Genomic DNA, 57671 nt, shown 5'->3' with positions numbered 1-57671 from the left:
ATGGTCTGGTTCGTGAACAAGCACTGGTTCCTGACGATGGACGGTGCGATCGAGCAGCTCGTCGGGCGCGCGGCGGCGAGCCCCGTCACGCAGCAGACGACGAACGGCGTGCTCGACCTGTCGGTGAATTACCAGTTCTGAACGGTGGCGATCGGCCATGGCAGCGGCGTCGATCGCATACTCCGTTGCCGACGACGAAAGCGCGATCGACGTGCAGACGCTGGAACGCCTCGCGCTGGATTCGCGTTACCCGTGACGCAAGCAAGCGCACGACGGGATGCGCGTCATGCAGCGTGCGATCAATCGATTCCGCCGTCACATTTGCTATGATTCGGACCTGTACAAACGTACAGTGACCGACTCCCGTGACACCCGCATCGCCGCCGCCTCCGGCGTTCTACTACCTGACCAATTTCGAGCGTGCGCTGACCTGGCTCGGCGAGCGCTACGACGACGTGCTCGACGCCAGCGAGCGGGCCTTCCTGCAGGCCTTCGCGGCGCTGCCGCAGGCGTCGCGCGCGCTGCTCGTGCGGATGCTGATGCGCAATGGGCCGGACTTCCGCGCGAGCAAGCTCCGGTATGACGAGATCGGCTGCGCGCTCGACGCAGCCGCGCCGCTTGTCGCGCTCGGCTGGGTCGATCCGGCGCCGCCGTTGACGCTCGACGAAATCTTCGCGTTGTCCACCAAGGCCGAACTGCTGCGGATGTTCCCGGTGCTGGGCGCGCATGCGGGCGCGCGCAAGACCGAATGGCTCGACCTGCTGCGGCCTGCGCATGACGTTGCGCAACCGTTCGACGCGTGGTTTGCGGGGGGCATCCAACTGGCAGCTGTCGATTTGGAAGGCGACCAATCTGCGGCCGTCGATTCGGAGCGAGCGCAACCCGCGGCCGCCAATCCATCGGACGTCGACCGCGTGCTGCGCGTGACGGTCGGCCCGCTGTGCGACCGGCTGCGGCTGATGTTCTTCGGCAATCTCTACCAGGACTGGAGCGAATTCGTGCTCGCCGATCTCGGCGTGTTCCAGTATGAAAGCGTGCCGTTCGCGCCGTCGTCGCGCGCTTTCCAGCAGCGCAGCGATGTCGATACGTATCTCGCGCTGCATGCGTGCCGCACCGCGCTCGACGCATGGCCCGACGATGCACCGTTCGACCCGCTCCTCGACCTGATCGACACGGTCGATTGCGTGCAGCCGTGGCTCGCGACGCGCCGCGCGAAGCTGCTGTTCACGCTCGGCCAGACGTGCGAGCGCCGCCAGGCTTGGCCGCTCGCGCTCGATGCCTACGCGCGCAGCGCCTGGCCCGGCAGCCGCCACCGGCGGATCCGGGTGCTCGAACGCTGCGGCCGCGACGACGATGCGCTCGCGCTGGCGCTCGATGCGCGCGACGCGTTCGAAAGCGACGAAGAGCGGCAGCGCGTCGAACGGATGCTGCCGCGGCTGCAGCGCCGTCTCGGCCGCGCGGTCGAGCGGGCGGCCGCAGCGCGCGACGTGCCGCGCGAAACGCTCGTGCTCGTGCGCCCGGACGCATTCGAGAGCGTCGAATTTGCGGTGCGCGACCATCTCGCGCACCCCGGCGCGCCGGTCCATTACGTCGAAAACACGCTGATCAATTCGCTGTTCGGCCTGCTGTGCTGGGAGCCCGTGTTCGCGGCGGTGCCGGGCGCGTTCTTCCATCCGTTCCAGCGCGGGCCGGCCGACCTGCATGCGCCCGATTTCGCCGCGCGTCGTGCGGGCGCGTTCGACGCGTGCTTCGCGCAGCTCGATTCCGGCGCGTATCGCGACACGATCCAGCGTCATTACGCGACGAAGATGGGCGTGCAATCGCCGTTCGTGTTCTGGGGCGTGCTGAGCCCGGCGCTGCTCGACGAAGCGCTTGCCTGCCTGCCGCCCGAACATCTGCGCCTCTGGTTCGCGCGCCTGCTCGCGGACATTCGCAGCAATCGCTCGGGGCTCCCCGATCTCGTGCGGTTCTGGCCCGGCGAACGGCGCTACGAGCTGATCGAGGTGAAAGGGCCCGGCGACCGGCTGCAGGACAACCAGACGCGCTGGCTCGGCTACTGCATCGCGCACGGGATGCCCGTGCGCGTCGTCGACGTCGAATGGGCGGGCGGCGCAGTCACGCACGCCGATGCGGCGGGGTTGTCCGCATGAGCTATGTCGTCGCGGTGCGGGCGATGTGCGAGTTCACCGCGCGGCGCGGCGACCTCGACCTGCGCTTCACGCCCGCGCCGACCGCGCTCGAGGGCATTGCCGGGCACGGCACGGTGACGTCGAGGCGCGGCGCGCGCTACGAGGCCGAGATTCCGCTGACGGGCACGTGGGGCACGCTCACCGTGCGCGGTCGCGCCGACGGCTACGATCCGGTGTCGAACCGTCTCGAGGAAATCAAGACCTATCGCGGCGACCTCGACGCGATGCCCGCCAATCATCGCGCGCTGCATTGGGCACAGGCGAAGGTGTATGCGCATCTGCTGTGCGACACGCGCGGGCTCGCGGAAATCACGGTCGCGCTGATCTATTTCGACATCGTGTCCGAGCGCGAGACCGTGCTCACGGAAACGCTGCCGGCGAGCGCGCTCGCCGCATTCTTCGCCGAGCAATGCACGTGCTTCGTCGGCTGGGCCGAACGCGAGACCGCGCATCGCGACGCGCGCGACGCAGCGCTGCGCGCGCTGCAGTTTCCGCACGGGCAATTCCGCAGCGGCCAGCGCGAACTGGCGGTCGCCGTGTATCGGGCCGCGCGCGACGAGCGCTGCCTGCTCGCGCAGGCGCCGACCGGCATCGGCAAGACGCTCGGCACCGTGTTTCCGCTGCTGAAGGCTTGCGGCGAAGGCGAACTCGACCGCATCTTCTTCCTGACCGCGAAGACGCCCGGCCGCGCACTCGCGCTCGATGCAGCGACGACGCTCGGCGCGGGCACGCCGGCGCTGCCGCTGCGCGTGCTCGAACTCGTTGCGCGCGACAAGGCGTGCGAGCACCCGGACAACGCGTGCCACGGCGAATCGTGTCCGCTTGCGCGCGGCTTTTACGACCGGCTCCCGGCCGCACGCGACACGGCGATCGGGAAGGGGCGGCTCGACCGTGACACGGTGCGCGCGGCGGCGCTCGAGCACGACATCTGTCCGTACTACCTCGCGCAGGAGCTTGCGCGCTGGTCCGACATGGTGATCGGCGACTACAACTACTACTACGACGGCAGCGCGATGCTGCATGTGCTCGCGCAGCAGAACCAGTGGCGGATCGGCGTGCTCGTCGACGAGGCGCACAACCTGCTCGACCGCGCACGCAAGATGTACAGCGCGTCGCTCGACCCGTTCGATTTCGCGGCCGCGCGCGACGCGGCGCCGGCCGGGCTGCGCAAGGCGTTCGAACGGCTCGGCCGCGCGTGGGGGGCGCTGAACCGCGCACAGGAGACCCGCTACGCCGCGTATCCCGACATCCCCGGTTCGCTCGTGTCGGCCGTGCAGAACCTCGTTGCCGCGATCGGCGAGCACCTGGCCGACGCGCCGCGCACCAATGGCGACGCATTGCTGCGGTTCCATTTCGAAGCGATCCAGTTCGGCGCGCTCGCGGACGCGTTCGACGACGCATCGATCTTCGACGTGACGCTGCACGGCGAGCCGATGCCGCGGCAGCCGGCGCTCGACGGCGTCGCGCCGGCCGGCCGCCGGCGCCGCGCGCAATCGACGCTGTGCGTGCGCAACGTGATCCCGGCCGGATTCCTCGCGCCGCGTTTTTCCGCCGCGCGGGCGACCGTGCTGTTCTCCGGGACGCTGAGCCCGTTCCATTTCTATCGCGATACGCTCGGGTTGCCCGAAGACACGGGCTGGCTCGACGTCGACGGGCCGTTCCGCGCGGAGCAGCTCAGCGTGCGGGTGGCGAGCCACGTGTCGACGCGCTGGCGCGATCGCGACCGGTCGCTCGCGCCGATCGCCGACCTGATCGCCGCGCAGTACGCGGCGCGGCCCGGCAATTACCTGAGCTTCCTGAGCAGTTTCGACTACCTGCAGCGCGTCGTTGCGCTGATGCGGGAGCGCCACCCGGACGTGCCGGTGTGGGCGCAGGCGCCCGGCATGGCCGAGGCGGAGCGCGACGCGTTCCTCGCGCGTTTCGACGCGGGCGGGCGCGGCGTCGGGTTCGCGGTGCTCGGCGGCGCGTTTTCGGAAGGCGTGGATCTTGCGGGCGAACGGCTGATCGGCGCGTTCATCGCGACGCTCGGGCTGCCGCAGGTCAACGACGTGAACGAGCAGATGCGGCGCGCGATGGACGCGCGTTTCGGTAACGGCTACGACTACATGTACCTGTATCCGGGGTTGCAGAAGGTCGTGCAGGCGGCCGGGCGCGTGATCCGCACCGAGCACGACGAGGGCGTCGTGCACCTGATCGACGACCGGTATCGCCGTCGCGAGGTGCGCGCGCTGTTGCCGCGCTGGTGGCGGATCGGCTGACTGCGATGAACGGGCGGGCGCGTATCGTGCGCCGGCATGTATGGACACGCAGCGGGACGCACGGAGACGCATCGACATGCGCGGAGACGCATGGACACGCGCGGACTGGCGACATGGAAGGCGCGCCAAGCTTGCGCGCCACGTCGTATTCAGAGCACGTTCAGCATCGCGAGCGCCGTTTCCTGCAGATGCGGCAGCACGCGCCGCACGGCGGCGTCGGTCGTTTCCGCGCCGATCGGCATGTTGGTGCTGAGCGCGGCGACGACTTCGCCGTGACGGTTCTTCAGCGGCACCGCGATGCCGCGCACGCCGACCTGCAATTGCTGTTCGATCGCCGCGAAACCGTCGTCGCGGGCCCGGTCGATCTGTTCGAGCAGGCGGGCCTTGTTGGTGATCGTATGCGGGGTGAACGGCGGCAGCTCCGCGCCATCGAGCCACGTGCGGACCGCGTCGCGGTCCGGCAGGTGCGCGAGCAGCACGACGCCCGGCGACGTCAGCGGTGCCGGCACGCGTGCACCGAGCACGAAGCCCGTCGTCATCACGCGCGACACGCCGTTGCGCGCGATGAACACCAGTTCCCATTCGTCGAGCACGCTGACGTACGCCGATTCGTTCAACGTCGCGCTCAGTTGCTGCAGGTACGGCTGCACGGTGCGCGGCAGGCGCGCGGAATCGAAGTACGACCAGCCGACCCGCAGCACGCGCGGCGTGAGGCCGTACAGCTTGCCGTCCGTGTACACGTAGCCGAGCGATTCGAGCGTCAGCAGGTAGCGGCGCGCGGCGGTGCGGGTGAGGCCCGTGCGCGCGGCGGCCTGCGTCGGCGTCATGCGCGCGTGCTGGCTGTCGAACGCCTCGAGGATCATCAGGCCTTTTTCGAGGCCGGCAATCCAGTCGCGCTTGTCGAGTTCGGCCTTTTTCATTGGAGCAAAACCATCAGGGGTGGGGCGGCGATCGCGCGTATGGGGGCGATTATCGCGCAAATCGGTGGGCGGTTGATCGATGCTCGGAGCGACCCGTACCCGTCGGATCCACTCGACACCGACCTGGGTCAGCGGCCGAGCAATCCCGCGCGCGGCACGACCGCCGTGATGCTCTACGGCATCGACCACATGGGTGCGGGCGATGTCGATTGCGGCGAAGGGGATTGAAGCAGGGGGCAGCGGCCGGCATCGCATGACCAGCGGAAGATCTTGCAGCCGTTCAGGCAGGGACTGACCGGCAGCCTGTCGAAGCTGCCGGTCGAAAGCGGAATGCGCGGACAGCCGGACCGCGGCGCGAACGTCAGATGCGCCGCGTCAGGACCAGCCTCATTCGCCGCTCGTCCACTCGACGTTCGCGCCGACCGAACGCAGGTTCTCGACGAAATGCGGATGCGCGCGGCGGATTGGCAGCGCGTTCATGATTTCCGAACGCCCTTCGATGCTCGCGGCAACCATCAGCAGCGCGATCGCGACGCGGATGATGTACGGGCTCTCGACGCGCGCCGGCGTAAGCTTCAGCCCGCCGAACGTAATCAGCCGGTGCGGATCGGACAGCAGCACGTGCGCGCCGAACTTCGACAGTTCGCCCGACCAGCCGAGCGCGCCGTCGTACACCTTGTTCCAGAACATCGCGCTGCCTTCCGCGCGCACGCCGAGCGCGATGAAGATCGGCAGCAGGTCGACCGGCAGGTACGGCCACGGCGCGGCTTCGACCTTGGTCAGGATGTTCTGCGTGAACGGCCGGCGCACGCGCAGCGGGCCGTCGCGTTCCGCGCGGGACCAGCCGTCGCGGTGCGTGACCTGCACGCCGAACTTCGCGAACGTGCGGTCGATCAGCGGGAAATGCTCGGGCGACGAGTTGCGCACGACGATGTCGCCGCCCGTGATCGCACCGAGTGCGAGGAACGTCGCGATCTCGTGGAAATCCTCGGCGAAGCGGAATTCGCCGCCGCCGAGCCTGGCACCGCCGGTCACGCACAGCCGCGACGTGCCGATGCCGTCGATCCCGACGCCGAGCATCGCGAGGAACTGCGAAAACTCCTGCACGTGCGGTTCGGACGCGGCGTTCATCAGCGTCGACGTGCCGGCTGCGGCGGTTGCGCACAGCGCGAAATTCTCGGTGGTCGTCACGGACGCATAGTCGAGCCAGTGGTCGTTGGCCTTCAGCGGACCGTCCGAACGCACGATCAGCGAATCGGGCGTGCGCTCGATGTGTGCGCCGAAGCGCTCGAACACCTCGACGTGCGGGTCGATTTCGCGCACGCCGAGCGTGCAACCCTTCACGTCGTTCTCGAGACGGGCGACGCCGAAGCGCGCGAGCAGCGGCGGGATCAGCATGATCGACGAGCGCATTGCCTCGGGCAGCCGGTGAACGGCCGGATCGAAGCGGGTGTCGCGGTGATGGAGCTCGAGGATGCCGGTGTCGAAATCGATCGACACGTCGCTGCCGAGCGTGCGGAAGATGTCGAGGATCTTGCGCACGTCGGTGATGTCCGGCACGCCGACCAGCCGCAGCGGCTGGTCGGTCAGCAGGGTGGCGCACAGGATCGGCAGGACGGCGTTCTTGTTGGCGGACGGCGTGATGTCGCCGCGCAGCGGGTTGCCGCCGTGGACGATGAGATTCGACATGATATGGGGGCGTATCGGTGACTGACGTAGGCCCATATGATGCCATCGCTCGGCAACGACGGTGAAAAGTGCAGGCAGGATGTGGGGAGATAAGGGCAGGGTTTGACAGTCTTTGACGTCGTCTGCTGCGTTGGCACTGCGTTGGATAATGCACGCCGTGCGCGACGGGATCCGGCGCGGAGGACCGGCGGCGGGACGGGCGGACATCCCCGCTGGCTGCGCGGCTGCCCGTGCTCGTTCGTGCGTGAGCGGTGTACCGGCTTACCGGCTTACCGGCGTACTGGCCGCCGAGCAGTTGGCCGATCGGTCGAAGTGCGCGATTATCATTCAAATTCAAGGGCCTATGGAGCGCTGCTCGGGTTTGCGCCAGACGGGGAGGTCGGCCACGGATGTTGCTGACGATGACTGTCCGTTCGGCCGAGGTGTTCCCATGTGAACGGTTTGGTTAAAATCTGCCCCATTGAAAACGTCGCGCGTCCCGGGCAGCATGTCCGCAGGCCGCGCATGCCGGGCCGCGAAGCGGCACCGGCGCACTGTCATCGACCCGCTTGCCCCCGGAGACTGGAATGCTTGGCAATCATCCCCCCCTGTCCAGCGACACGCCGCCCGTCGTCGATCCGGCCGCCAATCCGCTCGGGATGGCCGGCCTCGAATTCGTCGAGTTCGCGGCACCGGTGCCGGACGCGCTTGCGCAACGCTTCGAGCAGCTCGGCTTCAAGGCGATCGCGCGGCACGTCAGCAAGGCCGTCACGCTGTACCGGCAAGGCCAGATGAACTTCCTGATCAACGCGGAGCCGGATTCGTTCGCCGCGCGCTATGCGGAAGAGTATGGAATGGGCGTCTGCGCGATCGGGCTGCGGGTCGCCAATGCGCGGCGCGCGTTCGAGCGTGCGATCGAGCTCGGCGCATGGGCGTTCGAGGGCGAGCGAATGGGCGTCGGCGAGCTGAAGATTCCGGCGATCCAGGGCATCGGCGATTCACACCTGTATTTCGTCGACCGCTGGCGCGGGAAGGGCGGCCAGCGCGGCGGCGTCGGCGACATCTCGATCTTCGACATCGACTTCCGGCCGATCGACGTCGCCACCGCGCATACCGATCTCGATTTCGCGGGCACCGGGCTGCAGCAGGTCGACCATTTCACGCAGACTGTCGGCGCCGGACGGATGCAGGAATGGCTGGATTTCTACCACGACCTGCTGTATTTCCGCGAAATCCATCAAATCGACGCGCACTGGCACGTTTCGGAAGAGTCGCGCGTGATGGTATCGCCGTGCGGCGCGGTGCGGATCCCCGTGTACGAAGAAGGCACGCGGCGCACCGAACTGATGCACGCGTACCTGCCCGACCATCCGGGCGAGGGCGTCCAGCACGTCGCGCTCGCAACCGACGACATCCTCGCGTGCGTCGATGCGCTGCGCGCGAACGGCGTCGAGTTCATCGAGCCGCCGGCGCGTTACTACGACGACGTCGACGCGCGGCTGCCGGGGCACGGCCTCGATCTCGACGCGCTGCGCCGCCGCGCGGTGCTGGTCGACGGCGAGACGGACGGCGACGGCCCGCCGCGGCTGTTCTTCCAGACCTTCGTCAAGCGGCGGCCGGGCGAGATCTTCTTCGAGATCGTCCAGCGGCACGGGCATCACGGGTTCGGCGAAGGCAACCTCGCCGCGCTCGCGCGGGCGCGCGACGCGGGCTGACAGCATTCGCCCCCGGCGCGATCGACCGCGCGTCGGCTGTCGCCAGGCCGGCTAGAGGCCGCCGGTGTCGCCGTGCCGGTCGGTCGTTCAGGAGCTCAGGAGCTCAGGTGCTCGGGTGCTCAGGTGCTCAGCCGCTCAGTCGCTCAGTGCTCAGTGCTCAGTGCTCAGTGCTCAGTGCTCAGTGCTCAGTGCTCAGTGCTCAGTGCTCAGTGCTCAGTGCTCAGTGCTCAGTGCTCAGTGCTCAGGCGATCAGCCGCCCGCGGCCGGCATCCGGTTCGGCGCCGGATCGTTCGGCGGATGCAGCGCGCACGACGTGCCGCCCGGCGTATACATCGACACGACGCAGCGGTTGCACGACGTGCAGCCCGACTGCTCGCTGCGGCCGTCGCGCAGCCGGTTCACGAAATCCGGCTCGAACATGAGCGCGCGCGCCATCGCCACCGCATCGAAGCCGTCTTGCAGCGCGCGGGCGACGTTGTCGCGCGAGCGCACGCCGCCGAGATACGCGAGCGGCATCCGCACCGCCGCGCGGACCTTGCGCGAGTGCTCGAGGAAGTACATTTCGCGAAACGCGCCCATCTTCGGCTCGGTGAGCTTTTGCAGCGCCATCGCGGCGCGCACGATCGCGTTGTCGGCGTTCGCACGCGCGTCGCCGGGCAGCGGGCTGCCGAACAGCTGCCACACCGATTCGACGTTCATCCCGCCGCTCAGCACCAGCAGGTGCGCGCCTTCGGCCTCGAGCCGTCGCGCGGCCTCGCACGCGTCGTCGGCCGTGCCGCCGCCGCGCACGCCTTCGGTCACGCCGATCTTGCAGACCACCGCGAGATCGCGGCCCACCGCATCGAGCACACGCCGCAGCACCTCGACCGGAAACGCCGCGCGCCGCGCCGCGTCGCCGCCGTAGGCATCGCGTCGGCGGTTATAGAGCGGCGACAGGAACTGGCTCAGCAGGTAGCCGTGGCCCATGTGGATCTCGACCGCGTCGAAGCCTGCATCGCGCGCGCGGCGCGCGGCCTGCGCGAACGCGTCGGCGACGGACGTCATCTGGTCGCGTGTCATCGCCTGCTTCAGGAACCGGCCGCTCATCAGGCCGACCTTGTTGATGCCGCCCGACGCGCTGAGCGGCCGCGGCGTCGACAGCGATGGCAGGAACGTGAAGCAGCCGCCGTGCGTAATCTGCGCAGACGCCGCCGCGCCATGGCGATGGACCGCATCGGTCAGCGCGCGGAAGTGCCGGACGGTCGGTGCGTCGAGCTGCGCCTGGTCGACGAACGTGCGGCCGTCCGGGCTGACCGCGCAATACGCGACGGTCGTGAGCGCCGCGCCGCCTGCCGCGATGCGCTCGTGAAACTCCACGAGCGCGCGCGACGGCACGCCGTTCGGCGCCATGCCTTCGTTCGTCGCGGATTTGATCACACGATTGCGCAGCGTCAGCGGGCCGACGCGCAGCGGGCTGAAGGCAAGGGAAAGGTCGTCGGAGGGCATGTCGGGCGATGGAAAGTATCTGACACGCGATGCATTGTGCGGCGCTGGCGGCTGCACGCATCGTCCGGTTGGACGAGGGTGCGTGCTGCGTGCCGGGATGGCGGCTCACCCGGCGCGCCGCCGACGCAGCGTCGGGCGGCAAGCGCGACGGCCGATCGACGATCTATTGCATCCGGGCCAGCCGGCGGCTCTGCTGCCGCATCCCCTCGAAGATGGCGTCGGCGACATCCGCCGGATAATCCGCCGGGAGCGTCGCCGACACGTCGCCGATCACCGCATCGGTCCGGCCGACCACGGCCGAGATCGCTGCCCGCACATCGTCTTCCGGCATGCCTGTCCGCAGACCTTGCGCAATCCAGTGGCGTTGCTGAACCTCGTGAATCGCGTAGTGCCGGTTTTTGCCGCGCACGGCCATCGCGAGCCTGGCTCTCTGCGGCGCAAGCCGATTCCTGCCGGTTCCGATGATCGGATGCGCCGACAGCACGTCGTAGAGCGGGGTCGCCTTGTAGGCGTTGCCGGGCAGGTGCGCAATGCTGAAGTTCTTCGCATGGCCGTCGATCGCCGCAAGCACCCAGAACACGATCTGAGCGACGAAGAAATTCATGCGGTCGGCTGCCGGGTTCGCCGATTTCGACAGGATTGCCATGATCGTCTCGATTCCGGGGCCGCCATCCGACTCGTATTTCATGCCCGGTGGCGTCCCGGTCGCCTGGCACATGTCCTCCTGCGGCAGCCGCAGGATCCATCTCCGGTCCGACGACAAGCGCCGATCGAAACGCTCGACGACGAGCGCTTTCTGATCGTCGAACCGGCCGATTTCGCAACGGGCGACCGGGAGTCCATAAGCCGCGACGATGCGCGAACACAGCCATTCGTTTTCGACGGATGTCCGCATATCCGCCCGCATGTTGCCGACCAGCCCCATCGGAAGCTTGAAGATATGCGTCGTCGGCGTGCTTCCACCGGGCAAGAGCCAGCGGTCATCCTGCCGCAGCAGGGCGGTTTTCTCTTGGGCACCGGCGATCGACAGACGCAGGTCGGCGGTCATTTCCGGCTGACCGGCCAGCGGTGCAGCAGTCGCATCGCGCAGGACGGCCGCGATTTGCGCTTCGTCGAGCGATTCGCCGGCGATCGTTTCCAGATCGGCCGGCTCGTCGCCCGGAGGAAGCAGTTGAATGGCGCCGACGCAATCCCGCCCGATCGAGGTCAGCAGCGTGAACGGATCGGCGGACGCGAGACGATACCGTGACGCGATACGACGGCGGATCGCGTGACTGTCCGGCAGCAGGTTGTCGAAGTAGTCGGTCACGACAGCCCCTTGATGGGGCTGATTGCCGGGCGTGAAGGGCAGGGACAGCGACAACGGACGGCCCTGCGGATCGTCGATCCAGTCCTGCCGATAGACGAGGCGTTCGGCGCCCTGCCTGACCTCCCAATAGCCGACCGGGATGCCGTTCATCCACACGTCGAGATGGCGAACGCGTGCGCGCGCCGGCATCGTCACCAGTCCTCCCGTTTCGTGATGCGCTTCCGCGGCGATTTCGCTGCTTTCGTGCCGGTCGGCGCAGCTTCGCGGGCCTCGACCGTGGTTTCCGGGCGACCGTGGGCCGTCTTGTACGGACGCAATCCGGCCACTTGCTTCCGGCTGCTGTCATTCGAGGTCGCGGCGGCGGCGGTCGCCGTATCGTCGCGGGTTCGCTCGGTGGAGCGGGAAGTGATGGCACCGGGGGGCTGCTGGCCGAGGATCAGGTCGACCTCGAGCATCTGCAGAACCTTGAACAGACGCTCCACGCTGACGGCCGTCGGATCGGCTTCCAGCTTCGCGTAGCTCTGTTGCGTGATCCCGAGGCGGGCGGCCAGTCGGGCTTGCGTGAGCCCCGCCGACTTTCGGAAACCGACAAGTATCGGACGCAACTGGCTCAAGGTCTGAATCGGAAATTGCACGGCGGCTCTCCACGGCACGACAGCCGATCGGCTGTATTCAACGATAACAGCCTATTGCATGTATTTCAAAAAAACAAGCAATAGGCTGTATTCGTGAAATACAACCAAAAGGCTGTTGCACCTGTCCGTCGAGCGCATTCAGTTCGACGCGTGCGAATGACCTGCACGCGACCGCGACCGGTTCGGGCGACGCGTTACGCCGCCCGCCGCCCGATCCCCTGCGCGAGTCGCGCCATCTCCGGATCGTCGTCCCCGAGCGGGATGAACGCCATGATCTCCAGATCGTGCCCCGATAGCGCCGGCAGCCGGAACGGGCTCGACAGCACGTTCAGCCGCCGCACCCCGAGATCGCGCAGGATTTGCGAGCCGATGCCGGTCGCCCGGCCGTCGCGGCGCATGCCGCCCGCCGGCGCACGCGCATGGTCGCTGTGCAGGTCGCAGTCGAGCAGCACCGCGACCCCGCAGCCGGCCGCGTCGATTCGCTGCAGCGCCGCGTGCAGCGGCCACGAATGCGCGGACGGCTCGGCGTCGAGCAGGTCGAGCAGCGAGTGGCATTCGTGCACGCGCGTCAGCACGGGCGTCGCCGGATCGGGCTCGCCGCACACGAGCGCGAGATGCGGCGCGCCGTGCACGGTGTCGCGATACTCGATCGCGCGAAACCGTCCCCACGGCGTGTGCAGCGGCCGCTCGCCGACGCGCTCGACGAGCGATTCGTGTTCGCGCCGGTAGTGGATCAGGTCGGCGATCGTGCCGATCTTCAGCCCGTGATGCGCGGCGAACGCCTGCAGGTCGGGCAACCGCGCCATCGTGCCGTCGTCGTTCATCACCTCGCAGATCACCGCGGCCGGCGTGAGGCCCGCCAGTGCGGCGAGGTCGCAGCCGGCCTCGGTATGTCCCGCGCGGACGAGCACGCCGCCGGGCCGCGCGGCGATCGGGAACACGTGGCCGGGCTGCACGAGATCATCGGGCCGGGCACCGGCGCGCACGGCGGTACGGATCGTATGCGTGCGGTCGGCGGCCGAGATGCCGGTCGTCACGCCGTCGGCTGCCTCGATGCTCACCGTGAACGCGGTGCCGAACGGCGTGCCGTTGTGATCGGCCATCGGCGGCAGCCTGAGCTGCGCGCATCGTTCGGCGGTCAGCGTCAGGCAGATCAGGCCGCGCCCGAAACGCGCCATGAAATTGATCGCGTCCGGGCTCACGTGGTCCGCCGCGATCACGAGGTCGCCTTCGTTCTCGCGATCCTCTTCGTCGACGAGCAAGACCATGCGGCCCGCGCGCAACTCGTCGACGATCTCCCGGGTGCTGGCGAGCGTCATCGCGCCTCCGCTGCCGCGAACGCGCGGCGCAGTGCGTCGGCGGCGAACGTCAGCGCGCGGTCGGCGGCGTCGACCGCGCCGAGCATGCTCGCGAAGCCGTGCAACTGGCCCGGCCAGCGCACGAGCGTGACCGGCGTGCCGGCCTGCGCGAGGCGTGCCGCATACGCTTCGGCCTCGTCGCGCAGCGGGTCGAATTCGGCGCTGACGATCGTCGCGGGCGGCACGCCGGCGAGATCGGGCGCCGCCAGCGGGCTCGCGAGTGGCGACGCGCGGTCAGCATCGTCGCCGAAATAGTGGCGCTTGAACCAGCGCATCATGTCCGCGGTCAGGAAAAAGCCGTTGGCGAACGATTCGTACGACGAATGTTCGGTCGCGCAATCGACGACCGGATACAGCAGCACCTGGTGCGCGATCCGGACGCCCGTGCCGCGCAGTTGCTGCGCGGCAACGGCCGCGAGATTGCCGCCCGCACTGTCGCCTGCCACCGCGAGCGCACCGTCGCGCGCGCCGAGGTCGCGCGCGCTCGCCGCGGCCCAGCGCACCGCGTCGCACGCATCGTGCGCGGCCGCCGGAAAGCGCGCCTCGGGCGCGAGCCGGTAGTCGACCGACAGCACGAGCGTGCCGGCGCGCTGCGCGAGGCTGCGGCACAGGTTCGCGTGCGAATCGATCCCGCACGACACGAAGCCGCCGCCGTGGAAGAACACGGTCAGCGGCAGCGGGCCGTCGGCATGCGGACGGTAAAGGCGAGCGGGCAGCACGTGGCCCGATGCGGGAATGCGCCAGTCTTCCTCGGCGGCGATCGCGTCGCCGGGCCCGAATGCGCCGCCCGCCGCGAGACTCGCGCGGTAGGCGGGAACGGTCAGTTGATTGAAATCGATTGCGGGCGCCTGCGCGAACGCGGTCAGCAACGCCTGCGCCTGAGGGTCGAGCGGCATCGGAACTCCTGTCTGAATCGGGTGCGGATCGAATCAGGTATACCCGCGTCGCGGTTTACCCGAGATCGCGCCGGATGCTTGCCGGCGCGGCCTGACGGGCATTCCAGCGCAGCGGCCCGGGCCTTACATCGTCCGATCGGACGATGGTGGCTTTGGCCGGATAGCGAAAGCTTCGTCTTCAGTAGATATCCCGATGACGCCGAAATTTGGACGCGTCTTAATGTCGGCGGCGCGGTTGAATCGAACTGAGCCGAGTCGCATGGAGGATGGAGCGTGCTGATGGAGACACGATGGGCTCCGCAAGAGAGCCAATCAACGATGGAGGCGGCCGGCCTCGGCGTCGCGGAGTTCAGCGAACTGATGGCGCGGATTTATCAGGGACCGCTCGAGACGCCGCCGTGGGCGGGCGCGCTCGAACTGGTGCGCCGCTGGCTCGACGCGAACTATGTGACGTTGATCCTGCGCGCGGCCGCGAGCGACCGCCGCGCGCCGCTGTCGGTGCACGCGTCGGAATTCGGGCCTGTCGTGCCCGGCGACGGCGAGACGTCGTATAACACGTACTACTATTCGCTCGATCCGTTCATCGGCCTGCCGGCCGATCGCGTCGTGACGGCCGACGAAGTGTTCGGCGAAACGGGCTGGCTGTCGAGCGAGTTCTACAAGCAGTTCCTGCTGCCATCGGACGTGCGCCACATCCTCGGCGCCGACCTGCGCACGCTGTCCGGCGTCGAGTGCCGGTTCCGCGTGTGCCGCAAGCATGCGTCGGCGCCGTTCTCGGCGCGCGACAAGGCGATCTGCGGACTCCTGCTGCCGCACCTGAAGCGCGCGGTCGAACTGCATTCGCGGCTCGACACGGCCGAAGTCGAACGGTCGATCTACGCGAACGCCGTCAACCGGATGCAGGTCGGGATGATCACGCTCGACGAAAAGGGCGCGATCATCGACATCAACGGCGTCGCTGACGAGATCCTCAAGCAGGGCAACGGCCTGTGCGTCGCGCGCGGCACGATCGAGGCGACCGATGCGCAGGAGAACAGAACGCTGCAGCGGCTGATCCGCCATGCGGTGATGGGGCACCACGGCACCGCGTCCGCGATCGTCGAGGCGATGCCGATTACGCGCAGCTTCGACAAGCCGCGCCTCGGGCTGCTGGTGCGCACGATCCTGCTGTCGGATTGGTCGGAGGACAACAAGCGGAGGCCGGCCGTCGCGCTGCTGCTGCGCGATCCGGACCGCAAACCGCAGGGCGCGCAGGAGATCATCCGCAAGCTGTTCGACCTGACACCCGCCGAGACGTCGCTCGCGCTGCTGCTGACGAACGGGATGACACTCGAGGAAGCAGCAGAGGAATCGGGCATCAGCAAGAACACGGCGCGCACGCATCTGCGCGCGATCTTCTCGAAGACGGGCGTCACGCGCCAGGCGACGCTCGTGCGGATCCTGCTCGGCAGTGTGGTGCCGCTGGGTTGAGGGAGCGGGGAGCGGGGCAGATGACGCGCGCCACCGCGATGTTCCGCCCCCGGCGGCCGCCGGGTATCGCGCGTCCCGCCGCCGCTTGCGACTACGTGTTCCGTTGCGGCTGCAGCGAACCCGGAGCGAATTCTCTCCGGCAATGCCGCTGATGCGATAGCTGCCGCGCAACGACAGAACACAGTGGCCCGCCGTGCGGCCCGATGCACGGGCCGCACGACCTCAAGCCGAATCCCGCGCGCCCCCGGCGTTCACGCCGCCCGTTTCTGCGAAATCACCAGCAGCGCGCCGTTGCGATCCTCGAGCACCGCACGATACTCGTGCGGCCCCGCCTGCACGGGCACGCGTACCGATGCGCCGGCCTTCACGACGCGCGCCATCGCCGCATACAGATCGTCATCCTCATCAACCCGCAGCGTCAGCGCCGCGCGCTCGACGATCTGCTCGTCGCCCGCGACCAGCGCGATCGTCAGCGGCCCGCCGTCGAGCGCGCAATAGCGGTCGCCGTCCCGGAACTTCACGTTCAGCCCCAGGCCGTCGACGAACAGCGGCAACGCCGTGTCGATGTCGTCGACCGGATACAGCAGCATCGAAACCTTCATCCGTCGTCTCCCTTGTCGTGAATTGTGGTGACGCGGCGGGTACGCCGCCGCCCGACGATCGTAGCGCGGCCCCGTCCGGTCGCACGCAGTCCGTTCGGATGACGGTGAAACCCCTCTGTCCGCGAACCTGCCCCGTTACTCCAAACAGACGATGCCCGCGCCCGCGCGCGCGCCGACACTCCCATCCGTGGACCGTCGCTATCCGTCTGCGTGCCGCAGGCGGCGTGCGCGACCCCGACCCGTCCAACATACATGGAGACGCACGCAATGAAGTTTTCCCTCATCTACGAAGCCCAGACCACCGACGCGTCGCGCGAAGGCGACCACCGCGTGTTCCAGGAGACGGTCGAACAGGCGCTGCTCGCCGAGCAGGTCGGCTTCGACACGATCTGGTGCGTCGAGCACACGTCGCTGACCAACTATGCGCACATGAGCGCGCCGGAGACGTTCCTCGCGTACCTCGCCGGCCGCACGACGCGCATCGGTCTCGGGCACGGCGTCGTCTGCCTGCCGCCGGCGATGAACCATCCGATCAAGGTGGCGGAGCGCGTCGCGCTGCTTGACATCCTGTCGGGCGGCCGCGTGCATTTCGGCGTCGGCAAGGGCGGCAGCCAGCAGGAGGCAGGCGCGTTCGGCTACGAGCTCGACAAACTGCAGCCGATGATCGACGAATCGATGTACCTCGTGCCGAAGATGTTCGTGCAGGACGAGATCGAGCACGACGGCACCTACATCAAGATCCCGAAGCGCCCGATCCATCCGAAGCCGTTCCAGGATCCGCATCCGCCGATGTATCTCGCCTGCACGAACACCGACGCGCTGCTGCGCGCGGGCCAGCGCGGCATGGGCGCGCTCGTGCTCGGCTTCGGCGGCCCGGACGAAGTCGCGAAGAAGAACCAGGTCTACCGCGACGCTTGGGCGACCCGCAAGCCGGAAGACCAGGTCGGCTTCCGTCCGACCCAGCATCTCGCGGCGCTGTGCCCGACGGTCGTGCTCGCGGACGGCCAGAAGGCCCGCAAGATCGGCATCCGCGGCCAGCGCTACTTCATGGAATCGCTCGCGTACTGGTACACGGGCGGCGAGCGCCCGGACCCGTCGAAGTGGGGCGACGACCTCGTGCAGGCCGACAGCGGCGAATTGGTGATCCGCTCGCGCTTCGCGTCGGAGGAAGTGGTCGTCAATTTCGCGGACCCGGCGCTCGCGATGATGAACCCGAACCACGCATACGGCACGGTGGACGACTGCATCGGCTACGTCGGCCGCCTGCAGGAAGCGGGGGTCGACGAAGTGCTGTTCCTGTGCCAGATGGGCACGGTGCCGCACGACGCGCAGATGGAGACGATCCGCAACATCGGCGAGCACGTGATCCCGTTCTTCAACGGCGACGCGCAACGCAAGTACGCATGACGCGCGGGCCGCGCCCGTCGTCCTTTCGGACGATGCGGCGCGCGCGTCCGGCGAAGAACATCGATCGCAACAACAACCGGGCGCGGCGGGGCCGCGCCGAACAACCCCGTATGGGACCCGGGCCGGCGCCCAGCGCCGACACGGGTCGACAGGAGACATTCGTGCATCGCGACAACGATTCGAACGCATTGGCCGCCACGCTGATCGCGCGGGCGGAAGCGCTGGCCCCGGTGCTTGCCGGGCGGGCGGCGCAGGCTGACGCGCAGGGCCGCATTCCGGCTGAGACGGTCGCCGACATGCAGGCCGCCGGCTTCTTCAAGGTGCTGCAGCCGAAACGCTACGGCGGCTATGAGCTCGATCCGCAGACGTTCTTCGACATCCAGATGGCGCTCGCGCGCGGCTGCATGTCGACGGCCTGGGTGTACGGCGTCGTCGGCGTGCACAACTGGCAGCTCGCGCTGTTCGACGAACGCGCGCAGCAGGACGTGTGGGGCCACGATGCGTCGACGCTGATCGCGTCGACCTATATGCCGGTCGGCCGCGTGACGCCGGTCGACGGCGGCTTCCGGCTGTCCGGCCACTGGAAGTTCTCGAGCGGCAGCGAACTGTGCGACTGGGTGTTCCTCGGGGCGCTGGTGCCGCCGGCGAAGGCGGGCGAGCCGCCCGAATACCGGACGTTCCTGCTGCCGAAGGCGGACTACCGGATCGAGCTGGACTGGGACGTGCTCGGGCTGCGCGCGACGGGCAGCCACGACATCGTCGTCGACGACGTGTTCGTGCCCGCGTACCGCACGCACAAGGCGGTCGACGGGATGATGGGCACGAGCCCGGGCCTGGCCGTCAACGACGCGCCGCTGTTCCGGCTGCCGTTCGCGCAGATCTTCGTGCGCGCGGTGTGCACGTCGTGCATCGGCGCGCTGCAGGGCGCGCTCGACGATTTCACGTCGTACGCGGCGACGCGCGTGTCCGCGAACAGCGGCACGAAGACCACCGACGATCCGGGCGCGCAGGGCGCATGTGCGAACGCCGCGGTCGCGATCGACGAGATGCGCGTGCTGCTCAAGCGCAATTTCGCCGAGCTGATGACGGCTGCGAACGGCGGCCCGGCCGTGTCGATCGAGCGGCGCGTGCATTTCCGCTACCAGTCGGCCCAGGTGGCCGAGCGCTGCGCGCAGGCGGCCAATGCGCTGTTGCGCTACGCGGGCGGCAACGGCATCTATCACCGCAATCCGCTGGTGCGCCGCTTCCTCGACCTGCATGCGGCGCGCGCGCATTACGCGAACAACGTCGACCGTTTCGGCCAGAACCTCGGCGCCGTGATGCTCGGCCGCGAGAACACGGACTACTTCATCTGACGAGGCAGCGATGAGCGACGCGCAAGCGCAGCAATACGCATTCGACGTGATCGTCGTCGGCTCAGGCGCGGGCGGCCTGCTCGCGGCCTGCCGCGCGGCGGACCGCGGCCTGTCCGTCGTCGTGATCGAGAAGACCGGCCTGTACGGCGGCACGTCCGCCGTGTCGGGCGGCGGGATCTGGATACCGTGCAATCACCACATCGCCGAGCTCGGCGCGACCGACACGCGCGACGCGGCGCGCCGCTATCTCGACGCATGCACGGCAGGCGCTACGCCCGCCGACAAGCTCGACGCGTACCTCGACCACGCGCCGGAGATGCTGCGCTACCTGGAGACGAAGACGCCGGTGCGCTACCAGGCGCTGCCGAAATACGCGGACTACTTCCAGAAGCTGCCGGGGGCGATGCCCGGCTATCGCGCGCTCGACCCGATGCCGTTCGACGGCGCGCAACTCGGCGACGAATTCGCTCGGCTGCGCCCGCCGTCGCCCGGCACGCTGATCGGCGGCCGCGTCGCGGTGACGTCGAAGGAAGCACACACGCTGTTTTCGCGCGGCCCCGGTTTCATGAAGCTTGCGCTTGCGCAGTTCGGCCGCTACTGGCTCGACTTGCCGGCGCGCCGGCGCACGCGCCGCGACCGGCGCCTGACGCTCGGCAACGCGATCATCGGCGGGCTGCGCCGCGCGCTGCTGGAGCGCAACGTGCCGGTCTGGCTCGACACGCCGATGCGGGACCTGCTCGACATCGACGGTCGCGTGACGGGCGTGCGTGCGCAGCGCGCGGGCCAGCCGGTGACGATCGTCGCGCGGCGCGGCGTGATCCTCGCGGCGGGTGGCTTCGAGCGCAACCAGCCGATGCGCGAGCGCTACCTGCCGCAGCCGACCCGCGCGCAGTGGAGCGCGACGCCGCCTGCGAATACGGGCGACGCGATTGCCGAAGGCCACCGGCTCGGCGGCGCGCTCGCGCTGATGGAGCACGTGTGGGGCGCGCCGACGGTCGGCGTCGCGGGCGAGGAAAAGCAGCGCGCGCTGTTCGTCGAGCGCAACCTGCCGGGCTGCGTGATCGTCAACGGCCTCGGCAAGCGGTTCGTCAACGAGGCCGCGCCATATTCGGAATTCGTGCCGGCGATGTACCGCGACCACGCCCGCACCGGCTCGAACGTGCCGGCCTGGATGGTGTTCGACGCGCGCTTCCGCCGCAAGTATCCGTGCGGGCCGATCATGCCGGCGTCGATGATGCCCGATGCACGCATTCCCGACGCATTCCGCGACGTGCTCGTGAAGGCGGACACGGTCGACGCGCTCGCCGCGCGGATCGGCATCGACGCGGCCGGCCTGCACGGCACGCTGCGCGACATGGCGCGCTACGCGGCGACCGGCATCGACGACGAATTCGGCAAGGGCGACAACCTGTTCGATACCTACTACGGCGATCCGCAGGTCAAGCCGAACCCGTGCCTCGGGCCGATCGACGAGGCGCCGTTCTACGCGGTGCGGATCGACGCGGGCGACATCGGCACGAAGGGCGGGCTCGTCACCGACGCGCTGGCCCGCGTGCTGCGCGACGACGGCACCGCGATCGACGGCCTGTACGCGATCGGCAACACGAGCGCGTCGGTGATGGGCACGAGCTATCCGGGCGCGGGCTCGACGCTCGGGCCGGCAATGACGTTCGGCTTCATCGCCGCCGACCACCTGGCCGCGCAGGCGGCCGGCCCGGAACACCCAGCCGGCCGGCTCGTCCGGCCATTCACGAAAGAACTAGACGGAGCAAGATCATGACCGACCTCACCACCCATCCGTTGCGCACGGACATGCTGCTCGCGATGCGCCGCCTCGCGCGCTCGGTCACCGTCATCAGCAGCACGCACGGGGGGCGCCGCTACTCGATGTCCGCGACCGCGGTCGATTCGCTGTCGACCGAACCGCCGTCGCTGCTGATCTGCATCAACCAGAGTGCGTCGCTGTTTCCGCCGCTCGATGCGGGCGCGGCGTTCTGCGTGAACGTGCTGTCCGCGCGCCACGAAGGGATCGCGATCGACTGCAGCGGCCGCCTGAAGGGCGAAGCGCGCTTCACGACCGGCGACTGGCAGACGTCCGCGCTCGGCGTGCCGTACCTGCGAGACGCGCAGGCGAGCCTCGTCTGCGAGCAGGACGGCCGCTTCGAATACGGCACGCACACGGTGTTCATCGGACGCATCCGGGAAGTGCTGATGAGCGGCGACGTCGATCCGCTCGTCTATCTCGACGGCGCCTACACGACGCCCGGCGCGCCCGCCAGCCGCGCGGCCGCATGAGACTTGAGCCGCGCGCTCCATTGATACGGAAGACACGAAACATGGCAGACAGATTGAACGGCAGGATCGCGATCGTCACGGGCGCGGCGAGCGGCGTCGGCAAGGCGACCGCCACGCGCCGCGCGTGGGAACAGGGCATCGACCCGCAGGGCCGGCTCGCGCTGCCGGAAGACATCGCAAACCTGGCGCTGTTCCTTGCGTCCGACGAGTCGCGCTTCATCAACGGCGGCGAATACCGGATCGACAACGGCCAACTCATCATGGGCCTCGCCTGAGGAGCCTCGCCATGGACGATTCGCGCTTCCACCGGCTGACCGTCGCCGCCGTGATCGCCGAAAGCGACGATGCATGCTCGTTCGTGTTCGACGTGCCCGCCGCGCTGCGCGACGCGTTCGCGTACCGGCCCGGCCAGTTCCTGACGCTGAACGTGCCGTGCGGCGACACCGTGGCCGCGCGCTGCTATTCGCTGTCGAGCGCGCCGGGCATCGATGCCGCGCCGAAGATCACGGTCAAGCGCGTGCGCGACGGCCGCGCGTCGAACTGGCTGTGCGACCGCGTGCGCGCGGGCGACGCGCTCGACGTGCTGCCGCCCGCCGGCGTGTTCACGCCGCGCACGCTCGACGCCGACCTGCTGCTGTTCGCGGGCGGCAGCGGCATCACGCCGGTGCTGTCGATCCTGAAGTCCGCGCTCGTGCACGGGCGCGGGATGCTGACGCTGATCTATGCGAACCGCGACGAGCGTTCGGTGATCTTTCGCGACGAGCTGCAGCAGCTCGCGCAGCGCCACCCGGGCCGTCTGCGCGTGACCCACTGGCTCGACAGCGTGCAGGGCGTGCCGCAGCAGCGGCACCTGGAAGAGCTCGCGCGGCCGTTCAGCCAGCAGGAGACGTTCATCTGCGGGCCCGCGCTGTTCATGGAGAACGCGCTCGCCGCGATGCTCGGGCTCGGGCTGCCGCGCTCGCGCGTGCACGTCGAACGTTTCGCGTCGCTGCCGGACGCGGCGAGCGTGAAGCCGGACGAGGCAGTGGCCGGCGGCTCGGGCGCCGCGGACGGCAACGGCTCATGCGCCGCCGCGATCGAGACCGTGCTCGACGGCACGTCGTTCGCGTTCGACAGCCAGCCGGGCGAAACGCTGCTCGACGCGATGCTGCGCGCGGGGGTGTCCGCACCGAACTCGTGCCGGATGGGGCAGTGCGGCGCGTGCATGTGCCGGATCGAACGCGGCGAGGTTGCGCTCGACGGCAATCACGTGCTCGACGACGACGAACTCGCGGCCGGCTGGACGCTCGCGTGCTGTGCGAAACCCGCGAGCGATGCGCTGCGGGTCGTATTTCCCGATTGAGCCATTGCGCCATCCTGCGCGGCACGCGCGGGCGGCATTCCTTGCGACTCCGTGCAAATTCTTGCAAAAACGACGATGACGGACAACGAAGCCTTGACCACCCCCGCGCTGATCGCGCGGGCCGCCGCGCGCCACGGCGCGCATCCGGCGATCGAGTCGGAAGCGGGCCGGCTGACCTATGCGGAACTCGACGCGGCCCGGCTCGAAGCGGCGCGCGCGCTGCTCGCGGCCGGCATCGAGCCCGGCGACCGGGTCGCGATCTGGGCGCCGAACCTGCCGCTGTGGATCGTCGCGGCGCTGGCGATCCACACGGCCGGCGCGGTGCTCGTGCCGGTCAATACGCGGATGAAGGGGATGGAGGTCGGCGGCATCCTGCACGACAGCGGCGCGCGCCTGCTGTTTTGCTGCGGCACGTTCCTCGGCGAATCGTATCCGGCGATGCTCGAGCCGTATCGGCCGGCGACGCTCGAACACGTCGTCGTGTTCGACCGTGAGCCGCCCGGGCGCCCGCATCCGCATGAAGAGACGTGGGACGCGTTCATTGCGCGCGCCGCGCGGGTTCCGCTCGATGCGGTCCGTGCGCGCGAGGCGGGCGTGACGCCCGACACCGTGATGGACCTGATGTTCACGTCCGGCACCACGGGCCGCCCGAAAGGCGTGATGACCGCGCACGGCCAGAACCTGCGCGCCGCGCAGGACTGGGCGCGCATCGCCGGCGTGCGGCAGGACGATCGCTACCTGATCGTCAACCCGTTCTTCCACACGTTCGGCTACAAGGCCGGCTGGCTCGCCGCGCTGTCGAGCGGCGCGACGGTGCTGCCGCATCTCGTGTTCCAGCCCGACGACGTGCTGCGCCGCATCGCCGACGAGCGCGTGTCGGTGCTGCCGGGGCCGCCGACGCTGTACTACGCGCTGCTCGATGCGCCGGCGCGCGGCACGCGGGACCTGTCGTCGCTGCGGATCGCGGTGACGGGCGCGGCGGCGATCGCGCCGAGCCTGGTCGAACGGATGCGCGCGGAGCTCGGCTTCGAGACCGTGCTGACCGGCTACGGGCTCACCGAGTCGTGCGGCTTCGCGACGCTGTGCCGGCACGGCGACGATGCCGCGACGGTCGCGTCGACGTCGGGCCGGCCGATGCACGACGTCGAGGTCCGCATCGCCGGGCCCGGCGGCGTCGCGCTCGGGCCGGACGAGACGGGCGAGATCTGGGTGCGCGGCTACAACGTGATGCGCGGCTACTTCAACCAGCCCGACGCGACGCGCGAAGCGATCGACGCCGACGGCTGGCTGCATACCGGCGATCTCGGCTGCGTCGACGCGAACGGCAACCTGAAGATCACCGACCGGATCAAGGACATGTTCATCGTCGGCGGTTTCAACTGCTATCCGGCCGAGATCGAGCGACTGCTCGCCGCGCATCCGGCGATCGCGCAGGCCGCGCTGATCGGCGTGCCCGACCCGCGGCTCGGCGAGGTCGGGCATGCGTACGTCGTGCTGCGGCCCGGCATGCGGCTCGACGCGGACGAACTGAACGACTGGGCGCGGCGCAACATGGCCAACTACAAGGTGCCGCGCCATGTCACGTTCGTCGATCGGTTGCCGACGAGCGCGGCGGGGAAGGTGCTCAAGTATCGGTTGCGGGCGGGGTCCGACGCGGCGGTGTGACGCGGCGCGGACCGGCGGCGCCGGGTTCGCGGTGTCCGCGATGCGTGCAGATGCGCGTTGACGGGCAGCCACCCGATACCACGCAGCAGCGACCAAGGAGAAACGGATGAACAAAACGCGGTTTCCGGAGGGCGCAGCCCTCGTCTTCGGCGGCAGCGGCGGCATCGGGCAGGGCGTCGCGATCGAATTCGGGCGGGCCGGCGTGCCTGTCGCGGTTGGTTATCGCAGCAAGGCTGACGTGGCGGAGCGCGTCGCGCGCGAGATCCGCGACACGGGCGTGAAGGCCAGCACGCACGCCGTGGACGTCACCGATCCGGCGCAGGTCGAAGCCGCGCTCGCAGCGGCGATCGCCGCGCATGGCCGCGTTCACACGCTCGTCTGGGCGGCGGGGCCGCTCGTGAACCAGCGCCATATCGGCGACATGACGCACGACGACTGGCGGCGCGCGATCGACGTCGAGACGATGGCCTTCTGCGTGGCTTTGGTATCAACACCCCCTCGGGCCACGTAGAGCCGCTTGGATAGGCTGCGAATCTCGTGGAAGCTCGGCGCATCGTCACCCGTGACGCCGGCCAGTTCCCGCGCCTCTGCGAAGTACACGGACAGGCCCGTGATGCTCACCGGATCGCCGTGCTTCGTCCATGCCTGCTGCAGGACATGATGGATCAGGTACTTGCTGACGACGCCGGTCGCTTTGCAGCGGCTGTACGACGACGGGTACGAAGTGACGGCGGTAGCGCTTGCGAAGCTGTGACGGATGATCGTCAATCGACCACGACGCTGGGCGCGCGCTCGCGCAAGCGGCCGGCCCAGCCGTAGAACCGCGCGCGGAACGGCACCTCAACGGCCACGTGCACGAGCTGCGTGATGAAGAAGGTAAACACAAGGAAGGCCGCAATCCCGACCGCCTGCATGGTGAATGAGTGCTGCGCGTTGACCACACTGCCGAATGCCTGCAGAAATACGGCATGGGTCAGGTACAGCGAATAGGAGACGCGGCCGAGGTATTGAAACGGCCGCATGCTGAACAGCGCGGCGACCGCCCCGCGATCCTCCGTCAACGACGCGATCAGCGCGACAAACACGACCGGCGCGGCGAGCGCGAGTCCGGGCGCGCGATCCGCATACACAACAAACCCGACCGATGCGGCGAAGATCGCGATCTGCGCGAAGCGCCCGCGCAGCGCGCGGAAGAGCGCCGCGCCGCGATATTCCGCGATCAACGCCCCCCCGAAGAATCCCACCAGGCAACGCGCCCACCCGAAGCTGTACGTCATGTCGAAGCAGGATCCTGTTCGCAGGCAGTGCGACGGGCCGACAGACACCCAGATCGCGAGCGCGTATCCCGCCGCCGCAGTGGCCGCGAATGCGGCAATGCGCGCCTTCCCATGCAGCGCCAGACACATCGCGCCGAACAGCAGGTAGATGTAAAACTCGTCGCCGGCCGACCATGCAGAGCCGTTGCCGATGTAGCGATCAAACAGGTTCAGCCCTTGCGACATCGTGACGAGCGCCACTGTTTCGCCCGACGACGGGATGTCGAGCGGATAGTAGTGGCCAGCGCGCGTCATTGAGGCAAGCAGGCTGTCCGTGACCAGGTACTGCATCGCCGTCGCGACGACGAAGACCGGCCAGATCCGGCCGAACCGTCGGACGATGAACGCGCGCGCTTCCCCCGCGTCGTCAAGCTTGGCGCTGTACGCCGTGCTGATCACGAACCCGCTCAAAACGAAAAACAGGTCGACGGCGAGGTAGCCGTTTTGGGTGGCGTCGAGCCACGAAACCCAGAAGTGCGCATGAAAGAAGACGACGAGAAGCGCAGCGGCGCCACGCAACCCCTCGAGGCTGAGATTGGTCGTTCTCATTGTTGGTCCCCGTTCTCTTTGGTATTTCTGCTGATGATCTGTTTATATTGGATAGGCGGGGCGTCCTCAATCTCCCATAGGGAAAGCCATTACCGCGCCGAGCGCTACAGCATGCCGGCCCGCGTCATCTCCTCCCTGAGAAGGTGGTACAGCCTGAGCAGACGGCCGTTCGCGCCTCCGAGTCCCCCTTTGTCCTGGGTACAGCGTTCGGTGACGTCGTACCAGTCCCGGATCTTCTGGAGCAACTTCCGCAGCGTCACGATCTCCAGAATCAGGCGCTCCACATCAGGCTCGCCGCGGTACTTTCGCCGGATCGCGTGCAGCTCGTCATCGGTCGGCACGTCGAAGTCCGGCATCTTCGGCACGCGCTCGACGGGCGGCGATCGAAGCGGCACCAAGTTGCGGTCGACCTTCGTTTCCTCGAGCGCACGCGGGTTCGAGATCAACGACCTCACGGTCGTGCCCTGGAATGTCGGCGATTTCGCGAAAACCGGCGTCAAGCTGCTGAACGCGTTCGACTAGCCGCAGTACTTCACCGCGTGCAGTACCCTGCCGGCCGACGCCGTGTCGCACGGATGAATCATGCCGCTCGCCTGAATCGCAGGCGTCATGCCGCGTGCCGTTCCCTCGTTGTTCCCGCCCAAACGGCCGCTCATCGGTCATCGCGGTGCCGCCCATCCGCTTCGTCGGCGGTTCATTTCCGAAACGAGCCGCACGGCATTCCGCTTCATTTCTGAAACATTCCGTCCGTCCGGCCCTGATCGATTCCCGACGATCGGCAGCAGACGCCCACCCCGCCTGGGATTCCGCCCGCTGGCGCACTCCTTGCAGATCCTGTGGTACCGCCGGCGCAAACGCCGATGAAGCGATGTCGATGCGCACGACGGGAGTCGGGGAAATAACGCAAACGGGGATCGGATCGAGCGGCGCCGTGCCGTGCGATCCGCATCGGATCCGGTGTCGGCCGTAGCGGCATCGGTGTTCGACGACGGTCGCGATTCGATATTGAGAAGAAGAGAGAAGAGATGTTGTGCCGGTGAAACGCCGCGTGCGTTGTGATGACCGGTACGCGTCCGGGGGGACGCTCGTGAAAAAGACAGTGAACAAATGGGCAGCGTTGGGGGTGATGTTCGTCGCGAGTGCGCACGCGCAGGAGATTTTCCTGCAAGGCGGCACGCAGGGCGCTGGCATTGGGGCAGCAGTGAGCTTCAATTCGGTGCTCGGCGCGCATGCCGATTTCAATGCGATCGACTTGTCGCACGATTTCAACGTTGGTGGCAATCGCTTTCAGGACGACCTGAAGCTTCGGCAGGGGGGGCTTTACGCCGATGTCTTTCCATGGCGCGGCCATGGATTCCGCATCACGGCCGGGTTGCGGTTCAACGACGACTCGATCCGCGGCGTGTCGGTGCCGACCAACGGCACCTACGCGTTCGGCGGCCACACCTTTCCGGCCATGCCCGGCATGTATGCGACCGCGGAAGCGCGTTATCCGACTGTGATGCCATACTTCGGCATCGGCTACGGGCATCGGCCGGAGTCGAAGGGGTTCGGCTTCATCGCGGATCTCGGCGTCGCGTACGGTATCCCAAAGTGCTCGTTCACGCTGTCGCCGGAACTGGCGGCGATGGCCGGGCCCGTGAAAAGCCAGATCCTGACCGCGAGCGGCCTCGACGAACTGAGGCGCACGATGTCGCGCTACCGATGGTATCCGGTCCTGCAGATCGGGATTTCCTATCGGTTCTGACCGCGGGTTCCGACCGCGGAAGCAAGGCCGGTGCGGTCGGAACCCGCCGAGTGCTGGCGCCGCGCGTTCCCGATCCGGGACCGGGCGCGGACTCGCGCGAGCGTGGCGAAATGCACGGGCTCGTCAAAGTCACACTGCACAACGACGGTGTATGCCGCGACCCGGACGCGTGGCGGCGGGGGCGCTTCGCGCCCGCATGATCCTGATCGCCCGACGCTGGCACATCCGCGCCGGTCGATCTTCCGGCGCGGCATCCCGCCGCGCGTGATGCCGCCAGACGGACCGGACCACCGGTCCGTCGGCCGCCATCCGTTTCCGTCCGCCTCTCGTCCCAACAGACGATGTGACACCCCGGCCGACCGGCCAGAATCCTTACACGAACAACGGATTCTGAACCAGGAGGAGGCCGACATGATCGATGTCCGTGCGCTCGGCTATGTCGTCGTGGAGGCGACGCATGTCGATGCGTGGCGCCGCTACGCGGAAGACGTGCTGGGCATGCAGGCGCTCGACGCGCCTGACGGCGCGCTGTACCTGAAGATGGACGAGCGCGATTTCCGCTATCTGGTCGTCCCCGGCAGCGCGGACCGCTATCACGCGTCGGGCTGGGAGCTGCCCGACGCCGCCGCGTTCGACGCGGCGTTGGCCGCGCTGCAGCGCGCGGGCGTCGAGCCGATCCGCGCGACGGCCGCCGAAGCCGCGCTGCGCCGCGTGCAGGCGATGGCGTGGTGCGCGGACCCGTCCGGCAACCGCCACGAGCTGTACTGGGGCGCGCGCTGCGACTTCCGCCGCTTCGTGTCGCCGCTCGGCGTGCCGCGCTTCGTCACCGGCGGCATGGGCCTCGGCCATGCGGTGCTGCCCGCACCGCAGTTCGACGCGACCGACGCGTTCGTGCGCAGCGTGCTCGGCTTCGAGCTGTCCGACATCTACCGCGTGAAGTTCACGCCCGATCCGGCCGAGCCCGAGAAGCGCATCCACTTCATGCATTGCCGCAACGCACGCCACCACAGCCTCGCGCTGTTCGAGATGGCCGTGCCGTCCGGCTGCGTGCACGTGATGGCCGAAGTCGATTCGATGGACGAGGTCGGCCGCGCGCTCGACCGCGTCGCGGCGCACGACGTGAAGCTGTCCGCGACGCTCGGCCGCCACTGCAACGACCAGATGATCTCGTTCTACATGAAGACCCCCGGCGGCTTCGACCTCGAATACGGCTTCGGCGGCCTCACCGTCGACTGGTCGCAGCACGCGGTGTTCGAGGCCACCCAGGTGAGCCAGTGGGGCCACGACTTCAGCATCGGATACCGGTAAGCCAGCACGATGACGATGAAACCTCTCGACAAGACGATGTCCGCGCGCGACGTGGTCGCGCAACTCGCCGACGGCATGACGATCGGCATCGGCGGATGGGGGCCGCGGCGCAAGCCGATGGCGCTGGTGCGCGAGATCGCGCGCTCGAACCTGAAGGACCTGACGGTTGTCGCGTACGGCGGCGCCGACGTCGGCCTGCTGTGCGCGGCGGCCAAGGTGCGCAAGGTCGTGTTCGGCTTTGTGTCGCTCGACGTGATTCCGCTCGAGCCGCATTTCCGCCGCGCCCGCGAACAGGGCCGCATCGACGTGCTCGAACTCGATGAAGGGATGCTGCAGCTCGGCCTGCGCGCGGCCGCCGCGCGCCTGCCGTTCCTGCCGACCCGCGCCGGGCTCGGCACCGCGCTGCTCGACCACGCGCCGGAACTGCGCACGGTGCGCTCGCCATACGACGACGGCGAGACGCTGCTCGCGATGCCGGCGATCGAGCTCGACGTCGCGCTGCTGCACGTGAACGCGGCGGACCGGATGGGCAACACGCGCATCGACGGCCCCGATCCGTTCTTCGACGCGTGGATGGCGCGTGCCGCGCAGCGCTGCTACGTGTCGGCGGAAACGGTCGAAGCGGTCGACGCATCGCTCGCGAGCGAAGACCTCGACGCGGCGCGCCGCAGCCCGTTCGAGCGCTCGCTCGTCACGGGCGTCGTGCACGCGCCGGGCGGTGCCCACCCGACGTCGTGCGGGCCGGCCTACGGCTGGGACCTGCCGCACCTGCGCGCGTACTGCGCGAGCGCGGAGGACGACGCGCAAGCCGCCGCCTACCTGCGCGACGTGGTCGGCCAGGACGAACGCCAGTACCTCGAAGGCGTCGGCGGCCTGTCGCATGTGACGGCGCTGCCGTTGCCGATTCTGTAAAGGAGCGCCTGTGAGCGAATCTCTCGACCATTCCCTCGCGGAACTGATGATCGTCGCCGCCGCACGGCTCTGGCGCGACGACGGCGAAGTGCTGGCGACCGGCATCGGCACCGGCCCGCGTCTCGCGGCCGGCCTCGCGCGGCTCGCGTACAACAACGGCCTGATGCTGACCGACGGCGAAGCGTATCTCGTCGAGGAGCCGGTGCCGCTCGGGCCGCGTCCGGACGGCTACCGGGTAAAGGCAAGCGGCTGGATGACCTACGAGCGCGTGTTCGACTGCCTGTGGCACGGCCGCCGCCACGCGCTCGTGATGCCGACGCAGATCGACCGCTTCGGCCAGGCGAACATCTCGTGGCTCGGCGACGACTACGCGCGCCCGAAGACGCAGCTGCTCGGCGCACGCGGCTTTCCCGGCAACACGACGAACCACGCGAACTCGTTCTTCGTCAGCGGTCACGGCAAACGCACGTTCGTCGCGGGCGAAGTCGACATGGTGTGCACGGTCGGCTACAACCCCGCGCGCCGGCTGCCCGGGATGAAGACGTTCGTCGACCTGCGCAGCATCGTCACCGACCTGTGCGTGATGGATTTCGGCGGCCCCGACCACGCGATCCGCGTGCGCTCGCTGCATCCGGGCGTGAGCTTCGACGAGGTGCAGGACGCGACCGGCTTCCCGCTCGTCGCGCATCCGGAACTCGGCACGACGCCCGCGCCGAATGCGGACGAGCTGCGTATCGTCCGCGCGCTCGACCCGCACAACCTGCGCGCGGCGATCGTGCGCAACAATCCGGCGCCGCGCCGGGGATGAGGTCCGAAATGGAATCGACCCAGATTGCGTTCGGCGACGGCGTCGTCGGCTATGCGGTCGAGGACGGCATCGCGACGATCACGATGAACCGTCCCGAGTATCACAACGCGCAGAACTCGAAGATGACGTATGCGCTCGACGCGGCGTTCCGGCGTGCGTCGCACGACGACGCGGTCAAGGCGATCGTGCTCGCGGGGGCGGGCAAGCATTTCTCGGCGGGTCACGACATTGGCACGCCGGGCCGCGACATCCACGAATCGTTCGACCGTGCGTCGCTGTGGTACGACCACGTCGGCAAGGACGGCGGCGAATTCCTGTATGCGCGTGAGCAGGAGGTGTACCTCGGCATGTGCCGCCGCTGGCGCGACCTGCCGAAGCCGACGATCGCGATGGTGCAGGGCGCGTGCATCGCGGGCGGGCTGATGCTCGCATGGGTGTGCGACCTGATCGTCGCGTCGGAGGACGCGTTCTTCGCGGATCCGGTCGTGCGGATGGGGATTCCGGGCGTCGAGTATTTCGCGCATGCGTACGAGCTGAACCCGCGCATCGCGAAGGAATTCCTGTTCCTCGGCGAGCGGATGCCGGCCGAGCGCGCTTACCAGATGGGCATGGTCAACCGCGTGGTGCCGCGCGAGCGCCTGCGCGACGCGACCTATGCGATCGCCGCGAAGATCGCGACGATGCCGCGCCTCGGCCTCGCGCTGACGAAGCAGGCGCTGAATCACGTCGAGGAGCTGCAGGGCAAGCGCGCGGCGATGGACGCGGCGTTCGCGTGGCATCACTTCGCGCATGCGCACAACGAGCTTGTCAGCGGCGACCGCCTCGGCGGCTACGACGCGCGCAAGATGGCCAGCTCGCAGCGTGCGCCGTCGGCTGCGCCGGAGCCGGGCGCGGCCAATCGCGCCGCCGATTCTGCCAGCGTCGACGGCGCTGCCGCGACGCGCGCGTCGATGCCCGAGGCGCCCGAGCAAGCCGCCGTGAATGGAGCCGCCGCATGAGCACGACGCTTCATGGCCCGCTTCATAGCGAGCTTCACAGCTCCCTTCATACGCCGCTCTGCGACCTGCTCGGCTGCCGCTACCCGGTCGTGCAGACCGCAATGGGCTGGGTGGCCGACGCGCGGCTCGTCGCGGCCACCTGCAACGCGGGCGGGTTCGGCTTCCTGGCCGGCGCGACGCTCGAACCCGAGCAGGTCGAAGCGGAGATCCTGAAGGTGAAGTCGCTGACGGACCGGCCGTTCGGGATCAATTTCCACATGTTCCAGAAGAACGCCGCACAGGTCGTCGAGCTGGCGATCAAGCACCGGCTGCGCGCGGTCAGCTACGGCCGCGGCCCCGACGCGAAGACGATCCGCCGCTTCAAGGACGCCGGCATCGTCTGCATGCCGACCGTCGGCGCGCCGAAGCATGCGGCGAAGGCGGTCGAGCTCGGCGCGGACATCGTGACGGTGCAGGGCGCGGAAGGCGGCGGCCACACGGGCTCGGTGCCGACCACGCTGCTGCTGCCGAAGGTGCTCGACGCGGTGCAGGTGCCGGTGGTCGCGGCCGGCGGCTTCTTCGACGGGCGCGGGCTGGCCGCCGCGCTCGCGTACGGCGCGGCCGGCATCGCGATGGGCACGCGCTTCCTGATGAGCGCCGAATCGCCGGTGCCGCGCGCGACGCTCGACCAGTACGTCGCGGTGGGCGACCCGGCGCGCATCCGCGTGTCGGACGCGCTCGACGGGCTGCCGCAACGCATGATCGACAACCCGTATCTGCTGAAGCTCGAACGTTTCGGCCCGCTGCGCCGCACGCTGTTCGCGCTGAAGACGGCGGAAGCGTGGCGGCGCCAGAACGGGCTGCGCGCGGGCCAGATGCTCGGCCTGGCGTTCAAGGCACTGCGCGAGCACGACTACACGGCAAGCCAGACGCTGATGGCCGCGAACGCGCCGTTCCTGATCCAGCGCGCGATCGTCGAGGGCAAGCCCGACGAGGGCGTGCTGCCGAGCGGGCAGGCGGCCGCGATGATCGGCGCGATCGAATCGTGCGACGCGCTGATCGCACGGATCGTCAGCGAGGCCGAGGCACGACTCGACGCGCTGGCCGCGCTGCGCGGCGCGGTCGCGACGCAGGCCGCGTGACAGACATCACAGGGAGGCAGAGGAGATGACAGCATCCAACCAACCGGCCGGCGCGATGCCGTTCCGGATCGACCGCGCCGACAGCATCGCCGAACTGGTGATCGCCCATCCGCCGGTCAATGCACTCGATGCGCAGGGCTGGCATGCGCTCGCGCAGGCGCTCGACGCGCTCGGCGAGGACGACGACGTGCGCGTGATTGTCGTGCGCGGCGAGGGCCGCGGATTCTGCGCGGGCGTCGACATCAAGGAACTGGCCGCGCATCCGGAACGGATCGTGTCGGTCAACGCGGGCAACTACGAGACGTTCCGCGCGGTGCACCGCAATCCGAAACCGGTGATCGCGGCCGTGCACGGCTTCGTGCTCGGCGGCGGGATCGGCATCTGCGGCGCGGCGGACATCGTCGTCGCCGCCGACTGCGCGCGTTTCGGCGTGCCGGAGATCGATCGCGGCGCGATGGGCGGCGGCGCACACCTGCAGCGGCTGTTCGGCGTGCAGAAGGTACGCGCGATGTACTTCACCGGCGAGATGATCGACGCGGCCGAAGCGTACCGGCTCGGCGCGGTCGAGCAGGTCGTCGCACGCGATGCGCTGCGCGACGCGGCGCTCGCGATCGCCCGCAAGATCGCCGAAAAGAGCCCGGCGATGCTGCGGCTCGCGAAGGAGGCGCTGAACGGCGTCGAGGACGGCGATCTCGAGGACAAGTACCGCTGGGAGCAGGGCTTCACGCTGCAGGCGTACATGACGAACGATTCGACGGAAGCGCGGGCCGCGTTCGTCGAGAAGCGCGACGCGCGCTTTGACGCACACGGCGCGCACGGCGCGCACGGCGCACCGGCCGCCGCCGAGGAGGCACGCGCATGAAACTGACCTATACGCCGCAACAGCAGGCGTTCCGCGCGGAGATCCGCGACTGGCTCGCCGCGCACGTGCCGCGCGAGCGGCTGCCGAGCTTCGACACCGAAGCCGGCTTCGCCGCGCACCGCGAATGGGAGCGCACGTTGCACTCGGGCCGCTGGAGCATGGTGACGTGGCCGCGCGAGCTGGGCGGGCGCGGCTGCGATCTGATCGAGTGGCTGATCTTCGAAGAGGAATACTGGCGCGCCGACGCGCCGATGCGCGTGAACCAGAACGGCATCTTCCTGCTCGGCCCGACGCTGATGGATTTTGGCACGCCGGAGCAAAAGGCACGTTTCCTGCCCGCGATGGCAGCCGGCGAGCACGTGTGGGCGCAGGGCTGGTCGGAGCCGAACGCGGGGTCGGACATGGCCGCGATCCGCACCACGGCGACCCGCGTCGGCGACGAATACGTGCTGAATGGCCAGAAGATCTGGTCGACCCGCGCGGTGTGGGCCGACTGGCTGTTCGGGCTGTTCCGCAGCGATCCCGAATCGTCGCGCCACCACGGGATGACGTTCCTGATGGTGCCGCTGTCCGCGCCGGGCATCACCGTGCGGCCGATCCGCCAGTTGAACGGGCAGACCGGCTTCGCGGAGATCTTCTTCGACGATGTGCGCGTGCCGGTCGAGAACCGGCTCGCGGCGGAAGGCGCGGGCTGGCAGGTCGCGATGGCGACGGCCGGCTTCGAGCGCGGGCTCATGCTGCGCTCGCCTGCGCGTTTCCAGCGCACCGCGCAGGCGCTGCGCGACCTGTATCTCGCGAACCGCGACACGGCCGACCGCGATCCGACGCTGCGCGAGCGCGTGGTGGCCGCGTGGATGGACGCGCAGGCGTACGCGCTGTCGACCTACGCGACCGCGAGCCGGCTGCAGAAGGGCGGCCATATCGGCGCGGAATCGAGCACCAACAAGGTGTTCTGGTCCGAACTGGACCTGCGCATGCACCAGACCGCGCTCGACATCCTCGGCGCGCACGGCGAAATCGTCCCGCAGACGGCCGCGCAGCACGCGACGCTCGGCCACTGGCTCGACGGCTTCCTGTTCGCGCAGGCCGGCCCGATCTACGCGGGCACCAACGAGATCCAGCGCAACATCGTCGCCGAACGGATGCTCGGCATGCCGCGCGCGTGACCGCGCGGCGACTCCCTCACTGAACGGACATCGTATGGATTTCGTATTCGATGAAGACCAGGAAGCGCTCGCGGACAGCGTGAAGCGCCTGCTGATGACCGAGATGACGCCGGAGCTGATCCGCGAGCTGTGGGCGACGCCGACCGGCCGCTCCGACGCGCTGTGGTCGCTGTTCGCGTCGCAGGGGCTGACCGCCGTGTCGGTGCCGGAAGCGCATGGCGGCCTCGGCCTGGGCGAGGTCGAATGGGCGCTGCTCGCCCAGACCTACGGTTATTTCGGCAGCCCGGAACCGCTGCTGGACACCGCGCTCGTCGCGGCCGGCGTGCTCGAACGGCTGCCTGAAAGCGGCTGGCGCGACGCGCTGCTGCGCGACATCGCGGAAGGGCGTGCGCGCGTCGCGCTCGTGCATTCGGTGAACCCTTACGCGGCCGACGTGCACGTCGCGCAAGCCTTGTTGTGCGAGCACCGCGGCGAGCTGCACCGCGTCGATCCCGCGCAGTGCGCGTGGCGCGCGGTCGACAGCGTCGACCCGTCGCGGCGCCTGTTCACGCTCGACTGGGAGCCGTCGCCGGCCACGCGTATCGCCGGTGCCGCCGAAGCCGCGCCGCTGCTGGCCCGCGCGCTCGACCACGGCGCGTTCGCGGTGGCCGCGCAACTGCTCGGCCTCACGCAGCGCGTGCTTGACGTCGCGATCGACTACAGCGCGCAGCGCAAGCAGTTCGGCAAGGCGATCGGCTCGTACCAGGCGCTGAAACACCTGCTCGCCGACGTCGCGATCCGCTACGAGTTCGCGCGGCCGGTGGTCGCGCGCGCCGCGCAGGCGATCGCCGACGATCACCCGCAGCGTGCCGTGTTCGTGTCGCACGCGAAGCTCGCGGCGACGGCCGCCGCGCAGCTCGCCGCGCGCCACACGATGCAGGTGCACGGTGCGATCGGCTACACGTGGGAACTCGACCTGCAGATCTTCATGAAACGCATCTGGGCGCTCGCCGGCAGCTGGGGCGACAGCGCTTTCCACAAGGCCCGCGTGGCCGACGCGATCCTCGGCGACGCATTGCCGATCGGCCCCGCGCAGACCTTCGACCTCAAAGAGGAATGCTGATGAAACAAGCCTATATCGTCGACGCGCTGCGCACGCCGACCGGCCGCCGCAAGGGCGGGCTCGCGCACGTGCATGCAGCCGACCTCGGTGGTTTCGTGCTGAAGACGCTCGTCGAACGCAACGCGATTCCCGCCGACGACTACGACGACGTGGTGTTCGGCTGCGTCGACACGATCGGCCCGCTCGCGGGCAATATCGCGCGCACCTGCTGGCTCGCGGCCGGGTTGCCGCTGCAGGTGCCGGGCGTGACGGTCGACCGCCAGTGCGGCTCGTCGCAGCAGGCCGTGCATTTCGCCGCGCAGGCGGTGATGAGCGGCGTGCAGGATGTCGTGGTCGCGGGCGGCGTGCAGACCATGACGCAGATCCCGATCTCGTCCGCAATGACCTGCGCGGCGCCGCTCGGCTTCAACGATCCGTTCTCGGGCAGCACGGGCTGGCGCGCACGCTTCGGCGACGCGCCTGTGTCGCAGTTCGTCGCCGCGCAGCGGATCGCCGATCACTGGAACCTGTCGCGCGACACGATGGAGCGCTACGCGCTCGAAAGCCACCGCCGCGCGATTGCGGCGATCGAGGCCGGCCATTTCAGGCGTGAGATCGTGCCGCTCGAAGGCGTGCTGCACGACGAGACGCCTCGCCCTGACACGTCGCTGGAAAAGATGGCGACGCTCGAACCGCTCGCGCCGGGCGGTTCGCTGACGGCCGCCGTCGCGAGCCAGACCTGCGATGCGGCCGCGGCGTTGCTGATCGTGTCCGAGGACGCGCTGAAGCGCTACGGGCTCACGCCGCGCGCCCGCATCCATCACATGAGCGTGCTCGGCGACGATCCGCTGTGGATGCTGACCGCGCCGATCCCGGCGACGAAGGCCGCGCTCGCGAAGAGCGGGCTCGACGGGTCGCAGATCGACGTCGTCGAAATGAACGAGGCGTTCGCGTCGGTCGCGCTTGCGTGGCTCGCCGACACGCGCATCCCGCACGAAAAGACCAATCCGAACGGCGGCGGGATCGCGCTCGGCCATCCGCTCGGCGCGACCGGCGCGCGGCTGATGACGACGCTGCTGCATGAGCTGGAGCGCACCGGCGGCCGTTACGGGCTGCAGACGATGTGCGAAGGCGGCGGCCTCGCGAACGTCACGATCATCGAGCGCCTGTGAGCGCGTCACTTTCCACGATCCACGAGGCACAGCATGGGAATCTGTAACGGACGCACCGTCATCATCACCGGCGCGGGCGGCGGGCTCGGGCGCGAGTACGCGCGCGCATTCGCGGCCGAAGGCGCGTCGGTCGTCGTCAACGATATCCGGCACGACGCCGCGCAGGCCGTCTGCGACGAGATCGCGCGCGACGGCGGCCGCGCGCTCGCGAATTCGGACGACATTACGCGCGTCGATACCGCGCAGCGGATCGTCGATGCCGCGCGCGACGCGTTCGGCGACGTGCACGTGCTCGTCAACAATGCGGGCATCTGCCGCGACAAGATGTTCACCAGCATGACCGAGCAGGACTGGGACGACGTGATGCGCGTGCACCTGCGCGGCCACTTCTGCCTGTCGAACCTGTTCGCGCGCGCCTGGCGCGACGCCGCGAAAGCCGGCGGCCCGGTCGACGCGCGGATCATCAACACGAGTTCGGGCGCCGGTCTGCAAGGCTCGATCGGCCAGTCGAACTACGGCGCTGCAAAGGCCGGCATCGCCGCGCTGACGCTGATGCAGGCGGCCGAACTGCACCGCTACGGCGTGCGCGTGAACGCGCTCGCGCCGGCCGCGCGCACGTCGATGACCGAGGACGTGTTTGCCGACATGATGAAGAAGCCCGACGCGGGCGCGTTCGACTTCTACGATCCGGCCAACGTCGCGCCGCTCGTCGTGTGGCTCGGCAGCGCGCTGTCGGCCGATGTGACGGGCCAGGTGTTCGAGGTCGCGGGCGGCGTGATCGCGGTCGCGGAAGGGTGGCGCACCGGCCCGCGCGTCGATCGCGGCGCGCGCTGGGCGCCGGACGAGGTCGGCCCGGCCGTCGCGCAATTGCTCGCCGACGCGCGCCCCGCGCAGCCCGTCTACGGGAGCTGAACCATGGAACTCACGCTCACCGACGAACAGGTAATGATCCGCGATGCGGCGGCCGACGTGCTCGCCGAACGCAGCGCGTCCGCGGACGTGCGCCGTGCGATCGAGCAGTCGGCCGGCCGCGACGACGCGCTGTGGGCGGCGCTCGCCGGCGAGCTGGGCTGGAACGCGCTCGCGCTGCCGGAGGCGGCGGGCGGCATGGGGCTCGGCGCGCTCGAGCAGGTGCTGCTGATGGAGCAGCTCGGCCGGCGCGTCGCGTGCGTGCCGTACTTTTCGACAGCATGCCTCGCGGCGACCGCGCTGGCTGGCTGCGACACGCCGGTGGCGACCGGCTGGCTCGCGAAGATCGCCGAAGGCGCGTGCAGCGCGACGCTGGCGTTGCCGTTCGATTGGCTGTTCGGCAGGACATTCGGCGAACCTGCCGGCAAGCCATCGGGCTGGACCACGGGCGGAACAATGGCCGAGTCGTTCGATGAGCGGCCCCGCGCGCGTTCGCCCGGAGCGTTCGGCGAATCGTCCGGCGGGCGTCCGTTTCCGTTTGTCGCGGAAGAAACCGCGGCCGGCTTCGCATTGTCCGGCGTCTGCGGGCAGGTGCTCGACGGCATGCGCGCGGCGCTGCTGCTGATACCGGCGCGGATCGCGAACGAGGGGCAGTCGGTCGGCCTGTTTGCGATCGACATGACCGATTCATCCGGCATCACGCGCACGCCGCTCGACACGCTCGACGCGACGCGGCCGCTTGCGCGGGTCGCGCTCGACGACGTGCGCGTGAGCCGCGACGCGCTGATCGCCTGCCGCGACGCCGCGCCGATCCTCGAACGCACCGCATGGTTCGCCGCGCTCGCGCTGGCCGCCGAACAGCTCGGCGGCGCACAGCAGTGCCTCGACCTGACGCTCGACTACACGGGCCAGCGCGTGCAGTTCGGCCGCGCGATCGCGTCGTTCCAGGCGGTCAAGCACCGCTGCGCGCAGATGATGGTGCTGATCGAGTCCGCACGCTCGGTGGTGCTCGGCGCCGCCCACGCATGGGACGCGCAAGCCGGCGCGACGCCCGGTGCCGCGTTGCGCGCGGACATCGCCGCGGCAAAGGCGGCCGCGAACGACGCATACGCGTTCTGCGCGCAGGAAGCGATCCAGCTGCACGGCGGCGTCGGCTTCACGTGGGAATACGACCCGCATCTCTACTTCAAGCGCGCGCAGGCATCCGCCGCGCAGTTCGGCACGACGCCGCAACTGCTCGAATGGATCGCGCGTCATGCAATCGACGGCGGCGTATCGAATCGCGACGAGGCCGAAGCGGCCGCATCGCCGACCCCGGCGGCAACGCGTCCGTCCGCCGCCCGTGCAGGAGCCCTGCAATGAACAGCGAAACCCGCGAACAGCAATTGCGGCACGAAGTCGCGGACTGGGTGCAATCGCACCTGACCGGCGAATTCGCGTGCCTGAAACACCGGGGCGGCCCCGGCGACGAGGAAGCGTGGCCCGAGCTGCGCAAGGCGTGGGAGCAGGCACTCGCGAACGGCGGCTGGACGGGCCTCGGCTGGCCGGTCGAGGCTGGCGGCCGCGGTTTCTCGGTCGCCGGGCAGGTGATCTTCCACGAGGAATACGCGCGTGCCGGCGGGCCGGGGCGGATGGGCCACATCGGCGAGGGGCTGCTCGGGCCGACGCTGGTCGCGTGCGGCACCGACGACCAGCGCGCGCGCTTTTTGCCCGGCATCCTGGCCGGCACGCAGTTCTGGTGCCAGGGCTATTCCGAACCGGGCGCGGGCTCGGATCTCGCCAACGTGCGCACGCGCGCCGAGCAGCACGCGGACGGCGCGTGGCGCGTGCACGGCCAGAAGGTCTGGACGTCGCTCGCGCACGATTCCGACTGGATCTTCGTGCTCGCGCGCACCGATCCGGCATCGCGCGGCAACAAGGGGCTGTCGTTCCTGCTGATGCCGCTCGACCAGCCCGGCATCGAGATCCGGCCGATCAAACAGCTCAACGGCGGCGCCGAATTCAACGAAGTGTTCTTCGACGGCGCGCGCGCGGAAGCCCGCGACCTGGTCGGCGCACCGGGCGACGGCTGGCGGATCGCGATGACGCTGCTCGGCTTCGAGCGCGGGATGTCGACGCTCGGCCAGCAGATGCAGTTCGTCCGCGAGCTCGAATGGGTGATCGACGTCGCGCGCGACACGGGCGCGGACCGCGACCCCGTGCTGCGGCAGCGCATCGGCCGCGCATGGGCCGGCCTGCGCGTGATGCGCTACAACGCGCTGCGGATGCTGTCGGGTGCGGACAGCGCCGACAGTGCGAACGGCGGGGCCGGCGCGCCGCTGCGGCGCGAGGCGCTGATCTACAAGTACTACTGGTCGAACTGGCACCGCGATCTCGGCCAGCTCGCGATGGACGTGCTCGGCCCGCGCGCGAACGTGCTCGATCCGTCCGACGAGAAGCTCACCCACCTGCAGCGCGTGTTCCTGTTCTCCCGCGCGGACACGATCTACGCCGGCACCAACGAAATCCAGCTCAACATCATGGCCGAGCGCGGGCTCGGCATGCCAAAAGAAACCCGAGGTAACGCATGACCGAACCCCAGATCCGTCCAGCCCCCGCCTACGTGCCGGGCCACCAGTTGCTCGCCGGCAAATCGGTGCTGATCACGGCCGCGGCCGGCGCCGGCATCGGCTTCGCGGCCGCGCGCCGCTGCGCGGAAGAAGGCTGCCGCGCGCTGTTCATCTCCGACATCCACGAGAAGCGCCTCGAGCAGGCAGTCGACACGCTGCGCGCGGAAACGGGGCTGCAGCAGATTTACGGCCGGCTCTGCAACGTCGCGGCCGAGGACGACGTGCAGGCGCTCGTCGCCGACGCGCAGCAGCGGCTCGACGGCGTCGACGTGCTGATCAACAACGCCGGGCTCGGCGGCTCGAAGCGCATCGTCGATATGGACGATGCCGAATGGTCGCGGGTGATCGACATTAGCCTCACCGGGACGTTCCGGATGACGCGCGCGATGCTGCCGCACATGCAGGCCCGCGGCCGCGGCGCGATCGTCAACAACGCATCGGTGCTCGGCTGGCGCGCGCAGGCGGAACAGGCGCACTACGCGGCCGCGAAGGCGGGCGTGATGGCGCTCACGCGCTGCGCGGCGCTCGAAGCCGCGCCGTACGGCGTGCGCATCAACGCCGTCGCGCCGAGCATCGCGATGCACGATTTTCTGAAGAAGTCGGCTCCGGCCGACTTGCTGAACCAACTGGCGTCGCGCGAAGCGTTCGGGCGCGCCGCCGAAGTCTGGGAGGTCGCCAACGTGATGGTCTTTCTCGCAAGCGATTACGCGTCGTACATGACGGGCGAAGTCCTGTCGGTCAGCAGCCAGCACGCATGATGGGCACCGTACTCGAACCCGTGCGCGCGACGCCCCGCGTGTTCGCGCATCCCGGCGAACTGGCCGCCGCCGTCGGCGAGACGCTCGGCGCGAGCGCGTGGCTCGCGATCGACCAGATCCGCATCGACGGCTTCGCGGACGCGACAGGCGACCACCAGTGGGTGCACGTCGACCCCGTGCGCGCGAAAGACGGCCCGTTCGGCGCCTGCATCGCGCACGGCTACCTGACGCTGTCGCTGGTCAATTATTTCCTGCCGCAGATCGTGCGCATCGACGGCGCGCGGCTCGGCGTCAACTACGGCTGCGACAGGATCCGCTTCCCGGCGCCGGTGAAGGTCGGCGCGCGCGTGCGCGGCGTCGGCGAGCTGCTGCGCGTCGAGCCGCTCGACGGCGGCGTGCAGGCGTGGATCCGCGTGACCGTCGAGATCGAAGGCGGCGACAAGCCCGGCTGCGTTGCCGACACGATCAGCCGCTATTACTTCTAGTTCCAGAGAGTCTGCCCATGGAAGACGCAGTGATTGTTTCCGCCGCACGCACGCCGATCGGCAAGGCGTACCGCGGGATGTTCAACGATACCGAGGCGCCCGCGCTCGGCGGCCACGTGGTGCGCGCGGCGCTCGAGCGCGCGGGCGTCGCGCCCGCCGACGTCGACGACGTGCTGATCGGCTGCGCCGCACAGCAGGGCACGCAGGGCTACAACATCGGCCGGCTGTCGGCCGCCGCCGCGGGCCTGCCGGCGTCGGTGCCGGGGATGGCGATCGACCGGATGTGCTCGTCGGGCCTGATGACGATCGCGAGCGCCGCGCGCAGCGTGGGCGCCGGCGATGCGCGGATCGTCGTCGCGGGTGGCGTCGAGTCGATCTCGCTCACGCAGAACAAGCACAAGAACGCGTATCGCGCGCGTTCGCAGGCGGTGCTCGACCACCAGCCGGCCGCGTACATCGCGATGATGGAAACGGCCGAGATCGTGTCGCGCCGCTACGGGATCTCGCGCGCCGCACAGGACGAATTCGCACTGCAGAGTCACCAGCGCACGGCGGACGCGCAGGCGGCCGGCCGCTTCGACGCGGAAATCGCGCCGCTCGACGTGCGCCGCGCGCTGTTCGACAAGGAGGGCAACCCGGCCGGCCATGAGGACTTGCGCACGACACGCGATGAAGGCGTGCGCGCGGATACCACCGCCGAGCGGCTCGCGGGCCTGAAGCCTTCGTGGAGCGGCGGCAAGGTCGTCGAGCAGGGCGAGTTCGTGACGGCCGGCAATGCGTCGCAACTGTCGGACGGCGCGGCGGCCGTGGTCGTGATGTCGCGCGCCGAGGCGAAGCGCCGCGGCCTGACGCCGCTCGGCACATTCCGCGGGCTCGCGGTGGCCGGCTGCGAGCCGGACGAGATGGGCATCGGCCCCGTGTTCGCGATCCCGAAACTGCTCGACCGCTTCGGGCTGACCGTGCGCGACGTCGGCCTGTGGGAGCTGAACGAGGCGTTCGCGTGCCAGGTGCTCTATTGCCGCGACCGGCTCGGGATTCCGGACGACCGGCTGAACGTCGACGGCGGCGCGATCGCGCTCGGCCATCCGTTCGGGATGTCGGGCACGCGGATGACGATGCATGCATTGCTCGAAGGCGCGCGGCGCGGCGTGCGGCATGCGGTCGTCACGATGTGCATCGGCGGCGGGATGGGCGCCGCCGCGCTGTTCGAAGTGGGCGCGTAGCCCTAGCCAGACAGGCAGCCGGATCGGCGGCTCCGATCCGACCGTCATCCATTCAGGACCATTCGAGGCCGCGGCAACGACCGCCGGCCCGGAACTTTGCAGAGGCTCCGTGCAAGCGCATCAGCGCTCACATGGGGCGACCGCAAGGCATGGGGCCGGGGTAAGCGCTGAAGCACCCACTCCGGCCAACCGCGAAGCATCGGACCGGACCAAGCGCAGAAGCGCTAACCCTGGTCGACCGCGAAGCATGGGGCCGGGGTAAGTGCTGAAGCACTAACGCCGGCCCACAGGAGACAAGCAATGAAACGAACCTTGCCCGGACTCGCGATGTCGGCGCTCGTGCTCGGCGCCGCGCTGTTCGCCTTTTCGCCGCGCCCGCTGCCGGCGTTCCCGGTCACCGCGATCCACGCGGACCGCCTGCAGATCAACGGCCTCGCGAAAGCCGGCACGCGCATCGTCGCGGTCGGCGAGCGCGGCGTGATCCTGTTGAGCGACAACGGCGGCCAGGACTGGCGCCCGGCATCGGTGACCCCCGACCAGCCGTCGACGCTCACGCAGGTGTTCTTCGTCACGCCGACACTCGGGATCGCGGTCGGCCACGACGGCCGCATCGTGCGCAGCGACGACGCCGGCGCGCACTGGCGCGAAGTGCACGCCGACCCCGCCCATTCCGATCCGCTGCTGTCGGTGTGGGGCAACGCGAACGGGCCGCTGTTCGCGGCCGGCAGTTTCGGCCAGCTGCTGCAGTCGAACGACGCCGGCGCGACCTGGCAGGCGGTGAAGACGCCGGCAGGCGACCGTCACCTGAACGCGATCGTCGGCGACGGCCACGGCAACCTGCTGATCGCGGGCGAAAGCGGCACGCTGCTGCGCTCGACCGACAACGGCGCGACCTGGGACAAGCGGCCGTCGCCATACGGCGGCTCGCTGTTCGGCGCGCTGATGCTCGCGAACGGCGACTGGCTCGCATACGGGATGCGCGGCAACGTGTTGCGCAGCACCGATCGCGGCGAGACCTGGATGCACGTCGACAGCCACGTGCCCGTGTCGTACTTCGGCGCGGCGCAGCTCACCGACGGTGAACTCGTGCTGGTCGGGCAGGGCGGCGCGATCGTCGCGTCGCGCGACGGCGGGCTGACCTTCGACGTGCGCAAGCTCGGCGGCGTGCAGAGCCTCGCGGCGGTGCTCGACATGGGGCACGGCGCGCTGCTGCTCGGCGGCGAGGCGGGCATTGCGCCGCTCGCCGGATCAGGCATCACGCACGCGTTGCAGCCGTCCTGACGCGCGGCGGGCGCTTTTGCCCGCATTTGCCAGCTTCCGCCCGTTTCCGTTCCGCCAGCCCGTTTCGATACGAGATAAGTTCCATGAACGACCTGTCACGCCCCACCGATGCCGTTCCCGCGTCGCGCCTCGCGGCGTTCGTCGAGCGCTGCGCCGATTTCATCATCCGCCGGCGCCGCGGGCTGATGTTCCTGTGCGTCGCGGTGACGCTCGCGCTCGGCCTGTCCGCGACGCGCCTGAAGCTCGACCCGGGCTTCAACAAGATGATCCCGATGCAGCACCCGTACATGCAGGTGTTCGACCGCTATGCGGGCGCGTTCCCCGGCGCGAACACGATCCTCGTGAGCCTGCGCTGGAAGGGCGACGGCGACATCTACAACCAGCCGTTCATGGACGCGCTGCGCCACGCCACCGACGACGTGTTCTTCATTCCGGGCGTGAACCGCTCGCGCGTGTTCTCGCTGTTCACGCCGAACGTCCACTACACCGAGGTGACCGAAGCCGGCTTTCGCGGCGACGTGGTCGTGCCGGGCCAGTTCTCGAGCGCGAATCCCGACGATCTCGCAAAAGTGCGCCGCAACGTCGCGCGCTCCGGGCAGATCGGCCGGCTTGTCGGCAACGACCTGAAGTCGGCGCTGATCCGCGCGGAGCTGCGCGAGACCGATCCGGCGACCGGCAAGCGCCTCGACTACAGCGCGGTCGCGCGCCAGCTCGAGGAGATCCGCGCGCGTTATGCGAAGCAGGGCATCGACGTGAACATCATCGGCTTCGCGAAGCTGGTCGGCGACGTCGAATCGGGCATCGCCGGCGTGATGGCGTTCTTCGCGCTCGCGTTCCTCGTGACGGCCGCGCTGCTGCTTGCCTATACGCGCTCGCTGAGGACCACCGTGCTCGCGCTGCTGGTCGCGCTGCTGCCGGTCGTCTGGCTGCTCGGCGCGCTGCCGCTGCTCGGGCTCGGCATCGACCCGATGTCGATCCTCGTGCCGTTCCTGATCTTCTCGATCGGCGTGTCGCACGCGGTGCAGATGACCAATGCGTGGAAGCAGGCGCTCGTGCGCGGCGCGGCGCCGGTGGACGCCGCGCGCGACGCGTTCCGCAAGCTGTTCGTGCCGGGCACCGTCGCGCTGCTGACCAACGCGCTCGGCTTCATGGTGATCATGCGGATCCAGATCGACATCGTGCGCGAGCTCGGCATCACCGCGTGCCTCGGCGTGCTGCTGATGATCGTCACCAACAAGGTGTTCCTGCCGATCCTGCTGTCGTACACGCGCCTCGAGCGCAGCACGCTCGCCCGTGCGCAGCGCACCGCGGCCGCGGGCGGCAGCCGGATGTGGTCGGGCTTCGCGACATTCGCGCGGCCGCTGCCGGCACTCGGCGTGTTCGCGGTCGCGCTCGCGCTGCTCGCGTACGGCGCGCTCGAATCGCGCAAGCTCGAGATCGGCGACATCGGCACCGGCGCGCCCGAGCTGCGCGCGAACTCGCGCTACAACATCGACAACGCGGCGATCACGCATCAGTACAACATCGGTGTCGACGTGCTGTCGGTGATCGTCGAGGCGACCGGCTTCGACGACGCGTGCCTGCATTACCCGGTGATGAGCGCGATCGAGAAGTTCGAGCTGCAGATGCGCGGCGTCGCGGGCGTGCAGTCGGTGACGAGCGTCGCGTCGCAGGGCAAGGTGTTCATCGCCGCGTTCAACGAGGGCAACCCGCGCTGGGCGGCGCTGCCGCGTTCGAGCGACGGGCTCACGCAGGGGTCGAACGCGTTCGACCCCGACAACGGGATGAACACCGCGAACTGCAAGGCGATCCAGGTGCTGATCTATACGCAGAACCACGAAGGCACGACCATCGCGCACATCGTCAGCGAGATCAAGCGCTTCGCGGCGGAAAACCCGACGCCAAACGTCGCGTTCCGGCTCGCGGGGGGCAACGTCGGCGTGATGGCGGCCACCAACGAGGCCGTCGGCGACGCCGAGGTCGCGATGCTGCTGTCGATCTTCGGTGCGATCGCGCTGTTGTGCGCGGTGACGTTCCGGTCGTGGCGCGCGGTGCTGTGCATCATCGTGCCGCTCACGCTCGTGTCGATTCTCTGCAACGCGGTAATGGCGCGGCTCGGCATCGGCCTGAAGGTCGCGACGCTGCCGGTGATCACGCTCGGCGTGGGCGTCGGCGTCGACTACGGGATCTACCTGTACGAGCGCCTGCAGCACGACATCCGGCACGGCGCCGCGCTGCCCGACGCGTTCGCCGATGCGATGCGCCAGCGCGGCACCGCGGCGCTGTTCACCGCCGTCACGATGTTCATCGGCGTCGGCACGTGGGCGTTTTCCGCGCTGAAGTTCCAGGTCGACATGGGCGTGCTGCTCGCGTTCATGTTCCTCGTGAACCTGTTCGGTGCGGTGTTCCTGCTGCCGGCGCTCGCCGCATGGCTTGGCGTCGAACGCGCCGAACGCCGCGTGCCGCACCCGGCGCCGGCTGCCGCGCCGTCGCTGAAACCGGCGCGCGCGTTCGAGCCCGGCAATACGCTTCACTGAGCGCTGCACCGAGCGCTGCACCGAGCGACACGCTCACCGATCACCCCGAGCGCGCGGCGGGCCGCCGCGCGCGTCAACAAGGAGACAACATGTCCGCACGCCCTTACAAGATCGAAGCCCAGCCGCTCGCCGAGCGTTATGCGCGCGGCTGGCACTGCATCGGGCTCGCCCGCGACTACAAGGACGGCAAGCCGCATACGCTGAACATCTTCGGCCGCAAGCTCGCCGCGTTCGCCGACTCGACCGGCAAGGTCAACGTCGTCGACGCGTACTGCCCGCACATGGGCGCCGACCTGAGCCTCGGCAAGGTCGACGGCGACACGCTCGTGTGCCCGTTCCACGGCTGGGCCTGGAACGGGGCAGGGCAGTGCGCGTCGATCCCGTACTGCAAGCGCATTCCGCCGAAGGCGCGCATCGGCGCATGGCCGACCCGCGAGGAAAACCATCTGCTGTTCGTGTGGAACGATCCGGAAGGCAACCCGCCGCCGGATGAGGTCGCGATTCCGCGCTTCGACGTGTGCTTCTCGGACGAATGGTCGGACTGGGTCGTCGACAAGATGGTGATCCAGACCAACTGCCGCGAGCTCGTCGACAACATTTCGGACTCCGCGCACTTCGCGACCGTCCACAACGCGCCGGTCGACTATTTCGCGAACCTGTTCGAGGACCACAAGGCGACGCAGCTGATGGTCGGCCGCAGCGAGAAGCTCGGCGGCGACAGCCTGACCGCGCTGTCGACGTACTTCGGGCCGGCCGTGCACATCACGCGGATGACGGGCCAGAGCAACGGCCAGCCGATCCATTCGGTGCTGCTCAACTGCCACGTGCCGATCGACATGAACAGCTTCGAGCTACGCTACGGCGTGATCGTGAAGAAGCTGCGGGGCTTGAGCGACGCGCAGAACATGGAGATTGCGAATGCGTACGTGAAGGAGGCGCAGCGCGCGTTTTACGAGGACGTCGACATCTGGCACAGCAAGACGCGGATCGACAACCCGCTGCTGTGCGAAGGCGACGGGCCGCTCTACCAGATGCGCGACTGGTATTCGCAGTTCTATCTCGATGCGGCCGACGTGCGGCCGTCGAGCGTCGCGCGCAAGGTGTTCGAGATGCGGATCCGGGACGGGGAGGCGCCGCCGGAATTGCATCATGTGTTCGAGCGCTAAGCGGGACGTCCGGACCCGCGTGTGACGTGGCGCTTTCCGCCGGCGCTTTCGGTCACGGTTTTCCATCACCGATCGCCCGCGGCGGAGACCGGGTACACGGCGATCGCGCTTTTGATCCTCGACGGGGCATTGGCGGCGACGCGCTGCGTGACCATGCCGTTCATCGAATGTCCGATCACGTGGAAGCGTTGCCAGCCGAGCCGGTCTGCAAGCACGAGGCAGTCGGCGGCGAGGACGGCCGGCTGCGTGGATCCGTGAAACCTCCGAATGCTTCTTTGATACGCGACACATCCTGCTGCATGGCGGACTGTCGCACGGGCTTCTCACAGGCGGAAAAACCGTCACTACATCCTGCTTCGAACAAGCTTTCAAGCAAACGGAAGCCTTCTTTAACGATTTACACATTTCGTGCGATTGCCCTGCAGGCCAATCGCACGAAATGTCACAAACGGACAACAGCGGTGCGATAGGAGTCACTGGCGCCCGCTTTGAGCCGTCGATTCTTGATGCCGGCCTTCGTCGTCGTATCCGCTTTGAGCAGGTTCCGGAAGATGCGACGCAGGATCGCAAAGTTCTGGGCGGCGTTGTTGACGCGAACCCTGCACTGGTCTTCGCTGAAGGTCATGTCCAGCACCCAGTGCATGCTGTTTTCGATACGCCAATGCGCCCGCACGGCCTGCGCAATTCGCGCTGCGTCGGGAAGCAGGCTCGACACGTAGTAACGCCGCTCGGTCGTCTTGGTATCGCCGATTTCCCGAGTGGCCTCGACCATCACGATCGAACGCAGGCCGGGCCATAAGTCCGGATCAGGCTCCCAGCACGTAAGGATGTCACTGGCGATACACCGGCGCGTTTCGATACGGCCGTGATCCTTGTCGACTTCCTGATGTTCGGTGGTGTGGTCTCGATAGGCGTCTGGCACACGCTCGATGCCATCAAGTGCATAGCGGATCCGCGCCAGCAGCGTCGACTGATTGTCCTTGACCGCCAGTACGTAGTCCCCGCCTGCTTCGACGATACGCTCGGCGATCTGACGCTGGCACCCCATCGCATCGGGCGTGACGATCGCGCCGTTGACCAGCAGTACGTCGAGCAGTGCTGGTATGGCCGTGATCTCGTTACTCTTGTCGGCGGTCCGGACTTGACCCAGCGACACGCCAAGCTGGCTTGCCCATGCCGAAACCAGGTGGATGCCACGCTGGTTCGCGCTGCGTGAGCCTCGCACGGTTTTACCATCGATCGCCACCACTTCATCGGCCAGCGCTGGACAGAGTCCGCGCATCCAGCGAACGAAACAGGCTTCGAACTCCAGCGGATCGAGCGCCGCGAATACCCGACCGAACGTATCGTGCGATGGAATTCCTCGCTCCAGTGGCACGTACCGGCGCAACCAGTCGAGCTTCGATTCGCCCCAGATCTGGATGGCGACCCAGCTATCTGCCCCCGACAGAATCGCGCACAACGAGACAAACAGAATCTCCTGCAAATCATGTGGGGACGGCCGGCTACGTGGATCCGTCAAACCTCCGAATGCTTCTTCGATACTCAACACATCCTGCTGCAAGGCGGACTGTCGCACGGGCTTCTCTCAGGCGCAAAAACCGTCACTACATCCTGCTTCGGACAGGCTTTCAAGCAAACGGAAGCCTTCTTTAACGATTTACACATTTCGTGCGATTGCCCTGGCTCAAAGTTAGCACCATGAAGAAATTCAGACACGTCCGATTTTCACAAATCCTTATTTTTTATAAACTCGACAAGATCTGCATTGTGACGTGCAACTGGACGAGGGCGAGCAAACGTTTGCGCTCGACGCAACTGCAGTGGATGCGCAAATAAAGGAAAACGATGAGCAGCTGCAGTAGGCACGGCCAAATAGCGGGGGGCATATCACGGGAACGCAACTGCAAGGCGGGGCGTCATCAGCACGCTGTGCCCAATGCCGTGAAGGCAGTCACCTGCTTTCTCGTGATTGCGTCGGTGACGACTGCCAACGCGTCCAGTCTGGCGAGTCTTGCAAGCGAAGCGCTTGCCGCAGATGCCGCGTTCAAGAGCGCAGAGGCAGCCTGGCGTGCGGGCATCGAAAAAGCGCCCCAGGGGCGGGCGGGACTGCTGCCGCAAGCTGGCATACAGCAGGTCATCTATCGCAACGGTGTAAGGATTCCAGGGCAGACCATACCCGGTTATTCGACCAATGGCTTCACCCTGACGTTGAATCAGCCGCTCTTCAACTGGGCTGTGTGGGAAAGCTGGCAGCAGGGCCAGCTCCTCGCGATGGATGCCGATCTTGCGTTGGCGCAAGCGAAGCAGGACTTGCTCCTTCGCGTTGCCCAGGCCTATCTGGCCGCACTGAATGCGCAGGACGACCTCGCGCTCGCCATCGGCCACCGCAAGGCCGTCGCGGAACAACTGGCGCTCGCGAAGCGCCGCTTCGCGCTGGGCGATGCGACCATCGTGGATACGAACGAGGCTCTGGCCGGCTTCGATGCCGCGCGGGCCGATGAAGTCGCCGCGCAAACGCAACGCGATACCAGCTACGCGGCGCTCCAGAAGATTGTCGGCCATCCTGTTAACAGGGTAGACGGATGGCGCGACGACGCTCGTCTGCCACTCGCGGAGCCCGCGGACCTGCAACAGTGGATGGACGCAGCCGCCACCGCAGATTACGGGGTGCGTCGAAAAATGATCGCGATCCAGCTCGCCAGCCGCGAACGGAGCAAGGCACGCGCCGGCGACTATCCCACCGTCGCGCTGGTCAGCAACGTCAGCAACGGCAACGCGGCGTTTATCAACGGCCAGACGAACTTCTACACGGGCGCGAGCCGGGGCAGCTCCGGCTACGTCGGCATCCAGATCTCGTTGCCGCTGACCGACGGCCTGATGACCCGCAGCAAGATTCGCGAAGCGCTCGCGCTGGAAGATAAGGCTCGTGAAGATCTGGACGACGCTCAACGCAGCGCCCGACTGACGGCCCACGACGCTTATCTGGGTGTCACGCGAGGTTTGGCGCAGACGGAAGCGCTGGCGAGCGCGGTACGGTCCGCCACTATCGCGTTGCGCTCGAATCAAACCGGCTACAAGGTTGGCGTTCGAGTGAACGCCGACGTGCTCGACGCGGGAGACAAGCTCTACCGGGCACAGCGCGACCTGGCGCGTGCCCGTACGGAAACGCTCGCACAAGCGCTGAAGCTGAAAGCGAGTACCGCCGACCTGGGCGAGGCTGACCTTGCTGCCCTCGACACAATGCTGGTCGAGCACACGCCCGCCCGTACACCAAGCTCTGGCGCATCGGGAGGACACTGATGTATCAACTCATCAGGCGCCATCTGCTGATCGCAGCCGCGTTCGGTATTGCGTCGAATTTGCTGCTGCTGACGCCGACCATCTACCTGCTCCAAGTTTACGACCGCGTGCTGCCGAGCCAGAGCATTCAAACGCTGCTGATGCTGATGGCCTTCATGGCGATCGCACTCGGGATGAACCTGGGTGTCGATATCGCCCGCAGCCGGATCTTGTCGGATCTGGGCGTGCAGATCGGCAACCGGGTCGAGCAACTCGCATTGCAGGCGCAAATTTCTGCTCACGCTCATCGGCAGCCTTCACGAGCGATCGCGAGCCAGGGAGATATCAATACGCTACGGGCGTTTCTTGCGGGGTCCGGCGTAATCGCATTTTTTGACGCGCCGTGGCTGGTAGTCTATGTGATCGTCATCGGCCTCTTTCACTGGTCCCTGGCGCTGATTGCGGTGATCAGCGCGTTACTGTTGATTGGTGTCGCGCTAGTCAACGACCGGCTCACGCGCAAGGGCATCGAGTCTTACCTCGCGCGCCAGCGGGAGGGGGATTCGTTTTACCAGCACCTCCTTCGCAATGCCGAAGTCATAACCGTGCTGGGCATGGCGGATAACCTGGTGGGCGCGTGGGATACGCGCAAGCGCAACTACGTAGCCGCGCAGCGCGACGTGTCGGATCGCAGCGCGTTCTATCGCGACGTGGCCAAAGGGCTGCGGCAGGCGATTCAGGTGATCATGATGGCCGCCGGCGCGTGGCTCGTGATTGCGGGCCATGCAACGCCGGGCGTGATGCTCGCTACGACTATCCTGCTCGGTAAGGCACTGGCGCCGATTGAGCAGTTGATCGGCAATTGGAAGCAGGCAAGCGAACTGCGCGAGGCGTGGCCTCGTCTGGAGGCACTGCTCGCCGCTCAGACTGAGGCCGAACCGATCACGCTGCCACCACCGACGGGTGAAATCCGGGTCGAACAGATCGCGTTCAGCGTGCCGTCGCGAACGCCGGGCCTGGGAAGGCTGCTGCTGCGCGGGATTAATTTCACGCTGACTGCGGGCCAGACGTTGGTGATCATGGGGCCCAGCGCATCCGGCAAGTCGACGTTGCTGCGGGTCATCGCGGGGCTCTGGCGCCCGCAGGCAGGCGCGGTGCGGCTGGACGGCGCCGACGTGGCGCAGTGGCCCCGATCTTCCCTGGGCCGGTATCTCGGTTACGTGCCGCAGGACGTCGAGCTGTTCGCGGGCACCGTCGCGGAAAACATCGCACGGACCGCGAAGCCCCTCCCGCTCGATTCGGCCGCGGTCGTACGGGCTGCACAGCGAGCGGAGGTCCACGAGATGATCTTGAATCTCCCTGAGGGTTACGAGACGCTGATCGGGGACGCCGGGGAACTGTTGTCCGGCGGACAACGTCAGCGCATCGCCCTCGCGCGCGCCTTGTACGGGGATCCCGCCGTGCTGCTGCTGGATGAACCCAACGCGAGTCTGGACACGCTGGGCGAAGCGGCGCTCGACCGCGTGCTGCGCCAACTGAAGACGGATGGTATGACCGTCATTGCGGTGACCCACCGGCCGTCGCTGCTCGCGCTGGCTGACCGAATCTTGCGGCTGAAGGATGGGCAAATGGAACAGCTTGAAATGCCGTCCGGGCCGCAGCAGGTCGACAGCAGGTCACATTCAGGGATTGGACAGACCGACGATGCAGGCGAAATACCATCCAGTATAGATCTGGCTGCGCTGCAGGCGAGTCGGTCCTCGCTTCAGGCGGCTAAAGTGCCGGCGGTCGAGCCGGCGATGGAAGGCAACCGATGAGAAAGCTCATGTCGTTTCATCGCTTGAGCGAGGCTGTTAGGCGTTTGTGGCCTGAGTCCGTGACCTCCGACGCGAATGCACTGCCGCTGCCGCGCCGGTTGATCGGCATCAGTGTTGCCGGTGTCGTTGTGGGCTTGGGTTTGATGTGGGGGTGGGCCGCGCTCGCGCCGCTTTCCGGTGCCGTCGTCGCAGAAGGCTCGGTGCGCACCGAAGGCGAACGCAAGACGGTGCAGCATCTGGAAGGCGGGATCGTGAAGCAAATCCTGGTCCGAGATGGCGACCGCGTGGAGGCCGGCCAGGTGCTGGTCGTGCTGGACAACGTGGGCCCGGCGGCCGAACTGTCGGCGTTGCAGGCGCAATCCGATGCGGAACAGGCGAAGATCGCGCGACTGTCCGCCGAGCGTGAGCTAAAAGAAGCGCTGACGTTTCCGGCTGCGCTCGAAAATCAGCGCGATGATCCGCGCGTTGCCGAATTGCTGGCGCGCGAATCCTCGCTTTTTATCGCACGCCGGCGTGCGTTCGTCGACCAGAGCACGATGCTGCGCACCGAACTGGCTCAGACCCGCCAGGAAATCACCATCAGTTCGCAGCTGATCCAGACGATGAACCGCAGTTATGACATGGCACGCCAGCAGCGGAGGACCAACGAAACCTTGCAGCTGGAGGGTTTCGTCGCTGAAACGAAGGTGCTCGATTTGCAGCGGACCGAGGCCGATGCACTCTCGCGCGTCCAGTCCGGCGCCGCCGATCTGAGCCGCGCGAAACAGCGCCAGACCGATCTAGAATTTCGCATCGCCGGGCTGCGTCACGACTACGTGAAGGCGGCCGACGACGAACTCAAGGACGCTACCACTCGCGCGATCCAGATCGGTGAGCGGCTTCGTCCGGCCCGCGATCAGTCGGCCCGGACCCGCGTGACCGCGCCGGTCGCGGGCGTGATTGTCGGCCTGAAGGTGCATACGATCGGCGCGGTGGTCGCGCCTCGAGAACCGATTGTCGATGTCGTCCCCGAAAGCGCGCCGCTGATCGTAGAAGCGAACATCCGGCCGGACGATGTACGCGAGATCGCGCCAGGAAGCCATGCGGACGTTCGGCTGACGGCCTACAACTCGCGCACCACGCCGATGCTCGACGGCAAGGTCACGTACATTTCCGCGGACGCCCTGACCGACAGCGATAAGCGCACGCGGTTCTACGTGGTACGGGTCGAGGTTCCCGCGCAAGCACTGGCGAAGGCCAACCGCCTTGCCAAGGAGCCGGTCGCGCTCGGGCCCGGGCTTCGTACCGAGGTCTACATCCGCACGCATGCGCGCTCGGCCTTCGATTACCTGCTTGAACCGGTCAGGGACGGGATTCGCAAATCGATGCGGGATTGATCTGGTAACGCAAGGGTGAAAAATGAGCCAGGTGATTATTTCTTTTATTGAGGTCGATCCGTCATGACGATCAGAAATCTCAGGAGTTCAGTCCTCCCTGTCCTGCTTCTAACAGGGCTCACGTTTATTCATCCGGGGCATGCCGAAGAAGCACCTCGCCCTGAACTCGGATGCCGGGTGCTTGACGCTGAAGGAAACCCGCTCAGTACGCCGGATCAGACGTTCCAGCAACGGCTCCTGGCGGCTCGTTGCATGAACACGGCGGAGCGCGCAAGCGAGGCGGAATCGAGGCGGCAGAAAAGTCAGCTGCAAGCCATCGAAAATACCAAGACTGCTCGTCGGGTCAACGCCCAACTCTTTCCCCGACCCGGTGACCCGCTACCGCCCCCTCCTATTTTTCTCGGGCGATAGTAATTCCATGACGCAGCGGGTATACCAAACCGAAGTCCAGTGCAGTCGCTTCCCGTCAATATGGTCATATTCAACAGTTTCCAACAGGAAAAGCGGGATTGACCGGTGAAGCAGTTTGAGGGTTTTCATGCACCCGACACAAAGCAGAGCAGGTTTCGAACCATTCTGTTCAACGTAGTTTTTAGAGGAGAAATACCGATGAAAGCTGTTACAGCAGCCGCAGTGGCGACCGCCACAGTGGCAAGCAATATAGGTTATGCGCAGCCAGCACCCGCGCCCGATGCACCGGCTCTGTTGCCGGGTAGCCTGCGTTATGCGCAACCGGAGGACGCGCCGCAAATGGCTCCTGCATTGACGAGCCATCTGAATGCCGCACAACAAGCGGGTTCGCCGACAAACCAGTCCGTTCCCCCCCAAGGCGGAGAAGAGGTGACGCAGATGATCTCCCGACCGAAAACCCCAATTGAATTTGTCAGGAACCTCAAGGTTATTTTTGATCACGATCTCCTGCTGAGGGACGACTTTTATACAGACGCCAGCCTTAAAAATGCATTCAACCTGGAAGACACGGGCGTCATCAGAACCGATGAAGAAAACGGGGATCGTCGGATCTCCGTAATATCGAGTCATTTTTTATCGATATTTCCATGTGTGAAAATCCCGGGGCGTGATGATCTCACACCGTCCGCTCAACTGGTGGGAGGAAAGACTACTCATCAATCTGGATCGGTCACGGCCGGTGTAAATTTTGGCATGCGCGAGGGCGGTCCGAATTTCGACGAAACCAAGAGAATATTCGGCGGGAACTTCGTTTTTCTCATGCCCGAACCGTCGCCGCACGGCAGTCCACCTCCGGCAACAGCTCCCCATGGAAATGAACGATGGAAATATCAGCAGGTTGACGAAAGAACGGAAAAAACTATCACGATTCATTTTAATTCGTCTGGCGAATTATCAAATATCCTCATTGAGTTGACAGAGAAATAAATTATAAACAGGAGAACATAATGGCTGTCGCTCTTACGACTGAGGCATTGAAGAAGCTGGCCGACGGTTTTGGAATTAATTCCGCCGAATATAATGCAATTGTCGCAGCCGCTGTCCGCTCTGATTTTTTGGCCGGTGAATTGAATGCATTCGGCGCTGCGGGTCAATGGCAGTTCAAGCGAGGTGTTGCTGGCAGCGGAGTCAGCACTAGTTCAGGTGACAAAGTAATTAGCTTCGATCCTTCATGGAGCGAATCGCCAAACGTCTTCGCAACCACGCTCGCGCACGAACTCGGGCATGCGATGCTGCCGGGAGGGACGGGCGGTTCCCCAGCACTAAATCCGGATCAGGCCGTCGCGAATGGTTTGACGAACGAAGGGGTGGCGCTGCTTTCCGAGTACATCGTTGCCATCCAGTTGGGGCTGACCGGTGGAACTGCCGGCCATATGCACTCTGACTTGTCCGACAGCCGGCTGACGCTGCAATTGAATCAATTGGCGCTGTCAGCGGGCATCGATGTTAAGAATGTGACGTGGGGGTCTGCAACTTCTCAGACGCTTGCCAATCCAGGCACGGCGTTTGTCGATGCTGCGGGGAAGTACTACGGCAAGGTCCCGCCGTCCATTGCCAAATACCTGACATACACACAGTACTACGCGGCTTGGTGGATTCTTCAGCATTCCGGTATGGACCCGAATCTCGTGGACTGGCAGAAGGTCCAGGGCGGAATGATCACGTACACAAGCTTCGTCGTCGATGGTCAGCAGATATTCACGATTGATACGAAGGGCATTCCGCTGAAGAACGGCGCATGGGTGATGGTGAACGGCGAGATTTCGTGGAAGGGCGCCGTGACGACTACCCTTTTCGGCGCCAACGGGCAGATTCAGGAACAAGCGAAATTCGACTATACGGGGTTCAAGTTCCAGGACGTGTTTTTTGATGCCGACGGCAAGGCAACCCAGCGGTACGACTTCAGGCTTGACAAGAGCTACACGAAGTACGACTTCAGCGCCGATGGCTCCCAGACCGCAACGTTGTACGGCGTGAACGGCAAGATCACCGAATACGCGAAGTTCAATGCCGCTGGCTTCAAGATGCTGGACATCTTCTACGGAGCCGATGGCAAGGCGACGCAGCAGTACAACTTCAACCTCGACAAGAGCTACACGAAGTACGACTTCGCCGCCGATGGCTCCCAGACGGCGACACTGTACGGCA

The 57671-nt window shown here is 67.6% G+C and carries 50 protein-coding genes and 1 pseudogene (1 of these 51 running past the window's edge); 39 read left to right on the top strand and 12 right to left on the bottom strand.

Annotation, left to right across the window (positions count from 1 at the left end):
* The 3 genes from ACV22Z_RS11590 to ACV22Z_RS11580 all read left to right on the top strand — a co-directional run.
* Positions 1–141: the end of a MipA/OmpV family protein gene (locus ACV22Z_RS11590; protein WP_448076445.1), read on the top strand. It extends 738 nt beyond the left edge of the window; 141 of the gene's 879 nt are visible here — the last part of the coding sequence; the start codon falls outside the window, past its left edge; the stop codon is at positions 139–141.
* A gap of 224 nt (positions 142–365) precedes the next feature.
* On the top strand, positions 366–2150 hold the full coding sequence (locus ACV22Z_RS11585; protein WP_448076444.1) for a VRR-NUC domain-containing protein: 1785 nt from the start codon (positions 366–368) through the stop codon (positions 2148–2150).
* Positions 2147–4447 (top strand): ATP-dependent DNA helicase, encoded by a 2301-nt coding sequence (locus ACV22Z_RS11580; protein ID WP_448076443.1) that lies wholly within the window; start codon positions 2147–2149, stop codon positions 4445–4447. Before ACV22Z_RS11585 ends, ACV22Z_RS11580 begins: the two co-directional genes overlap by 4 nt.
* 149 nt (positions 4448–4596) lie before the next feature.
* Here ACV22Z_RS11580 and ACV22Z_RS11575 read toward each other — a convergent pair whose 3' ends face one another.
* Positions 4597–5367, bottom strand: a complete 771-nt coding sequence (locus tag ACV22Z_RS11575) for an IclR family transcriptional regulator domain-containing protein (RefSeq protein ID WP_448076442.1) — start codon at positions 5365–5367, stop codon at positions 4597–4599.
* Positions 5368–5406: 39 nt separating this feature from the next.
* Here ACV22Z_RS11575 and ACV22Z_RS11570 point away from each other — a divergent pair, with 39 nt between their 5' ends.
* Positions 5407–5595, top strand: a complete 189-nt coding sequence (locus tag ACV22Z_RS11570) for a hypothetical protein (protein WP_448076441.1) — start codon at positions 5407–5409, stop codon at positions 5593–5595.
* Positions 5596–5754: 159 nt separating this feature from the next.
* On the opposite strand, the gene ACV22Z_RS11565 is transcribed toward ACV22Z_RS11570, so the two are convergent.
* On the bottom strand, positions 5755–7056 hold the full coding sequence (locus ACV22Z_RS11565) for a UDP-N-acetylglucosamine 1-carboxyvinyltransferase (RefSeq protein ID WP_448076440.1): 1302 nt from the start codon (positions 7054–7056) through the stop codon (positions 5755–5757).
* A 566-nt stretch (positions 7057–7622) separates the two neighbouring features.
* Here ACV22Z_RS11565 and ACV22Z_RS11560 point away from each other — a divergent pair.
* Complete coding sequence (locus tag ACV22Z_RS11560; protein WP_448076439.1) at positions 7623–8750, top strand: 4-hydroxyphenylpyruvate dioxygenase family protein; 1128 nt, start codon at positions 7623–7625, stop codon at positions 8748–8750.
* A gap of 249 nt (positions 8751–8999) precedes the next feature.
* Here the strand turns inward: ACV22Z_RS11560 and ACV22Z_RS11555 are convergent, their stop codons facing one another.
* The 5 genes from ACV22Z_RS11555 to ACV22Z_RS11535 form a co-directional block, all read right to left on the bottom strand.
* Positions 9000–10235, bottom strand: coding sequence for an NADH:flavin oxidoreductase (locus tag ACV22Z_RS11555; RefSeq protein ID WP_448076438.1), 1236 nt, complete (start codon positions 10233–10235; stop codon positions 9000–9002).
* A gap of 163 nt (positions 10236–10398) precedes the next feature.
* Positions 10399–11733: a type II toxin-antitoxin system HipA family toxin gene (locus tag ACV22Z_RS11550; protein WP_448076437.1), complete on the bottom strand. Its 1335-nt coding sequence runs from the start codon at positions 11731–11733 to the stop codon at positions 10399–10401.
* 2 nt (positions 11734–11735) lie between these two features.
* Complete coding sequence (locus ACV22Z_RS11545) at positions 11736–12179, bottom strand: helix-turn-helix transcriptional regulator (protein ID WP_448076436.1); 444 nt, start codon at positions 12177–12179, stop codon at positions 11736–11738.
* Between the two features lie 194 nt (positions 12180–12373).
* Entirely contained in the window at positions 12374–13498 is a 1125-nt protein-coding gene (gene ribBA / locus ACV22Z_RS11540; protein WP_448076435.1) for a bifunctional 3,4-dihydroxy-2-butanone-4-phosphate synthase/GTP cyclohydrolase II, read from the bottom strand.
* A complete protein-coding gene (locus ACV22Z_RS11535; RefSeq protein WP_448076434.1) occupies positions 13495–14433 on the bottom strand; it encodes an alpha/beta hydrolase in 939 nt (312 codons plus the stop codon). The genes ribBA and ACV22Z_RS11535 overlap by 4 nt, the downstream gene beginning before the upstream one ends.
* A 279-nt stretch (positions 14434–14712) precedes the next feature.
* Here ACV22Z_RS11535 and ACV22Z_RS11530 point away from each other — a divergent pair, with 279 nt between their 5' ends.
* Positions 14713–15903, top strand: coding sequence for a helix-turn-helix transcriptional regulator (locus tag ACV22Z_RS11530; protein WP_448076433.1), 1191 nt, complete (start codon positions 14713–14715; stop codon positions 15901–15903).
* 251 nt (positions 15904–16154) lie between these two features.
* On the opposite strand, the gene ACV22Z_RS11525 is transcribed toward ACV22Z_RS11530, so the two are convergent.
* Positions 16155–16505, bottom strand: a complete 351-nt coding sequence (locus ACV22Z_RS11525) for a VOC family protein (protein ID WP_057925050.1) — start codon at positions 16503–16505, stop codon at positions 16155–16157.
* Positions 16506–16772: 267 nt separating this feature from the next.
* Here ACV22Z_RS11525 and ACV22Z_RS11520 point away from each other — a divergent pair, with 267 nt between their 5' ends.
* The 8 genes from ACV22Z_RS11520 to ACV22Z_RS11485 all read left to right on the top strand — a co-directional run bounded on the left by ACV22Z_RS11520 (position 16773) and on the right by ACV22Z_RS11485 (position 25080).
* Positions 16773–17912: an LLM class flavin-dependent oxidoreductase gene (locus ACV22Z_RS11520; protein WP_448076432.1), complete on the top strand. Its 1140-nt coding sequence runs from the start codon at positions 16773–16775 to the stop codon at positions 17910–17912.
* A 161-nt stretch (positions 17913–18073) separates the two neighbouring features.
* Positions 18074–19267 (top strand): acyl-CoA dehydrogenase family protein, encoded by a 1194-nt coding sequence (locus ACV22Z_RS11515; RefSeq protein WP_448076431.1) that lies wholly within the window; start codon positions 18074–18076, stop codon positions 19265–19267.
* Between the two features lie 10 nt (positions 19268–19277).
* Positions 19278–21047, top strand: a complete 1770-nt coding sequence (locus ACV22Z_RS11510; RefSeq protein WP_448076430.1) for an FAD-dependent oxidoreductase — start codon at positions 19278–19280, stop codon at positions 21045–21047.
* On the top strand, positions 21044–21562 hold the full coding sequence (locus tag ACV22Z_RS11505; RefSeq protein WP_448076429.1) for a flavin reductase family protein: 519 nt from the start codon (positions 21044–21046) through the stop codon (positions 21560–21562). Before ACV22Z_RS11510 ends, ACV22Z_RS11505 begins: the two co-directional genes overlap by 4 nt.
* A 41-nt stretch (positions 21563–21603) precedes the next feature.
* A complete protein-coding gene (locus tag ACV22Z_RS11500) occupies positions 21604–21837 on the top strand; it encodes an SDR family oxidoreductase (protein ID WP_448076428.1) in 234 nt (77 codons plus the stop codon).
* An 11-nt stretch (positions 21838–21848) separates the two neighbouring features.
* The gene (locus tag ACV22Z_RS11495) at positions 21849–22904 is read left to right on the top strand and encodes a 2Fe-2S iron-sulfur cluster-binding protein (protein ID WP_448076427.1); all 1056 of its coding nucleotides are present in this window, start codon (positions 21849–21851) and stop codon (positions 22902–22904) included.
* Positions 22905–22979: 75 nt separating this feature from the next.
* Positions 22980–24569, top strand: a complete 1590-nt coding sequence (locus tag ACV22Z_RS11490) for a FadD3 family acyl-CoA ligase (protein ID WP_448076426.1) — start codon at positions 22980–22982, stop codon at positions 24567–24569.
* 106 nt (positions 24570–24675) lie between these two features.
* Complete coding sequence (locus tag ACV22Z_RS11485) at positions 24676–25080, top strand: SDR family NAD(P)-dependent oxidoreductase (protein WP_448076425.1); 405 nt, start codon at positions 24676–24678, stop codon at positions 25078–25080.
* A gap of 253 nt (positions 25081–25333) precedes the next feature.
* On the opposite strand, the gene ACV22Z_RS11480 is transcribed toward ACV22Z_RS11485, so the two are convergent.
* Positions 25334–26434: an acyltransferase family protein gene (locus ACV22Z_RS11480; RefSeq protein ID WP_448076424.1), complete on the bottom strand. Its 1101-nt coding sequence runs from the start codon at positions 26432–26434 to the stop codon at positions 25334–25336.
* A gap of 104 nt (positions 26435–26538) precedes the next feature.
* On the bottom strand, positions 26539–26832 hold the full coding sequence (locus ACV22Z_RS11475; RefSeq protein WP_448076423.1) for a hypothetical protein: 294 nt from the start codon (positions 26830–26832) through the stop codon (positions 26539–26541).
* A gap of 43 nt (positions 26833–26875) precedes the next feature.
* Here ACV22Z_RS11475 and ACV22Z_RS11470 point away from each other — a divergent pair.
* The 20 genes and pseudogenes from ACV22Z_RS11470 to ACV22Z_RS11375 all read left to right on the top strand — a co-directional run.
* Positions 26876–26956 (top strand): annotated as a pseudogene (locus ACV22Z_RS11470) (VapC toxin family PIN domain ribonuclease); the annotation flags it as partial.
* A gap of 604 nt (positions 26957–27560) precedes the next feature.
* Positions 27561–28181 carry a hypothetical protein gene (locus ACV22Z_RS11465; protein ID WP_448076878.1) on the top strand — a complete coding sequence of 207 codons (621 nt, stop codon included), beginning with the start codon at positions 27561–27563 and terminating at the stop codon, positions 28179–28181.
* Between the two features lie 411 nt (positions 28182–28592).
* Positions 28593–29489, top strand: coding sequence for a VOC family protein (locus tag ACV22Z_RS11460; protein WP_448076422.1), 897 nt, complete (start codon positions 28593–28595; stop codon positions 29487–29489).
* Positions 29490–29498: 9 nt separating this feature from the next.
* Positions 29499–30401: a CoA transferase subunit A gene (locus ACV22Z_RS11455; RefSeq protein WP_448076421.1), complete on the top strand. Its 903-nt coding sequence runs from the start codon at positions 29499–29501 to the stop codon at positions 30399–30401.
* A gap of 10 nt (positions 30402–30411) precedes the next feature.
* On the top strand, positions 30412–31209 hold the full coding sequence (locus ACV22Z_RS11450) for a CoA-transferase subunit beta (RefSeq protein WP_448076420.1): 798 nt from the start codon (positions 30412–30414) through the stop codon (positions 31207–31209).
* An 8-nt stretch (positions 31210–31217) separates the two neighbouring features.
* Positions 31218–32207: an enoyl-CoA hydratase gene (locus ACV22Z_RS11445; RefSeq protein ID WP_448076419.1), complete on the top strand. Its 990-nt coding sequence runs from the start codon at positions 31218–31220 to the stop codon at positions 32205–32207.
* Entirely contained in the window at positions 32204–33328 is a 1125-nt protein-coding gene (locus ACV22Z_RS11440) for an NAD(P)H-dependent flavin oxidoreductase (protein ID WP_448076418.1), read from the top strand. The genes ACV22Z_RS11445 and ACV22Z_RS11440 overlap by 4 nt, the downstream gene beginning before the upstream one ends.
* 25 nt (positions 33329–33353) lie before the next feature.
* A complete protein-coding gene (locus ACV22Z_RS11435) occupies positions 33354–34190 on the top strand; it encodes an enoyl-CoA hydratase family protein (protein WP_448076417.1) in 837 nt (278 codons plus the stop codon).
* Complete coding sequence (locus ACV22Z_RS11430; protein WP_448076416.1) at positions 34187–35356, top strand: acyl-CoA dehydrogenase family protein; 1170 nt, start codon at positions 34187–34189, stop codon at positions 35354–35356. The genes ACV22Z_RS11435 and ACV22Z_RS11430 overlap by 4 nt, the downstream gene beginning before the upstream one ends.
* A gap of 34 nt (positions 35357–35390) precedes the next feature.
* A complete protein-coding gene (locus ACV22Z_RS11425) occupies positions 35391–36458 on the top strand; it encodes an acyl-CoA dehydrogenase family protein (RefSeq protein WP_448076415.1) in 1068 nt (355 codons plus the stop codon).
* The gene (locus ACV22Z_RS11420) at positions 36458–37609 is read left to right on the top strand and encodes an acetyl-CoA C-acetyltransferase (protein WP_448076414.1); all 1152 of its coding nucleotides are present in this window, start codon (positions 36458–36460) and stop codon (positions 37607–37609) included. The genes ACV22Z_RS11425 and ACV22Z_RS11420 overlap by 1 nt, the downstream gene beginning before the upstream one ends.
* 33 nt (positions 37610–37642) lie before the next feature.
* Positions 37643–38521, top strand: a complete 879-nt coding sequence (locus tag ACV22Z_RS11415; protein WP_448076413.1) for an SDR family oxidoreductase — start codon at positions 37643–37645, stop codon at positions 38519–38521.
* 3 nt (positions 38522–38524) lie between these two features.
* Positions 38525–39880: an acyl-CoA dehydrogenase family protein gene (locus ACV22Z_RS11410; RefSeq protein WP_448076412.1), complete on the top strand. Its 1356-nt coding sequence runs from the start codon at positions 38525–38527 to the stop codon at positions 39878–39880.
* Entirely contained in the window at positions 39877–41088 is a 1212-nt protein-coding gene (locus ACV22Z_RS11405) for an acyl-CoA dehydrogenase family protein (protein ID WP_448076411.1), read from the top strand. The genes ACV22Z_RS11410 and ACV22Z_RS11405 overlap by 4 nt, the downstream gene beginning before the upstream one ends.
* The gene (locus ACV22Z_RS11400; RefSeq protein ID WP_448076410.1) at positions 41085–41885 is read left to right on the top strand and encodes an SDR family oxidoreductase; all 801 of its coding nucleotides are present in this window, start codon (positions 41085–41087) and stop codon (positions 41883–41885) included. Before ACV22Z_RS11405 ends, ACV22Z_RS11400 begins: the two co-directional genes overlap by 4 nt.
* Positions 41885–42370: a MaoC family dehydratase gene (locus ACV22Z_RS11395; protein ID WP_448076877.1), complete on the top strand. Its 486-nt coding sequence runs from the start codon at positions 41885–41887 to the stop codon at positions 42368–42370. The genes ACV22Z_RS11400 and ACV22Z_RS11395 overlap by 1 nt, the downstream gene beginning before the upstream one ends.
* 17 nt (positions 42371–42387) lie before the next feature.
* Entirely contained in the window at positions 42388–43593 is a 1206-nt protein-coding gene (locus tag ACV22Z_RS11390; protein WP_448076409.1) for an acetyl-CoA C-acyltransferase, read from the top strand.
* A 300-nt stretch (positions 43594–43893) separates the two neighbouring features.
* Positions 43894–44874 carry a WD40/YVTN/BNR-like repeat-containing protein gene (locus ACV22Z_RS11385; protein WP_448076408.1) on the top strand — a complete coding sequence of 327 codons (981 nt, stop codon included), beginning with the start codon at positions 43894–43896 and terminating at the stop codon, positions 44872–44874.
* Between the two features lie 83 nt (positions 44875–44957).
* Entirely contained in the window at positions 44958–47411 is a 2454-nt protein-coding gene (locus tag ACV22Z_RS11380; protein ID WP_448076407.1) for an efflux RND transporter permease subunit, read from the top strand.
* A gap of 89 nt (positions 47412–47500) precedes the next feature.
* The gene (locus tag ACV22Z_RS11375; RefSeq protein ID WP_448076406.1) at positions 47501–48577 is read left to right on the top strand and encodes a Rieske 2Fe-2S domain-containing protein; all 1077 of its coding nucleotides are present in this window, start codon (positions 47501–47503) and stop codon (positions 48575–48577) included.
* 65 nt (positions 48578–48642) lie between these two features.
* Here ACV22Z_RS11375 and ACV22Z_RS11370 read toward each other — a convergent pair whose 3' ends face one another.
* Positions 48643–48846: an alpha/beta fold hydrolase gene (locus ACV22Z_RS11370; protein WP_448076876.1), complete on the bottom strand. Its 204-nt coding sequence runs from the start codon at positions 48844–48846 to the stop codon at positions 48643–48645.
* A gap of 173 nt (positions 48847–49019) precedes the next feature.
* Positions 49020–50129: an ISAs1 family transposase gene (locus tag ACV22Z_RS11365; protein WP_448076875.1), complete on the bottom strand. Its 1110-nt coding sequence runs from the start codon at positions 50127–50129 to the stop codon at positions 49020–49022.
* Between the two features lie 392 nt (positions 50130–50521).
* On the opposite strand from ACV22Z_RS11365, the gene ACV22Z_RS11360 reads away from it, so the two are divergent.
* From ACV22Z_RS11360 to ACV22Z_RS11340, 5 genes are all read left to right on the top strand, one after another.
* Entirely contained in the window at positions 50522–51880 is a 1359-nt protein-coding gene (locus ACV22Z_RS11360) for a TolC family protein (protein WP_448076405.1), read from the top strand.
* A complete protein-coding gene (locus ACV22Z_RS11355; RefSeq protein WP_448076404.1) occupies positions 51880–53676 on the top strand; it encodes a type I secretion system permease/ATPase in 1797 nt (598 codons plus the stop codon). Before ACV22Z_RS11360 ends, ACV22Z_RS11355 begins: the two co-directional genes overlap by 1 nt.
* Positions 53673–55052: an HlyD family type I secretion periplasmic adaptor subunit gene (locus ACV22Z_RS11350; protein WP_448076403.1), complete on the top strand. Its 1380-nt coding sequence runs from the start codon at positions 53673–53675 to the stop codon at positions 55050–55052. The genes ACV22Z_RS11355 and ACV22Z_RS11350 overlap by 4 nt, the downstream gene beginning before the upstream one ends.
* A 609-nt stretch (positions 55053–55661) precedes the next feature.
* Positions 55662–56450, top strand: coding sequence for a hypothetical protein (locus tag ACV22Z_RS11345; protein ID WP_448076402.1), 789 nt, complete (start codon positions 55662–55664; stop codon positions 56448–56450).
* A gap of 20 nt (positions 56451–56470) precedes the next feature.
* Positions 56471–57671: hypothetical protein (locus tag ACV22Z_RS11340; protein ID WP_448076401.1), on the top strand; the 1201-nt coding region annotated here is incomplete at its 3' end.

The organism is Burkholderia sp. PU8-34, from assembly GCF_053427725.1.
This window is presented reverse-complemented; position numbering and strand designations above follow the sequence as displayed.

Excerpts from the sequence above, each read along its gene's own strand:
- ACV22Z_RS11555 (WP_448076438.1), bottom strand. The coding sequence starts at position 10,235 with ATGCCCTCCGACGACCTTTCCCTTGCCTTCAGCCCGCTGCGCGTCGGC.
- ACV22Z_RS11455 (WP_448076421.1), top strand. The coding sequence starts at position 29,499 with ATGACGATGAAACCTCTCGACAAGACGATGTCCGCGCGCGACGTGGTC.
- ACV22Z_RS11505 (WP_448076429.1), top strand. The coding sequence starts at position 21,044 with ATGACCGACCTCACCACCCATCCGTTGCGCACGGACATGCTGCTCGCG.
- ACV22Z_RS11410 (WP_448076412.1), top strand. The coding sequence starts at position 38,525 with ATGGAACTCACGCTCACCGACGAACAGGTAATGATCCGCGATGCGGCG.
- ACV22Z_RS11490 (WP_448076426.1), top strand. The coding sequence starts at position 22,980 with ATGACGGACAACGAAGCCTTGACCACCCCCGCGCTGATCGCGCGGGCC.
- ACV22Z_RS11500 (WP_448076428.1), top strand. The coding sequence starts at position 21,604 with ATGGCAGACAGATTGAACGGCAGGATCGCGATCGTCACGGGCGCGGCG.
- ACV22Z_RS11355 (WP_448076404.1), top strand. The coding sequence starts at position 51,880 with ATGTATCAACTCATCAGGCGCCATCTGCTGATCGCAGCCGCGTTCGGT.
- ACV22Z_RS11430 (WP_448076416.1), top strand. The coding sequence starts at position 34,187 with ATGAAACTGACCTATACGCCGCAACAGCAGGCGTTCCGCGCGGAGATC.
- ACV22Z_RS11375 (WP_448076406.1), top strand. The coding sequence starts at position 47,501 with ATGTCCGCACGCCCTTACAAGATCGAAGCCCAGCCGCTCGCCGAGCGT.
- ACV22Z_RS11460 (WP_448076422.1), top strand. The coding sequence starts at position 28,593 with ATGATCGATGTCCGTGCGCTCGGCTATGTCGTCGTGGAGGCGACGCAT.
- ACV22Z_RS11390 (WP_448076409.1), top strand. The coding sequence starts at position 42,388 with ATGGAAGACGCAGTGATTGTTTCCGCCGCACGCACGCCGATCGGCAAG.
- ACV22Z_RS11350 (WP_448076403.1), top strand. The coding sequence starts at position 53,673 with ATGAGAAAGCTCATGTCGTTTCATCGCTTGAGCGAGGCTGTTAGGCGT.
- ACV22Z_RS11445 (WP_448076419.1), top strand. The coding sequence starts at position 31,218 with ATGGAATCGACCCAGATTGCGTTCGGCGACGGCGTCGTCGGCTATGCG.
- ACV22Z_RS11565 (WP_448076440.1), bottom strand. The coding sequence starts at position 7,056 with ATGTCGAATCTCATCGTCCACGGCGGCAACCCGCTGCGCGGCGACATC.
- ACV22Z_RS11495 (WP_448076427.1), top strand. The coding sequence starts at position 21,849 with ATGGACGATTCGCGCTTCCACCGGCTGACCGTCGCCGCCGTGATCGCC.
- ACV22Z_RS11380 (WP_448076407.1), top strand. The coding sequence starts at position 44,958 with ATGAACGACCTGTCACGCCCCACCGATGCCGTTCCCGCGTCGCGCCTC.
- ACV22Z_RS11480 (WP_448076424.1), bottom strand. The coding sequence starts at position 26,434 with ATGAGAACGACCAATCTCAGCCTCGAGGGGTTGCGTGGCGCCGCTGCG.
- ACV22Z_RS11570 (WP_448076441.1), top strand. The coding sequence starts at position 5,407 with ATGGGGGCGATTATCGCGCAAATCGGTGGGCGGTTGATCGATGCTCGG.
- ACV22Z_RS11425 (WP_448076415.1), top strand. The coding sequence starts at position 35,391 with ATGGATTTCGTATTCGATGAAGACCAGGAAGCGCTCGCGGACAGCGTG.
- ACV22Z_RS11550 (WP_448076437.1), bottom strand. The coding sequence starts at position 11,733 with ATGCCGGCGCGCGCACGCGTTCGCCATCTCGACGTGTGGATGAACGGC.
- ACV22Z_RS11510 (WP_448076430.1), top strand. The coding sequence starts at position 19,278 with ATGAGCGACGCGCAAGCGCAGCAATACGCATTCGACGTGATCGTCGTC.
- ACV22Z_RS11465 (WP_448076878.1), top strand. The coding sequence starts at position 27,561 with ATGTTCGTCGCGAGTGCGCACGCGCAGGAGATTTTCCTGCAAGGCGGC.
- ACV22Z_RS11395 (WP_448076877.1), top strand. The coding sequence starts at position 41,885 with ATGGGCACCGTACTCGAACCCGTGCGCGCGACGCCCCGCGTGTTCGCG.
- ribBA (WP_448076435.1), bottom strand. The coding sequence starts at position 13,498 with ATGACGCTCGCCAGCACCCGGGAGATCGTCGACGAGTTGCGCGCGGGC.
- ACV22Z_RS11400 (WP_448076410.1), top strand. The coding sequence starts at position 41,085 with ATGACCGAACCCCAGATCCGTCCAGCCCCCGCCTACGTGCCGGGCCAC.
- ACV22Z_RS11535 (WP_448076434.1), bottom strand. The coding sequence starts at position 14,433 with ATGCCGCTCGACCCTCAGGCGCAGGCGTTGCTGACCGCGTTCGCGCAG.
- ACV22Z_RS11345 (WP_448076402.1), top strand. The coding sequence starts at position 55,662 with ATGAAAGCTGTTACAGCAGCCGCAGTGGCGACCGCCACAGTGGCAAGC.
- ACV22Z_RS11530 (WP_448076433.1), top strand. The coding sequence starts at position 14,713 with ATGGAGACACGATGGGCTCCGCAAGAGAGCCAATCAACGATGGAGGCG.
- ACV22Z_RS11525 (WP_057925050.1), bottom strand. The coding sequence starts at position 16,505 with ATGAAGGTTTCGATGCTGCTGTATCCGGTCGACGACATCGACACGGCG.
- ACV22Z_RS11435 (WP_448076417.1), top strand. The coding sequence starts at position 33,354 with ATGACAGCATCCAACCAACCGGCCGGCGCGATGCCGTTCCGGATCGAC.
- ACV22Z_RS11580 (WP_448076443.1), top strand. The coding sequence starts at position 2,147 with ATGAGCTATGTCGTCGCGGTGCGGGCGATGTGCGAGTTCACCGCGCGG.
- ACV22Z_RS11575 (WP_448076442.1), bottom strand. The coding sequence starts at position 5,367 with ATGAAAAAGGCCGAACTCGACAAGCGCGACTGGATTGCCGGCCTCGAA.
- ACV22Z_RS11560 (WP_448076439.1), top strand. The coding sequence starts at position 7,623 with ATGCTTGGCAATCATCCCCCCCTGTCCAGCGACACGCCGCCCGTCGTC.
- ACV22Z_RS11485 (WP_448076425.1), top strand. The coding sequence starts at position 24,676 with ATGAACAAAACGCGGTTTCCGGAGGGCGCAGCCCTCGTCTTCGGCGGC.
- ACV22Z_RS11415 (WP_448076413.1), top strand. The coding sequence starts at position 37,643 with ATGGGAATCTGTAACGGACGCACCGTCATCATCACCGGCGCGGGCGGC.
- ACV22Z_RS11420 (WP_448076414.1), top strand. The coding sequence starts at position 36,458 with ATGAAACAAGCCTATATCGTCGACGCGCTGCGCACGCCGACCGGCCGC.
- ACV22Z_RS11405 (WP_448076411.1), top strand. The coding sequence starts at position 39,877 with ATGAACAGCGAAACCCGCGAACAGCAATTGCGGCACGAAGTCGCGGAC.
- ACV22Z_RS11440 (WP_448076418.1), top strand. The coding sequence starts at position 32,204 with ATGAGCACGACGCTTCATGGCCCGCTTCATAGCGAGCTTCACAGCTCC.
- ACV22Z_RS11520 (WP_448076432.1), top strand. The coding sequence starts at position 16,773 with ATGAAGTTTTCCCTCATCTACGAAGCCCAGACCACCGACGCGTCGCGC.
- ACV22Z_RS11385 (WP_448076408.1), top strand. The coding sequence starts at position 43,894 with ATGAAACGAACCTTGCCCGGACTCGCGATGTCGGCGCTCGTGCTCGGC.